This window comes from Rosenbergiella nectarea (assembly GCF_900111105.1).
Classification (GTDB): Bacteria; Pseudomonadota; Gammaproteobacteria; order Enterobacterales; family Enterobacteriaceae; genus Rosenbergiella; species Rosenbergiella nectarea.
This window is the reverse complement of record NZ_FOGC01000006.1, coordinates 1-55,235: the sequence shown is the minus strand read 5'-3', so window position 1 is coordinate 55,235 and position 55,235 is coordinate 1. Positions and strand designations below refer to the sequence as shown.

The following is a 55,235-nucleotide window of genomic DNA, read 5'->3' as shown; positions in this document are numbered from 1 at the left end:
CAAGCAATCGACGGTTTACTGGCGCAAAACGAAATCGACGTTCCTGCCGCATTAATTGATGGTGAGATCGACGTGTTACGTCGTCAAGCAGCACAACGCTTTGGTGGGAACGAGCAACAAGCGTTAGAACTGCCACGCGAGCTATTCGAAGAGCAAGCGAAACGTCGCGTAATGGTTGGATTACTGTTAGGTGAAGTAATCAACACTAACGAGCTGAAAGCTGACGAAGAACGTGTTAATACCATGATCGCTGATATGGCTGCTGCGTACGAAGATCCACAAGAAGTGATCGAGTACTACAGCAATAATAAAGAGATGATGAACAACATGCGTAACGTTGCGTTAGAAGAGCAGGCTGTTGATTTCATTCTTGAAAAAGCTAAAGTGACTGACAAAGCGACTAAGTTCCAAGAATTGATGAACCAACAAGCTTAAGACGTAATAGTGTAGCTATTGAATTAGGCTCGTGATTTCCGGTCACGGGCCTTTTTTTATCGTACCCCCTTGAAAAGAATTTTCTGAACCGCAGTAATCTACTTCGCGTATTAATAAAAACCTTGTTATGCTTGAATGAATGTAAAATTAGGCTGCATTAGTGGCTACTGTTACTTAAGGCGACAAGCGTTGCTCAAGAAATTTACCCAGGAGATGGTTTATGTCATACAGTAATCAACCCGAAATGACGCCTGCCCAAATGGCACTGGTTCCCATGGTTGTCGAGCAAACCTCGCGCGGCGAACGTTCTTACGATATTTATTCACGCTTATTAAAAGAACGCGTTATTTTCATGACCGGTCAGGTTGAAGACCATATGGCAAACTTGATTGTTGCGCAGATGCTCTTTCTTGAAGCTGAAAACCCGGAAAAAGACATTTATCTCTATATCAACTCACCGGGTGGGGTGATCACGGCGGGGATGTCTATCTACGATACGATGCAATTCATCAAACCTGATGTCAGCACCATCTGTATGGGGCAAGCCTGCTCAATGGGCGCGTTCCTGCTAACCGCTGGTGCAGAAGGCAAACGTTTCTGTCTACCGAATTCTCGTGTGATGATCCACCAACCGTTAGGCGGTTATCAAGGCCAAGCGACAGACATCGAAATTCATGCCAAAGAGATCCTGAAAGTTAAACAGCGCATGAATGAATTAATGGCTAAACACACCGGTAAAACGTTAGAAGAAATCGAGCGCGATACTGAGCGGGATCGTTTCCTCTCTGCAGCAGAAGCCGTAGATTATGGATTGGTCGACTCTATCCTGACTCACCGCAAGTAACAGCGCTAAGCAAATTGCACACCCAAACGTCGAGCATTGTCTAAAAAGATAATGCTGGCATTGATAACACTGAGAAGAGGCTAACTGATGACTGATAAGCGCAAAGAGGGTTCAGGTAAATTGCTGTACTGCTCTTTCTGCGGCAAGAGCCAGCATGAAGTGCGTAAGCTAATTGCCGGACCGTCAGTGTATATCTGCGACGAATGTGTTGATTTATGTAATGACATTATTCGTGAAGAGATAAAAGAAGTTGCTCCACACCGCGAGCGCAATGCACTGCCGACGCCACGGGAGATCCGTACGCATCTCGATGATTACGTGATTGGTCAAGAAAAGGCGAAGAAAGTCCTTTCTGTCGCGGTTTATAACCACTATAAGCGTCTACGTAACGGCGATACATCAAACGGCGTGGAACTGGGTAAAAGTAATATTTTACTTATCGGACCCACCGGAAGTGGTAAAACCTTACTCGCTGAAACGTTAGCGCGTCTGCTTGATGTGCCCTTCACCATGGCGGATGCCACAACCCTGACTGAAGCGGGTTATGTGGGTGAAGATGTTGAAAACATCATCCAGAAGCTGCTGCAAAAATGTGATTACGACGTTGAGAAAGCCCAACGTGGTATTGTCTACATCGATGAGATCGATAAAATTTCACGTAAGTCAGACAACCCTTCAATCACGCGTGATGTATCGGGTGAGGGCGTACAACAAGCCTTACTCAAGCTGATCGAAGGAACTGTGGCAGCCGTTCCTCCGCAAGGTGGCCGTAAACATCCACAACAAGAGTTTTTACAAGTTGATACCTCGAAAATTCTGTTTATCTGTGGTGGTGCTTTTGCGGGCTTAGATAAAGTTATCGCGCAACGTGTCGAAACAGGTTCAGGTATCGGTTTTGGCGCAACGGTAAAAGATCCTTCTAAGAAAGCGGCTGAAGGGGAGTTATTGGCTCAAGCAGAACCAGAAGATTTGATTAAATTTGGATTAATTCCTGAGTTTATTGGCCGTCTACCCGTGGTAGCGACCCTAAGCGAACTGAGTGAAGAAGCCCTTATTCAAATCTTACGCGAGCCTAAGAACGCTCTGACTAAACAATATCAAGCGCTGTTCAGTCTTGAAGGGGCAGAGTTAGAGTTCCGTGAAGAAGCGTTAGTGGCGATTGCAGAGAAAGCAATGAGCCGTAAGACTGGTGCACGTGGACTGCGTTCCATCGTTGAAGCGGCATTGCTAGAAACCATGTATGAACTGCCTTCAATTGAAGGCGTTGAAAAAGTGGTTATCGACGAAACTGTTATCGCTGGCACCTCTGAACCGATGCTCATTTACGGTAAGCAAGAAGCGCAAGCCTCTGGCGAGTAATTAGCCGAGTCGTTAGAGTAATACGTCTATAAAGGGGAAATTTAATTTCCCCTTTATTTTCTTACGTATAGACCGTTGAATATCATAATATCATCCCCATATGTTGATCATCTAGACGTGGTAAGTCACAGAGATAGGCCTATCACACTCCGGCGGAAATTAAACTAAGAGAGAGCTCTATGACTTCTGAGCGTTCCGAACACATTGATATTCCCGTGTTACCTTTACGCGATGTAGTGGTTTATCCGCACATGGTGATACCGTTATTCGTGGGTCGCGAAAAATCTATCCGCTGCTTAGAGTCAGCGATGGATAACGATAAGAAAATTCTGCTGGTGGCGCAGAAAGAAGCGACAACTGACGAGCCGAGTATTGACGATTTATTTACTGTCGGAACGGTCGCTTCGGTCCTTCAGATGCTAAAACTACCTGACGGTACGGTAAAAGTACTGGTCGAAGGGGTACAGCGTGCAACATTGACCTCGCTTGATGACAGCCAAGAGTTTTTCACGGCTCAGATTGAGTATATCGAAAGCCCTGAGATCGATGATAGCGAGCAAGAGGTCCTAATCCGCGCCGCGGTCAGCCAATTCGAAGGCTACATTAAACTCAACAAAAAAATCCCACCGGAAGTGTTGACCTCATTAAACAATCTTGAGGATGCAGCACGCCTGGCGGATACCATCGCCGCGCATATGCCACTTAAATTGGCAGACAAGCAATCCGTACTGGAAATGTCAGATGTGAATGAACGTCTTGAGTACTTGATGGCAATGATGGAATCAGAAATTGATTTGCTGCAGGTTGAAAAACGCATTCGCAATCGTGTTAAAAAACAGATGGAGAAGAGCCAGCGCGAGTACTATCTGAACGAGCAAATGAAAGCGATTCAGAAAGAGCTTGGCGAAATGGACGATGTGCCAGATGAGTTCGAAGCACTGAAGCGTAAGATTGACGAAGCGAAGATGCCTGCTGAAGCGAAAGAAAAAGCAGAGGCTGAGTTACAAAAGCTTAAAATGATGTCACCGATGTCTGCTGAAGCGACTGTAGTACGCGGTTATATCGACTGGATGGTTCAAGTACCTTGGGTGGGCCGCAGTAAAGTTAAGAAAGATCTGCGCAAAGCACAAGAGACGTTAGATAAAGACCACTTCGGATTAGATCGTGTCAAAGACCGGATCCTTGAATACCTCGCGGTACAAAGCCGTGTGAATAAGATTCGTGGCCCAATTCTGTGTCTGGTTGGCCCCCCTGGTGTCGGGAAAACGTCTTTAGGCCAATCCATCGCTAAGGCGACGGGACGTAAGTACATCCGTATGGCACTGGGTGGCGTGCGTGATGAAGCAGAAATTCGCGGACACCGTCGGACTTATATCGGGTCTATGCCGGGCAAATTGATTCAAAAGATGGCGAAAGTTGGCGTTCGCAACCCGCTTTTCCTGCTTGATGAAATTGATAAGATGTCCGCAGATATGCGTGGTGACCCAGCCTCCGCACTGTTAGAGGTGTTAGATCCTGAGCAAAATAATGCGTTCAACGATCACTACCTCGAAGTGGATTATGATCTGTCGGATGTAATGTTCGTTGCGACGTCTAACTCAATGAACATCCCAGGACCTTTATTGGATCGGATGGAAGTGATTCGTCTTTCTGGTTACACCGAAGATGAGAAGCTTAATATTGCTAAAGACCACCTGCTTCCTAAACAGATGGAGCGTAATGCGCTTAAATCTGGAGAGCTGACGGTCGAAGACAGCGCAATCATGGGCATCATCCGTTTCTACACGCGTGAAGCGGGCGTGCGTAGCTTAGAAAGAGAACTCTCTAAACTTTGCCGTAAAGCTGTCAAAGCGCTGTTATTAGATAAGAAGCTTAAACACATCACGATTAATGCTGAAAACCTCAGCGAATATCTCGGCGTCCAACGCTTCGACTATGGCCGAGCAGACGAGAAAAACCGTATTGGTGAAGTCACTGGACTGGCATGGACCGAAGTTGGCGGCGACCTGTTGACCATTGAAACCGCGAGTGTACCGGGTAAAGGTAAGCTCTCTTACACCGGTTCTCTGGGAGAAGTGATGCAGGAATCAATTCAGGCAGCGATGACTGTTGTACGTTCTCGTGCAGAATCATTAGGTATCAATAATGATTTCTACGAAAAGCGTGACATTCATGTGCACGTCCCTGAGGGTGCCACACCGAAAGATGGTCCAAGCGCGGGGATTGCGATGTGCACAGCTTTAGTCTCAAGCTTAACGGGTAACCCAGTTAAAGCCGAAGTGGCCATGACAGGGGAAATTACGCTACGGGGTCAAGTATTACCTATCGGTGGCTTGAAAGAGAAGCTATTGGCTGCCCATCGTGGTGGTATTAAAACGGTATTGATTCCTTACGAGAATAAGCGCGACTTAGAAGAGATCCCTCAAAACGTTATCGCCGACCTCAGTATTCATCCGGTTAAGAGCATCGACGAAGTTTTGAAATTAGCGCTTGAACGTGCACCTGAAGGGATTGAAGTTATCACCCCATCGGCATAACATGGCGAACTTGTCGAATACCGAGGGTCGGTATTCGACATAATAAGTAGTTTTTTGCAGACCATTCGGAGCATTTACGTTGTTTCGAGCGCCGATGCCTGCTATAACAAGCAGCTCATAAGTGAGAGGGAAATCTCTCTGCGACATGAAATAATAAAGGGGATGTTAACGTGAATAAATCACAATTGGTTGATAAAATTGCTGCTGATGCAGATATTTCCAAAGCAGCTGCAGGACGTGTTTTAGACGCATTTATTGGTGCGGTAACTGAATCATTAAAAGCTGGTGATGACGTTGCTCTGGTCGGTTTTGGAACTTTTGCGGTTAAAGAGCGTGCTGAACGTACTGGCCGTAACCCGCAAACAGGTAAAGAGATTACTATCCCTGCCGGTAAAGTCCCAGGCTTCCGCGCAGGTAAAGGATTAAAAGGCTCAGTTAACTAAGTCTTGATGCACCGTGAAACTATTTCTTTCATGGAATGAGGACGCGATAACGCTTCTCATGTAACATAGAGGCACATCAAGCGATGTGCCTTTTTTTCTGGTAAGTCATATGGGTTGCCCAAGGCCACATCGGTCAGCGTTAAATTTACACCACAGTGGAGTGTTGCCAAATCATGATGGACAATTTACGCTCAGCGTCTAATCACGTTGTGCTTAAAATCATACTGGGAATAATCATTATTTCGTTCGTACTGACCGGTGTCAGTAATTATTTGATCGGCGGAACTCATTATTATGCTGCAAAAATTAACGGTGAAACAATCAGCCGAGCTCAATTCGACAATGCGTATAACAACGAACGCACACGCCAGCAGCAGCAATTGGGTGACCAATACGCACAGCTAGCGGGCAATGAGCAATTTATGCAACAGCTCCGCCAACAAGCGCTTTCCCAGCTTGTGGACCAAACACTTCTACAACAATATGTTCACTCACTAAACCTTGCGGTGACTGATGAGCAAATTAAGCAGGCTATTTTTGCCGTCCCGCAATTCCAAACTAATGGCCATTTCGATAACGCCCTGTATAACTCTGTGTTGAGCAGTGTGGGTTACACACCTGATAGTTATGCGGCATCATTGCGTAAAAGCCTGGCAAATCAGCAGTTGGCACAGGCAATAGGTAATACAGATTTTGTGCTGAACAGAGAAGCGAACCGTATCGCCGACTTAGTTTCTCAGCAACGTCGAATACGTCAAGCAACCTTAAATGTTGATGCCTTAGCGGTACAACAAAAGGTCAACGACGATGAAATCAAAGGTTATTACGCATCGCATCAAGACGCATTCAAGTTACCTGAACAATTTAAAGTCAGTTACATCAAGCTCGACGCTAAGGCGATGCAAAAAGCCCCGACTGAGCAAGAGATTCAAGCCTGGTACGATAGCCACAAAGCGGATTACACTCAGCAATCTCGCCAACGTTATAGCGTCATTCAGGTGAAAACCCAGCAACAAGCCAAGGATCTGCTCAAGCAATTGCAGCAAGGCGCTGATTTTGCTGAAATTGCGCGTCAACACTCTCAAGACCCTGTCTCGGCTAAGCAAGGGGGCGATCTGGGTTGGATGGAGCAAGATTCTACTCCTGACGAACTGACGTCAGCGAAGTTGACTGAAAAGGGCGCACTCTCTGGCGTAATCAAAAGCTCTGTGGGGTATCTCATTGTCCGTTTAGATGATGTCCAACCGGAACAACAACAGGCGCTGACAACAGTCCACCAAGCCGTTGCGGACAAAGTGCAACAAGAAACCGCAATCAGCCAGTTCTATGCACTGCAGCAAAAAGTGAATGATGCGGCGAGCAACGATAATGACTCCCTGGCTGCAGCTGAACAGGTTGCGGGAACAAAAGCGGTTGAAACCTCATGGTTCAGCCAACAATCTGTTCCTAATGCGCTGAATTTTGACCCTGTTAAAGAGGTCATCTTCAATGGTAGCTTACTCGGCGAACAAGGCACGCCTGGCAGTAACTCTAGTATTATCACGGTCGACGGTGACCGCGCATTCCTAGTGCGTATCTCAGCTCATCAACCTGCTAAAGTGAAACCCCAAGCAGAGGTGACAGCAGAAATTACCGCTGCCATCAAACATGATAAAGCAGTTGCTGCAGCCAAAGCCCAAGCGGAATCAATAGTCTCCGAACTACGCCAAGGTAAACAAACCCGCTTTACCCAATCAGGACTGCAATTTGGTGCTGCGCAAACCTTGCAACGTAATCAGCAATCTTCTCTATCAGAGACGGTTTTTGGGTTAACCCCCCCGCAAGGAACGACACCTAGCTATGGCTTCACCCGAGACAATAGTGGGAACGTTGTGATTATCGCCTTGGATAAAGTGATGACTGGCGAAATGCCTGCTGCACAGAAAGCACAAATGGTGAACGGTATTGCGGACAATAATGCCCAGCTTGCCTTTACCGCTTTGCTCGAGCAATTACGTCAGGAAGCGAAGATTCAATACGGTGATGCAGTACAACTGCAATAACACTCCCAAAAAATTTTTTGTTTCAATGATAAATCAAAGGCCGCTTATGCGGCCTTTTCCATTTCTTAAGTCACTTGATTGGCAAGCTCTTCTCTTGTGCATAGCCTATAGCTTTACTAAACAGGAGAGCATCTATGACCCGACAACAACTCACTATCTTCGTTTTACTCTTTGCCACGTTCAGTCCCCTGACACAGGCAACCACGCCAAAACAAGCAGAGAAAAAAATCGAGGCTGTACAAGAACAGCTGGCTGATAAGGTCAATCTCAACACTGCTGATGCCGCGACCTTAGCCGCTCAACTCAATGGTGTCGGACTGAGAAAAGCCCAAGCCATCATTGAGTACAGAGAAAAATATGGTTTATTTACCGATGTGAAGCAGCTGATTGAAGTGCCAGGTTTTGGAGAAAGCCTTGTTAGCCGTGTGGTTGGAAAACTCACGTTATAGGAAGTGAGGGGTTACCGAAGTAACCCCTGTCGTTAGCTAAGCTGATTTTTTTGCTTTAAGTGTTGCAGTGTCTCTTCTGGGGCATTGAGATATTCTTCGAGGCCTCTAGCCCGTAAGTGACAGGCAGCACATTCTCCGCAACCCGAACCGGCTATGCCGTTATAGCAAGTTAACGTATGGTCTTTAATTAGGGGTAACTGCCCCCAATAGTCGGCAAGTGCCCAGGTTTCTGCTTTATTGAGCCACATCAACGGTGTCTCGTAGCGAACGTCTTTAGCCATCCCGAGAACGACGGCTTGATTCAGCGCTTTAACAAACTCATCGCGGCAATCTGGATAGCCCGAAAAATCGGTCTCACAGACACCCGTGATCACGGCTTCCGCTTCTACCTGATAGGCGTAAATCGATGCCAAGGTGAGAAATAGAATATTGCGACCCGGTACAAATGTGCTGGGTAATCCCGTGGCATCAGGTTGATAACCGGGAACAGGGATATTGTCTTGCGTCAGACTGCTTATCGCTAATTCGTTAAGTAAGGTCACATCCATGACTTTGTGCGCGGCCACGCCTAATCGTTCAGTGAGCTGCTTGGCGATATCGATCTCTTGCTGATGACGCTGTCCATAATCGAACGTAATGCAATGAACCTCATCATAGTGCTGGATGGCCTGCACTAAACAGGTGGTTGAGTCTTGGCCACCACTAAATACCACAACTGCCTTTTTCATCTTTACCGTCTCTAAGGAAAATTTTGGCTATTTTACCCTGAGAAGGGGAGTCGCAGCAAAATAAGCAGTATGATAGTGCTCATTTGGCTTTGACGAGAGGCATGTACATGATAGATAAAATTGATCGTAAGTTACTCGCCTTACTGCAAGAGGATTGCAGTCTTTCTTTACAGGCGTTAGCTGATGCCATAAACCTGACAGCCACACCCTGTTGGAAGCGACTGAAAAAATTAGAAGAAGAGGGGGTTATTCGCGCGCAAGTCGCGTTATTAAATCCGGAAAAATTGGGACTCACTCTTACGGCCTTCATGTTTCTTAAAACCCTACATCACAATCGCGAATGGTATATCGATTTTGTTCAACAAATCAAAACGATGCCAGAAGTATTAGCGTGTCATCGGCTTACAGGCGAATATGACTATCTATTGCGCGTTCAAGTCAAAGATATGAAATGTTATGACAACTTCTATAAATCGTTGGTTAACAGTATCGATGGGTTAAGTGTGGTAACGTCGAGCTTCTCGATGGAAGAAATTAAATATACGACGGCCCTACCCTTGTGAGGCTGCACTAAAATCGCCTCTACTATGAGCGGGGTGCACTAATACGGTGCAATCCTCCTCTCGCGTTATATGATCACCCAATCCTTATCGTCCCATTCTGAATGCCAGCAGTGTTCTATAAGGTGGCACGTTTATTGCTTCCTCAAAATAAATATTGGCAGGCTGTTTGGGGAATACAAATGAAACTCGTGACGGTAGTGATCAAACCTTTCAAACTTGAAGACGTTCGTGAAGCGTTATCTTCGATCGGAATTCAAGGTCTAACAGTAACGGAAGTTAAGGGCTTTGGTCGCCAAAAGGGTCATGCAGAGCTTTATCGCGGTGCAGAATATAGTGTCAATTTCCTGCCGAAAGTCAAAATCGATATTGCAATAGCTGAGGACCAGTTAGAAGAAGTTATTGAAGTCATTACTAAGGCAGCTTATACCGGTAAAATTGGAGATGGTAAAATTTTCGTCTCTAATCTGGAACGCGTTATTCGTATTCGTACAGGCGAAATCGATGAGTCGGCACTGTAATTTCATGCAGCAATTGGGGAATAATATGAAAAAAATAGTCTCACTGCTAAGTTTATTTGCTGCATTAGGGCTACCTAGCTTAGCCTTTGCCGCACCGGAGCCTACCGCCAGCGGCGCCGATAATGGTTTCATGATGATTTGCACGGCACTGGTATTGTTTATGACCGTGCCTGGCGTGGCACTGTTTTACGGTGGCTTAATCCGTGGCAAAAACGTTTTATCATTGATGACCCAAGTATCAGTTACTTTCGCTTTAGTCTGTGTGGTATGGGTCGTCTATGGCTACTCACTAACCTTCAGTGAAGGAAATAACTTTTTTGGCGGTTTCCAATGGACCCTGCTGAAAGGCATCGAACTCAAAGCAGTAATGGGTAGCATTTATCAATATATCCACGTCGCTTATCAAGCCTCGTTTGCGTGTATAACGGTTGCTTTGGTGGTTGGGGCATTAGCTGAACGCGTTCGTTTCTCTGCTGTGTTAATTTTCTCGCTACTGTGGGTAACCTTCTCCTATTTCCCTATCGCGCATATGGTCTGGGCCAATGGCCTTTTAGCGAAAGATGGTGCCTTAGATTTTGCTGGTGGCACGGTTGTGCATATCAATGCAGCAATCGGCGGATTAGTGGGGGCATGGGTGCTGGGTAAACGTAGCGGCTTTGGTAAAGAAGCCTTTAAACCTCATAACCTGCCGATGGTTTTCACCGGCACTGCGATTCTTTATATCGGTTGGTTTGGGTTTAACGCAGGCTCCGCAGCATCAGCCAATGAAATTGCCGCACTAGCCTTTGTGAATACTATCGTTGCCACGGCTGGCGCTATTTTGTCTTGGACATTCGGAGAGTGGGCGATACGCGGTAAACCTTCATTACTCGGCGCTTGCTCCGGCTTCATCGCGGGATTAGTGGCCATTACTCCCGCCTGTGGCTACGTAGGAGTGGGTGGGGCGCTGGTCATCGGTGTTGTGGGTGGATTAGCCGGCATCTGGGGGGTTACAGGCTTAAAACGTTTCCTAAGAGTGGATGATCCTTGTGACGTATTTGGCGTGCACGGCGTCTGCGGTATCGTTGGGTGCTTACTGACCGGTGTCTTTGCATCCTCTTCTCTAGGCGGCGTAGGCTACGCAGAAGGCGTGACGATGGGGCACCAAGTATGGATTCAATTACTGAGTTGTCTTGTCACTATTGTGTGGTCGGGTGTCGTCGCGTTCATTAGTTTCAAGATAGCCGACATGACGGTTGGCCTAAGAGTGAGTGAAGATTTAGAGCGTGAAGGCCTCGATGTGAATAGTCACGGTGAGAACGCCTATAATCAGTAAAATCTATCAGCCTGGCATCTGTCCAGGCTGAACTTTTAGGATTGAGCAACCCGCTGTCGAATGACCCCTTCCTGCGCTGTTGAGGCAATTAATGTGCCTTGTCTATCGTAAAAAGCTCCCCGCACGAATCCCCGACTATTTTGTGCTGAAGGACTCTCAATATCATAGAGAAGCCAATCATTCATATTGACGGGGCGGTGGAACCACATTGAATGGTCAACCGTGGCCACTTGCATACCTTCCTCTAAAAATCCTTTGCCGTGGGGTTGTAAGGCTACCGGAAGAAAATTGAGATCGGCAGCATAGCCTAGTAGAGCGTTATGGTTGAAAGAGTGCTCGCCGAGATGTCCATTGGCTTTTAACCATAACTGGCGTTGCCCTTCACAAATATGGCCTTTCAACGGATTGTAGGGGTGAACCGGTCGGATCTCTAGGGCTCGCTCGGCACTAAAGGCCTTAACAAATCGTTTATTAATCGCGCTGGGAGATAATTGCCGCACCAATTCCTGCTCTGTGGCTAAGGACAGGGGAGCGGGGGCTGAAGGCATTTCGGTCTGATGCGAGAAACCAGGCTCATCGGCATGGAATGAGGCTGTCATAGTGAAAATGAGCTGTTCATTCTGTAACGCCATAACGCGTCGAGCGCTCAGGCTTCTGCCATCGCGTAATATCTCTACTTCGTAATGAATAGGCACAGAGCTGTCACCCGGACGTAAGAAGTAGCTATGGCAGGAGTGGATAGGTCGATCGCTAAGCGTTGTTTGTTGTGCCGCACTGATGGCCTGAGCAATGACTTGCCCACCAAAAACTTGGCGAAGGCCTAGATTTTCGCACTCTCCAATAAATCGTAGGGGATCGATTTTTTTGAGGCTGAGTAATTCGGTTAACGCGTTAAGTGCTTGACTCATTTGTCTATCCTCATGATAAATCATATGGCTTAACGTTAATTAAAATCAAAAAATAGCGGATTTAACAGGCATATTTTCGATTATGTGCCACAATTATTTTGTTACGATAGCTACCCTATTGGCAAAGATTACAACAATATTGTGGTTAGATTGGTTCACAAGGAGAAGACATCAATGAAAACAAAACACGTATTGGGCGGATTACTTATCTCATTAGCAGTCACATCCTGCGCGAGCCATAGTGGTTCACCTGTGCCAATTGCTAACGATCCAACGACTAAAGCAGTCGCACCGTTCTCACTCAGCGGTTCAGTCTTTGTTCGTCAACGTATGGCAATCCCAGCCAATGCGGCACTGACAGTGACTTTATCTGATGCTTCAGGCGGTCCAGGACAAACGAAAGTCATAGCACAGCAAGTTCAGACATTATCGGGTAAACAATCACCGTTTAACTATGTGCTGCCGCTGCAAGGTGTACAGCTCGGCGCTAATAGCCAAGCGTTGTTAACGGCAGCGATAACGCTGAATGGTAAAGTCATCTTTGCCTCTGACCAATTACAACCGATCACTAGCGTGGCAAGTCAGAAAAAAGACATCAACTTAGTGGCTGTGCCACAAGTTGCACTTCCTGTCACCGCGCAGTAGTTCCTTGTCTACTATCGTTGGCGGATTATGGTCGCCAACGATATCTTTTCATATCGATTCTTCCCGCTTCACTTACCTCAATCCCTTCCTGACGTAACGCATCGCTTTGCACGGCGCCCCTTGTCCCAGACAATGAGATTTTGCCTTGCTGAGAAATGACTCGATGCCAGGGTAATTGCGAGTGATTAGGGAGATGCTTAAGTATTCGGCCAACTTGACGTGCGGCACGAGGATGACCGGCTAAATGCGCCACATCGCCATAACTGGCAACATTTCCACGGGGGATAGCGTTAATAACGAGCCAAACACGCTGCTCAAAAGAGGGTTCCGGGAGACACATAATGAATAATAGATACCTTGATTCAATAGTAATGCTTAATAAAACAACGGTTGGCGCTATCAAGCTTGCATTTCTAACGCCCATCTACCATAATCTCACTCGCTCTTCGGAGCAATTCAATGGGGACCTTGTTGGTTCTCCCGCAATGTTAACCTGTTAACCCGGTCAGGTCCGGAAGGAAGCAGCCGCAGCAGGTAACACATGTGCCGGGATGTCGCTGGCAAGGGCCCCACCCAATCACTATCCACTCATATTGACTCTTTGCCATGGCATCCTTGCCTCAGTCTCCAGAGTAAATCCTTTATTCCCTAGCGAACGTACTTCCATACCGTTGCAGGAACTTTATCGTATAACTTATTCATGGTTAACTCGGCGAGACGATGATCGGCGGCAGAGTAAAAAACCACCAACTCATCATCGGATAACTCATATTTATTCTTCTCGATCACTCTCTCTAACGTCTCAATAGAGCGGCAACGTCTTAGACGCATTAAATAGTCATTCTTAGTCAGTGGAAAGGTGTTGGTGTTCATTATTATTAGTTACTCATACTTATTTATTGTTTTATTGAAATATTGGAAAAGTGTGTCGGACAGTTGTTTCCATTCTTTGATTTCTTTGGGTGTGACACCATAATTTCCCAATAACTGGGAGGAATGGTCTAAAAACTGGTCAAGCGCTTCGATGAGTGCCGTATCCTGTGAATATTTGATTCGGTAATTGATCCCCACATTAGCGATATGTTCAATAAAGTCATTCAATAACAGAGACTCGGTAGCGGTTGGATCATTCACAGCGAACTGAGTATTTTCGTTCAATAACAAATCACATTCGGTATAGAGTTTTTCACAAAGATATTTTAGTTGCGCAATATCGAAATATTTTGGCGTATATTCATCCATCATTCACCTCTTCATCTTCAGATTGAAAAGTGATCGCTTAGTCGACACCAAATTTAGTCAGTCGTTTAACTTTCAGTCATTACAAGATGACGCTTGAGCAAGTCCTACTCTTGCAGCTGATAAGATTACTACAACTATAATAGTAATTAACCTAATAATAGATAGGTTTCAACTATCGGGGACTCTGTGTTTATTATAAACCACTTAGTTAAAATCAAAAAGCTTCAGTCGAAAACGCTGACTTAAAAGGTAATTATATCATTGCATTACGGCGGAAAGTGAAAAGGGCTGCCGAAGCAGCCCATGATGAGAAGAGAAAGAGGTTACTGCTTCTTCTCTTTCTGTCCGCCGAAGCGACGGCGAACAACAACGAAGAAGACGGGAACCAAGAAGATAGCTAGACAGGTCGCTGTCACCATCCCCCCGATAACCCCTGTCCCGACAGCATTCTGTGCACCGGAACCGGCACCGGAACTGATCGCTAAGGGGAGAACACCTAACATAAAGGCCATAGAGGTCATCAAGATTGGACGTAAACGCATACGTACCGCATCCAGCGTTGCTTCCATAAGACCTTTCCCTTCCTTCATCAAGTCCACGGCAAATTCGACGATCAATATAGCATTCTTCGCGGATATCCCGACGGTGGTTAATAGCCCGACGACAAAGTAGACATCGTTACTCATACCACGCATCGTTGTGAAGGCTAATGCACCGATAACCCCGAGAGGGACTACCAACATCACCGCGAAAGGTATTGACCAGCTTTCATATAATGCAGCAAGACAGAGGAATACTACGATTAAGGAGATCGCATATAACGCTGGCGCTTGGTTTCCTGACATACGCTCTTGGTATGACATGCCAGTCCACTCGTAACCAATACCTTGTGGCAGCTTGGAAGCCAATTGTTCCATCAAATTCATGGCTTCACCGGAACTCTTACCGGGAGCAGCTTGACCGAGAATTTCCAATGATGGTAATCCGTTATAACGTTCTAAACGTGGGGAACCGTATTGCCATTTCGCACTGGTAAAGGCGGAGAAAGGCACCATCTGACCATCGCCGTTACGGACATACCACTTATTGATATCGCTAGGTAGCATACGGGAGTCGGCTTGACCCATCACGTAAACTTTCTTCACCCGTCCGCGGTCAATGAAGTCGTTGACGTAATTACCGCCCCAGCTCGCACTGAGCGTGGTGTTGATATCAGAAATTGATACGCCTAGCGCACGGGCTTTCTCTTGGTCGACAATCAGTTTGTACTGCGGGGTGTCCTCTAATCCATTTGGACGCATACCCACTAATACATCAGGATGCTGAGCCGCCATACCCAATAATTGGTTACGAGCTTGCATCAACTTGTCATGACCTAAGTTGGCATTATCCACTAGTTCGAAGTCAAAACCTGTCGCATTACCCAACTCAATAATTGCCGGTAAGTTGAACGGAATGACGATGGCATCCTTGATTTTACCTAAAGCGACCATTGCACGGCTGGCAATAGCATCCACTTTATCGGCGGCGGCCGTTCGCTCTTCCCAAGGCTTTAAACTTAAGAAGGCGATACCGGTGTTTTGTCCGCGCCCGGCAAAACCAAATCCATTCACGGTAAAGACCGATTTAACGGTCTCTTTCTCATGAGTAAGGAAGTAATCAGTAACCTGATCAAGCACCTTCTCGGTACGTTGTTGCGTCGCACCTGCAGGAAGCTGCGCTTGAACCACTAATAATCCCTGATCCTCTTCCGGTAAGAAGGAGGTAGGGAGTTGCATGAATAACCACACCATGCCAGCGCAAATCACCACGTAGATGATCAGATAGCGGCCGGTGCGGCGGATAATATGGCTGACACTGTTTACATAGTGGTTGGTGCTCTTATCAAACATTCTGTTGAACCAACCAAAGAAACCTTTCTCTTTGTGGTCGTTGTTATCATGTTTTTTAAGCAAGGTCGCACAGAGGGCAGGGGTCAAGATCATCGCCACTAGTACCGACAGGACCATTGCGGACACAATGGTAATCGAGAACTGACGGTAAATAACCCCGGTAGAGCCACCGAAGAATGCCATAGGAATAAAGACCGCAGACAAGACGAGGGCAATACCGACTAGCGCACCTTGGATCTGTTCCATCGAGCGTTTAGTCGCCTCTTTGGGATCCAATCCTTCCTCTTCCATCACCCGTTCGACGTTTTCGACGACCACGATGGCATCATCGACTAAAAGTCCTATGGCGAGGACGAGCCCGAACATAGTGAGCGTATTTATCGAGTAACCAAAGGCGCTGATTATCCCAAATGTGCCTAACAACACGACCGGCACCGCGATGGTCGGGATTAGCGTGGCGCGGAAGCTTTGCAGGAACATATACATCACTAAGAAAACCAATACGATGGCTTCAAAGAGTGTTTTGACGACCTCAAAGATTGAGATTTTTACAAAGGGGGTCGTATCGTATGGGTAAACCAACTTCATGCCATGCGGGAAGAAAGGTTCCATTTCCTTCAGGCGAGCCTTGACCGCATTGGCAGTATCTAATGCGTTAGCGCCAGTGGCGAGTTTAATCCCCAAACCTGAGGCTGGGTGGCCGTTAAACCGGGCGATAACCTCGTAGTTCTCACCGCCCAGTTTAATTGTTGCCACATCACGCAGACGGACGGTTGACCCATCGGTGTTAGTTTTCAACAAGATCTTACCGAACTCTTCCGGGCTTGTCAGTCGAGTCTGAGCGATAATTGAGGAGTTCAGCTGTTGATCCGCTACAGCGGGTGCTCCCCCCAACTGACCTGCCGAGACTTGGGAGTTCTGGGCTTTAATCGCGGTGATGATATCACCTGGGGTGAGGTTATAATTGACTAGCTTCGCAGGATCCATCCAAATACGCATCGCGTATTGCGCACCGAACAGCTGAGTATCCCCGACACCAGTCGTCCGACTGATCGGATCTTTGACGTTAGAGGAGATATAATCGGCAAGGTCGTTCATATCCATACTGCCGTCATCACTGACAAAACCCGCAACCATCAAGAAGCTACTGGAGGATTTTTGAACGTTGATCCCCTGTTGTTGCACCTCTTGCGGCAGCAATGGCATAGCAAGCTGCAGTTTGTTCTGAACCTGAACCTGCGCAATATCTGCATCGGTCCCTGACGCGAAGGTCAGCGTTAACTGCAAGTTACCAGAAGAGTCACTGTTAGAGGACATATAAAGCAGTCCGTCTAATCCATTCATATTCTGTTCGATAACCTGAGTAACAGAGTCTTGTAGTGTTTTTGCATCAGCCCCTGGGTATGCCGCACGGATTTGAACCGCAGGGGGAGCAACTTCGGGATACTGCTCGATCGGTAATTTCATGATCGAGAGCGCCCCAACCATCATAATAACGATGGCAAGTACCCAAGCAAATATGGGGCGATCTATAAAGAACTTAGCCATATATCAGTGGCTCCTGTTAACGCATAAATTATTCAGACTGCGTCGATGCAGCATCATCTTTTTGGTCGGCGCTGACTTCTTTCGGTGAGACTTTCGCACCTTGAGCGGCACGTTGTACCCCTACAGAAATCACACGGTCGCCCGCTTTAAGGCCAGAGGTTACCAGCCACTTATCACCAATCGCCTCTTGGGCAGTCACTTGGCGAACGTCGACTTTATCCTCAGCATTGACAACCATCGCGGTCGCTTGACCGGTTGGTGTCCGCGCAATAGCTTGTTGCGGCACCAGCAGAGCATTTTGATTAACGCCTTCTTCTACCCGCGCACGAACAAACATTCCCGGCAGTAAGCTGTGATCAGGATTTGGTACGATAGCTCGCAATGTGATAGAGCCAGTGGTTTGATCGACAGTCACATCAGAAAACTCCAGCGTGCCCTTTTGTTTCAGGGTGGTGCCATCGTTTAACACGATAGTGACAGGGGCTTTACCTTTACCTTGCGTGAGTTCACCGGACGATAACTGATTACGTAAACGCATAAAGTCGTCGCTGGATTGCGTTAAGTCGACATACAGCGGGTCCAGTTGCTGAACGGTCGCCAAGGCAGTAGTTTGACCATTCTGTACCAAAGCACCTTCGGTGACGGCTGTTTTACCAATACGACCAGAAATCGGTGACGAAACTTTGGTGTAGGCGAGGTTAATGAGTGCATTTTCTACCGCAGCCTGCGCTGAGCGAACCGCTGCATTGTTCTGCGCGAGTGTAGCGGCTGCCGTATCGTAGTCTTGTTGGCTAATATATTTTGTGCCTAACAAGGGTTTGTAACGGTTTAGCGTAACTTGTGCGATACGCGCGTTCGCTTGGGCTTTGGCGAGATCCCCAACTGCACTGTTATAAGTGGCTTGATAAGGTGCGGGATCGATTTGGTAGAGGGATTCACCCGCTTTGATATCGGTTCCCTCTACAAAATTACGCTTCAAGATGATGCCTGAAACCTGAGGACGGACTTCGGCTACACGATACGCAGAGGTTCTTCCGGGTAATTCAGTCGTCATATTTACAGGGGCGGCTTTCAACGTGACAACACCGACTTCAGGCGCAGATTTTTGTGCAGACTGCTGTGATTTGTCATCACAACCACTTAACACAACTGCTCCTGATAACATCAGAATTGCTGCCAGAGGTGTCAATCCTCTGTTCATTTTCATAGTAAAACCTCTACTCGTCCGGTATTAGGTACCCGACAATAAATGGTGTCGAGAAATGTGTGTAAAGATAAAGCGTGTTATAGTACATATATACATGAATGTATGTAAGTATTAGTGCAACAATTATTCTAACAATTACACAGAATTTAAAGCTAAATAATTTACTATGGCACGAAAAACCAAAGCACAAGCGCAGGAAACCAAATCACTACTAATTGAAGCCGCGATCGATTGCTTTGCAAGTCGAGGCGTTTCAGCGACATCGTTGTCGGAGATCGCTGAACATGCTGGCATGACACGTGGCGCGATATATTGGCACTTCAAAAACAAGACTGAACTCTTTAAGGAGATCTGGGTGAGCAGTGATCAAGAAATCGATCGTCAGCACCTAGAATTCGCCTCCCTCTATCCCAAGGATCCGCTCGGGCAATTAAAGCACTTTTTAATCTCCTTTCTGCAATCTTTAGTCGTGGATGAGCGTCGTCGCAAAATTATGGAAATTATTTATCACAAGTGTGAGTTCGTGGGAGAGATGCAATCGATGAACCAACTCGATCAAAAAATAATTTTAGAAGATTATCCTAAGATTACAGAAAATCTCTCCCTCTGTATTGATGCCCAACAACTGCCGAGTACACTCGACACCCAACGTTCTGCCGTAGTGTGTAGAGCCTATATTACCGGGATCATTGAAAATTGGTTATTTTCACCCGGCAGCTTCGATATGCAGGCTCTCGCCCCCACGTTGGTGCAGACGATGATTGACCTATTACAATATAGCCCGTCTTTACGGCGCACAGCTTACTCCGAACCTGCTGATAAGTTTTCTTGATCTAATTTTTGCTGGAAGTCTCTCTCGACGATTTTCAGCGCGTCCAACACGACTTGAGCAGGAAGATTGTGGTTTTCTAACAACATAATCAGATCGATCGCGAGTTGAGTTTCAAGCGGAGCGGAATGTAACGACATAAGCAAATTGCCTGCAATAAAGAGAGAGAAGTGCATAGCCGTCGATATCATCCGACTTACTATGTCACACTTTTCTTCCAAGAATAGTCTTTTTGCGCCGTTTGACAACGATTAAGACGTTGTTGAGTCATCTCTAACGTAGAGAGTAATTGCTGTTGTTCCTGAAAACCGGTTGCTGTTGCCACTTGATGCTCGAGGTCGGCAACCATTTTTAATAATCTGCGCTCATAGCCTGCTAGCTCTTCTTGAGGGGTGAGGACCTGCCTTTTTCCAGCAGGTAAGGTGTAAATCACTTTCTGAATCGCCTGACACTGCTCGACCAGATGTTCAAGTTGCCATTGCGTGGATGACAGATGGAGGGTGTTGTGCTCAATTCTATTAAGCGTTTGAACACATTCTTCGAGATAGCCGTTAAGCGTGGAATAATGATTTTTAAAGAGTTGTCGTTCGAAACCCAGTGTTTTTAAGTGAGAATTGCTCAGCCCCTTAACCTGATAGGTAAGATGTTCTAGGAGTTTACGCAGCTGGCTGACGACGACTTTCTGGTTCATAGTGTTGCAATTATCCTTTGCTTTGCTTAAATTTGACGGTTTTGATGCGTAGGCGGCAATCTTAACATCGCATTTATCCTGTTAGCACAGGACGCCTCACACTTCACTTGTCACCAGGCACACTATCATGACCACTACACACCACGTTCTACTCGCACTGATCAAAGACAGTATTTGCAGTGTACCCGACTACCCAAAGCCAGGCATACTCTTTCGCGATGTGACGAGCTTATTGGAAAATCCACAGGCTTACGCGGCCACGATTTCGCTGATCGCTGAACGTTATCGCGATAAAGGGATCACTAAAGTTATTGGGACCGAAGCGCGAGGGTTCTTATTTGGCGCGCCGGTCGCTTTAGCGTTAGGCGTTGGATTTGTTCCCGTTCGTAAACCGGGCAAGCTGCCTCGTGCCGTGTGGCAGGAAAGTTATGTGCTGGAGTACGGTACAGATGCCTTGGAAATTCACCAAGATGCACTCACTGAGAACGATAAGGTCCTGGTCGTCGATGATTTATTGGCAACGGGGGGGACTATCGAAGCGACGGTAAAACTTATTCGCCGTGCTGGGGCAGAGGTAGAAGATGCCGCGTTTGTGATCAACCTTTTTGATCTTGAAGGCGAACGCAGATTGAACCAGCTAGGCCTTAACTGCTTTAGTGTTGTTGACTTCCCTGGTCACTAACTTCCCCCTGCGAGCGGGGCTCAAAATAGATGGGCAACGCGCGATCAGACTGCTAAACTGAGTGCATTACGCAACGGTAAGCATCGTCATGTGACGGCCGCGCAAAACGCGCGGTTGTCGGTATTCAACTCCTATCAAGTGATACGATCTCCATGAGTTATCAGGTTCTCGCACGAAAATGGCGACCACAAATTTTTTCTGATGTTGTGGGTCAGGAACATGTATTAACCGCGCTGGCTAACGGTCTAAACCTTGGCAGACTGCATCACGCTTACCTTTTTTCTGGCACCCGCGGGGTGGGAAAAACCAGTATCGCCCGCTTATTTGCTAAAGGGCTAAACTGTGAAACGGGTATCACGGCGACGCCTTGCGGAAAATGCGATAACTGCGTTGAGATAGAGCAGGGGCGTTTTATCGATTTAATTGAAATTGATGCCGCGTCCCGTACTCGTGTAGAAGATACTCGTGAGCTATTAGATAACGTGCAATACGCACCAGTGCGTGGTCGCTTCAAAGTCTATCTTATTGACGAAGTGCATATGCTGTCCCGACACAGTTTTAATGCGTTGCTGAAAACGCTTGAAGAACCGCCCGAGCATGTGAAATTTCTACTCGCCACTACCGATCCGCAAAAACTCCCCGTGACTATTCTGTCGCGTTGTCTACAGTTCCACTTAAAAGCCCTAGATACCGATCAGATTCAGCAACAACTGTCTCATATCCTGAATAGTGACCAGATTCATTTTGAAACCCGAGCGCTACAATATCTCGCACGGGCGGCACAAGGCAGTCTGCGCGATGCGCTAAGCCTGCTTGACCAAGCGATTGCCGCTGGAGATGGGCAGGTTACCGATCGTGACGTCATGCAGATGCTCGGCACGCTTGACGATGAACAACCCTTGGGGTTAGTGGAAGCAATCATTAAAGGTGATGGTGAGAGCGCCTTATCGCTGGTGGCCGAAGCGGCGAGTCGAGCGACGGAATGGGATGCCTTACTGGCGGAAATGCTCAGAATTTTCCATACCATTGCGATGTTACAACTCCTTCCCGATTCGTTGAATGACGCCTATCGACAGCATGAGACCCAATTACGCGAACTCGCGCGTCGGGTTCCACCGGAAGATCTTCAGCTCTATTACCAAATAGTCTTAACCGGTCGTAAAGAGTTACCCCTCGCGCCAGAACCGCGTATGGGAATCGAGATGACGCTACTGCGGGCCTTAGCATTTCACCCACTAAAGGTTGATGTGCCGAAGGTCTCTCCTGCGCCACAACAGCAAGCAGCTATCCCGGAAAAACCGGCTTTGGCTGCGCGTACCGAGGCGCCCGCGTCAACGCCGACAGTGGGCAATGATGCCACCAGCCAATTATTGCAAGCCAGAACGGCCTTAATGCGGCAAGGAGCTTCCCAAGCAAAAAAGAGTGAGCCGGTTGCGTCCAGTCCGCGACCGGCACAATCGGCGCTCGAGCGATTAGCCACGCTTACCGAGCGTAAAGCGCCTGCAGCAGGCCAGTCCGCCAGCGAAACGGCTGTTCAGAAAAAAGAGAGCTACCGTTGGACCTCGCAACGCACTGAAGAAGCGACGTCACTCCCGGTTGCCACGCCTAAGGCGCTGCGTACCGCATTAGAGCACGAGAAAAATCCGGAATTGATGCAGCAATTGATTGCTGAGACCTGCCAACGGGATCCGTGGGCAGCGCAAATCGCGAGCATGTCTCTGCCTAAATTGGTGCAGCAACTGGCCCTAAATAGCTGGAAACAGCAGGTCGATCAACAGATAGTGATCAAACTACGCAGTCATCAGAAACACTTAAATTCTGGCTCTGCGCAGCAGGTATTGACCAACGCCTTCCATCAGTTATTGGGAGAAACGGTTGAACTCACGATTGAGTCCGATGATAATCCTGAACACTTAACGCCCCTTGAATGGCGTCAGGTCATTTATGAAGAGCGTTTATTACAGGCAAAAGAAGCTGTCATAAATGATTCACATATCCAGACTTTGTGTAAAATGTTTGATGCAGAGGTGGATGAAGAAAGTATACGTCCCGTTTAACACCGCTACAGGTCATCATAGGATGGCTGTGGCCTTAGCAGAGAGAGAGCGATATGTTTGGTAAAGGTGGTCTGGGTAACTTAATGAAGCAAGCCCAGCAGATGCAAGACAAAATGTCACAAGTTCAGGAAGAGATCGCTGCGTTAGAAGTAACGGGTGAGTCAGGTGCTGGACTAGTGAAAGTGACCATCAATGGCGCGCACAATTGCCGTCGCGTTGAGATCGATCCCTGCTTATTAGAAGATGATAAAGATATGCTGGAAGATTTAGTGGCGGCGGCATTCAACGATGCAGCACGTCGTATTGAGGAAACGCAAAAAGAGAAAATGGCGTCAGTCTCTAGCGGTATGCAGTTACCTCCTGGCTTTAAGATGCCATTCTAATGCAATCCAGCCCATTACTGGAAACATTGATGGAGTCCCTACGCTGCTTGCCGGGCGTAGGGCCTAAATCAGCACAGCGGATGGCATTTCATCTCCTACAGCGTGATCGCAGCGGGGGAATGCGTCTGGCTCAAGCGTTAACCAATGCGATGTCCGAAATCGGTCACTGCGAACAGTGTAGAACCTTCACCGAAAAAGAGGTCTGTGCAATCTGTACCAATAGTCGCCGTCAAGAAAACGGGATTATTTGTATTGTAGAGAGTCCTGCCGATATCCAAGCGGTCGAACAAACAGGGCAATTTGCTGGGCGCTATTTTGTGTTGATGGGGCATCTTTCTCCCTTGGACGGTATTGGTCCTGACGATATTGGTTTAGATATCCTTGAGCAGCGATTGCAAACCGAAACCTTAACCGAAGTGATCCTCGCGACCAATCCCACGGTCGAAGGCGAGGCAACCGCAAACTTTATCGCCTCCCTCTGTCGCCAATATGGGGTGGAAGCCACGCGTATCGCCCACGGTGTGCCTGTCGGGGGAGAACTGGAGCTGGTCGACGGTACTACGCTTTCCCACTCACTCGCCGGCCGTCAAAAGTTTAAATATTAATCACTTGCTGATGTTATTTATGACATCAGCTTGAAAAGCCCAAAACTGTCCCCATCTCCTTAAACAACAATTATTAACCCGTCATTTTGTTGAGGATGAATAAAAAATGAAAGGACAAGAAACCCGTGGCTTCCAGTCAGAAGTAAAACAACTCCTGCACCTGATGATCCATTCTCTCTACTCAAATAAAGAAATTTTCCTCCGTGAACTGATCTCTAATGCGTCGGATGCTGCAGATAAACTGCGTTTTAAGGCGCTTTCTGATGCCAATCTTTACCAAGGTGATGGCGATTTACGTGTTCGCCTTTCCGTAGATAAAGAAGCCGGCACGCTAACATTGAGCGATAACGGCATCGGTATGACCCGCGAAGAAGTGATCGAGAATCTAGGGACCATCGCAAAATCAGGGACTAAAGCATTCCTTGAGTCGATGGGCTCCGACCAAGTTAAAGATAGCCAGTTAATTGGTCAATTCGGTGTGGGCTTCTACTCGGCCTTTATCGTGGCAGACAAGGTCACGGTTCGCACCCGTGCCGCGAATGCAGCAGCAGACCAAGCGGTTTACTGGGAATCCGCGGGTGAGGGCGACTATACGCTAGCCGATATCGAAAAAGCGGACCGCGGCACTGAAATCACGCTGCACCTGCGTGAAGGCGAAGACGAATTCTTAGATACTTGGCGTGTAAAGAACATCGTTGGTAAATATTCGGACCACATCGCGCTACCGGTAGAAATCGAAGAGAAAGACGACGAAGCAGAAACCACCACGTGGGAAAAAATCAATAAAGCTCAGGCACTGTGGACCCGCAATAAATCAGACATCAGCGAAGATGAATATAAAGAATTTTATAAACATGTCTCGCATGACTTTGCTGATCCCTTGATCTGGAGCCACAACCGTGTTGAAGGGAAGCAGGAATACACCAGCCTACTCTATATCCCGGCTCAAGCACCTTGGGATATGTGGAACCGCGATCATAAGCACGGCCTAAAACTCTACGTCCAACGTGTCTTCATCATGGATGACGCTGAGCAATTTATGCCGACTTACCTCCGATTCGTTCGTGGCCTGATCGACTCCAACGATCTTCCTTTAAACGTTTCTCGTGAAATCTTACAAGATAGCCGCGTTACGCAGAGCCTTCGTACGGCGTTGACTAAACGTACGCTACAAATGCTCGAAAAACTGGCGAAAGACGACAGTGAAAAATATCTGACGTTCTGGAAAGCTTTCGGGTTGGCACTGAAAGAAGGCCCCGCTGAAGATTCTGCCAACTTGCCGACTATTGCTAAACTACTACGTTTTGCCTCGACCAAAAATGACAGCGCGGAACAGACTGTCACGCTGGAAGACTACGTATCGCGCATGGCTGAAGGACAAGAGAAAATCTACTTTATCACCGCAGACAGCTATGCCGCGGCGAAGAATAGCCCACATCTAGAGCTATTCCGTAAGAAAGGGATTGAAGTATTACTGCTTTCCGATCGTATCGATGAGTGGATGATGTCTTACCTTACTGAATTCGACGGTAAAGTGTTCCAATCAGTCAGTAAAGCGGATGATTCTTTAGAAAAATTGGCAGATGAAGAAACTGACGCACAAAAAGAGAACGAAAAAGCCTTAGAGCCATTCGTTGAGCGTGTGAAAACCTTACTGGGTGAGCGAGTCAAAGAAGTACGCTTAACGCACCGTCTCACCGATACGCCTGCAATCGTGGTAACCGGCGCGGATGAAATCAGTACGCAAATGGCGAAACTCTTTGCCGCCGCAGGCCAAGAAGCCCCTGAGGTGAAGTACATCTTCGAGATCAACCCTGAGCACCGTCTAGTAAAACAGGCTGCTGATACGCAAGACGATGCGAAGTTTGCCGACTGGATTGAACTTCTCCTCGACCAAGCGCTGTTCGCTGAGCGTGGAACCTTAGAAGATCCGAACCAATTTATTCGTAGAATGAATCAGTTACTCCTCGCGTAGTCCCCCTCCAAGGCGTCGTGAAAGCGACGCCTTATCTTGTGGTCAGTTCAACATAGTGTTATTTTTGCCACTTCATAAGTTTAAAGCAATTCGCAAGAGGTATTACGCAATGCGTATTATTTTGCTCGGAGCCCCGGGCGCAGGTAAAGGTACTCAGGCGCAGTTCATCATGGAGAACTACGGCATACCACAAATTTCAACGGGTGATATGCTGCGTGCAGCAGTGAAAGCAGGGTCTTCACTGGGCCAGCAAGCCAAAGCGCTGATGGACGCTGGAAAATTAGTGACTGATGAACTGGTTATCGCCTTAGTCAAAGAACGCATTGCCCAAGAAGATTGCCAAAAAGGGTTCTTACTGGATGGTTTCCCACGCACAATCCCTCAAGCGGATGCGATGAAAGAAGCCGATATTGCGATTGATATTGTTTTAGAATTTGCGGTTCCCGACGAGGTTATTATTGGTCGTATCGCTGGACGTCGTGTCCACGCGCCTTCTGGACGCGTTTATCATATTGCTTATAACCCGCCGAAAGAAGCGGATAAAGACGATGTGACGGGTGAGCCGCTGACTATCCGTAAAGATGATGAAGAAGCAACGGTTCGCAATCGTCTCGTTGAGTACCATCAAATGACCGCACCGTTAATTAACTACTATACTCAAGCTGCGGCAAACGGTGAGACGCGCTATGAAAAAATCGACGGTACACAACCCGTCGCGCAAGTCAGTGCCCAACTCAAGTCGTTACTCGACTAATTTTCAGAGCCGGACAGTCATTAACCGTTCGGCATCTCACCACTGTTTGCCTTAACTGATTCGCTTTTTTTAAACCAGGAAAAGTATATGACCGTAGATAAACCGGGCGTGTTATTAGTTAATCTTGGCACGCCCGATGCCCCGACGACTGCCGCGGTAAAGCGTTATTTGAAACAGTTCTTGAGTGACAAACGGGTTGTCGATGTGCCCGACCTGTTTTGGCAACCTATTTTAAGAGGAGCAATCCTACCGTTTCGTTCTCCGAGAGTCGCCAAGCTCTATGCCTCGGTCTGGATGGAAGGGGGCTCCCCGCTCTTAGTTTTCAGCCAACAGCAACGAGACGCCTTGGCGCAAAAAACCGATATGCCGGTAGCGCTGGGGATGAGTTATGGTAATCCGTCTCTACAACACGCTGTCGATACGCTGCTTGATCAGGGCGTGACGCGCTTGATTGTATTACCGCTTTACCCACAGTTTTCGTCCTCGACGGTCTCTGCGGTATGGGATGGTCTTTATAATACGTTCCGTAAACGCCGTACCATGCCAGCGATTAAGTTTATTCGTGATTATGCCACGCATCCTCACTATATTGAGGCACTGAAAGATTCTGTACAGCGTAGCTTTGCTGAGCACGGCAAACCTGATCTATTATTGCTCTCGTTTCACGGTATCCCTCAACGCTTTGCCGATCAAGGCGATGACTACCCTAAACGTTGCGAACAAACATACCATGCTTTAGCGGCAGCCTTAGGGCTCTCTTCGGAGCAGATAATGATGACTTATCAGTCTCGTTTTGGTCGCGAGCCGTGGTTGATGCCCTACACTGACGAAACGATTAAAACTCTACCCGACAAGGGCATTCGCCATATTCAAGTCATGTCTCCAGGCTTCTCGGCAGACTGCTTAGAAACCCTTGAGGAGATTAGCGGAGAAAACCGTGAGTATTTCATGCATGCGGGCGGCGAGAGTTTCCACTATATTCCCGCGCTTAATGCGGATCCCTTACATATTGATATGATGTTGGCACTGGTCAATCAATTCAAATGGTCCCAACCTAACCAGATCATTTAGTAAAGAACAGGGGAATTATGCTACTATCCTGCGCCTATTTCCCCTGATTAATCTGTACTATGAAATTTCCTGGTAAACGTAAATCAAAGCACTATTTCCCTGTCAACGCTCGTGACCCATTATTAATCTCAGTTCCTGTTGAAGCGGAATCGATGGGATGGTTGGTCGGAATTGATCAAACCATGGTTGATATCGAGGCAAAGGTCGATGATGACTTTCTCAGCCGTTATGGGTTAACCGGAGGGTATTCTTTCATCCTTGAGGATGACGTCTCTGAGGCGCTTTACCAAGAACTTCGCCAACGTAATCTCCTGTCGCATCAATTTGCGGGGGGAACGGTAGGTAACACACTCCATAATTACTCCATGTTAGCGGACGACAGATCGATTCTTCTGGGGGTAATTTGTAATAACATCCATATCGGTGATTATGCCTATCGGTATCTCTGTAACACCTCCAGCCGTATGGATCTTAACCATATGCAAGGGGTTGATGGGGCAATCGGCCGCTGCTATACCTTAATTAATTCGGCAGGGGAGCGAACCTTTGCCATCAACCCAGGGGATATCAATCAACTGCGGCCTGAAAGTATTCCCGAAGAGGTGATTGCGGGCGCTTCAGCCCTATTGCTTACCTCCTATCTCCTTCGTGCTAAGCCCGGTGAGCCAATGCCAGAGGCGGCTATGCAGGCCATTGAGTATGCGAAAAAACACCACGTACCCGTAGTGCTAACCCTTGGGACGCGCCATATTATTGCCGACGATCCGCAGTTCTGGCGAGATTTTTTACGGGATCATGTTTCCATCTTAGCCATGAACGAAGAAGAAGCGCTAGACCTGACCGGTGAGAATGATCCGCTGTTAGCCACAGATAAAGCGTTAGAATGGGTTGATTTGGTACTCTGTACGGCAGGGCCTGCGGGCTTATATATGGGCGGATTTACCGAAGAAGCCAGTAAGCGTAAAACGAATCTGCCATTACTTCCGGGAGCGATTGCAGAATTCAATCAGTATGAGTTTAGCCGGGCGATGCGCGCAAGCGATTGTGAACAACCGCTGAAAGTCTATTCGCATATTGCTCCCTACATGGGGGGGCCTGAGAAGATCATGAATACTAACGGGGCAGGTGATGGCGCGTTAGCCGCCTTACTGCATGACCTGTCGGCGAATATTTATCATCGCCAGAAAGTGCCAAATTCGAATAAACATCAGCATCATTACTTAACGTATTCGTCGTTATCGCAAGTGTGTAAGTATGCAAACCGCGTCAGTTACCAAGTGCTACATCAACATTCACCGCGATTAAGTCGCGGCTTACCCGAGCGTGAAGACAGTCTTGAAGAGGCTTATTGGGATCGCTGATCCATTGCCCCCGCGTGGCGGGGGCGAAGATTAACTGAGCGGGCAAAAGGCGCTCTGTTGCTGAGGCAGTGTGCGTTGTACCGCTTGCTGTAACCCATAAGCAATTTCCCTTTCCCCCATGACTATATGGTCACAGCCGTGCGCTTGCAAATAATCGACTTCATCATCGTGATGAGCCCTGGCGAAAATATGCAAGTCAGGACGTTTTTCACGAGCAGTGGCGGCGATTTCTCCTGACTCATAGCCATTAGGAATGGTCAGTAATAACCATTGTGCGCAATCAATACGCATTAATTCCATTACTTCAGGCCTCGCCGCGTTACCATAAATCGCTAAGATCCCCTTTTCGCGCAGTTCACCAATCCGACTAGGACTATTCTCAACCACAACGACCGTAAATCCCTCAGCAGTGAGCTGTTTGTAGAGTAGGCGTCCGACGCGTCCATAACCGACAATCAAGGCATGGTGGCATAGGTTAAGGGGTACTTGTGGTAACTCAGCCACTAATTCAACTTCTTCCTCTTCCTGAGTATCAGTGTTCTGCCGTTTCATCCAACGTTCCGCTAGGGTAAAGAGGATAGGGTTAAGCATAATAGAGAGGATAGCCGCGGCCAGTACTAAATTCTGACCTTCTTTACTGAGAAGATTCAAGGTGATCCCGAGGCCAGCAAGGATAAATGAGAATTCACCAATTTGTGCGAGGCTCACGGCGATAGTCGTTGCGGTACGGGTAGAGTGACCCAGTGCTTTCACCAGTAACCAAGCCGCAATGGATTTACCGAAAAGAATAATAATCAGTGCACCAATGATGGCAAAAGGACGCTCAAGCAATATGTGCGGATCGAATAGCATACCTACCGAGACGAAAAACAGTACCGCGAAGGCATCGCGTAAAGGCAGGGTATCGTGGGCGGCGCGATGACTGAGTTCTGATTCGTTTAGAACCATACCGGCGAAGAAAGCCCCGAGCGCAAACGAGACATCAAAAAGTTCTACTGCCCCAAAGGCAATACCCAATGCCATGGCAAGGACTGACAGGGTGAAAAGCTCCCGAGAGCCTGTCGCCGCGCTTCGCGAGAGGATCCATGGAATAAGGCGCCGCCCGACAATCATCATCAACAACATAAAAGCGATAACTTTGCCTAGGGTTAATAGCAGGTCCCAAGCGAGTAGGGTGAAACTGACATCCCCTTTCTCCAAGACACCAGCCATAGCAGGCAATAGCACTAAGGCCAACACCATGACTAAGTCTTCTACGATTAACCAACCGATAGCGATGCGCCCGCGTTGACTATCTAATAGTTGACGTTCCTCCAAAGCTCTAAGCAAAACAACGGTACTGGCGGTGGATAAGCAGAGACCAAAGACTAGCCCACTCATTAATGACCATCCGAGTAAGCTTGCGAGGCCCATACCTAATAAGGTGGCAACAATAATCTGGGCAATCGCGCCGGGTATCGCTATCGATTTTACCGACATCAAATCCTTGAGCGAGAAATGTAAGCCCACGCCAAACATTAACAAGATCACGCCTAACTCTGCGAGTTCAGGGGCAAGGTTAGTATCTGCCACAAAGCCAGGAGTGAAAGGCCCGGCTAAAACACCGGCTAGGAGATAGCCGACTAAGGGGGAGATGCGTAGGCGGTTCGCGAGCATCCCAAAAAGAAAGGCAAGCACCAATCCGCCGACAAGTGTCGTAATCAAGGGGGTCGTTGAATGCATTTACCTCTCCATTTAGCTAGGAATAAGGCCATACCTTAACAAAAAAAAGGAGTAAGCAGTCGAATTGGTAAGTAATTATAAGTAAAGGTTACAAAGTATGCCTCCTAATCGGGCTTTGCGATCAGGAGGTTAGCGACCCTCAGCAACTTTACGCTTTAGATAGTGGTTCACTAAGCTATCCCATACCAAATTGTAGAGATAGGTATAAGGCAGATAGAAAAAGAGTAACCCAATATCCATGGCAAAAGCCTCTTGAAGGGACATATTCATGCACCAAGCCGTTAAGGGTAAGGCCATACTTAATAGCCCCCCTTCAAAACCAATCGCTTGTAGTGAACGGACATAAAAGTTACGTGGTGCACGAGGTGGATACACGCGGTCAAATAAACAGTTAAACACCATATTCCAAGCCATCGCCAGTAACGCTATTGCAACGACGGTTAGCCCAATGTGACCGATAGGGCGCTGTAAAAGTAGCGCAGCACCTGGGATAGTGATGAGTAGCGCGGTCACTTCATAACCCACGGCGTGAAAAACTCTCTCTTTAAGCGATTTGTGACTCATTGTTCCTCCAAGTTGATTAGCGCTATATTTTTAACCACGAGGGTGTATAGTACAAACTAGCTGGTATCGTAAAAATCGATAGGTGACCATGTATTATTCTCCCGAATCTCTCGAAGCCTTTGTGCAATCTGTGGCGAGCGGATCTTTTTCAGGCGCCGCCCGTGCGCTAGGAAAAAGTCAATCAACCATCAGTGTGGCCGTCTCGAGTCTTGAAGACCACCTAGGCTTCGCACTGTTTGAACGCACCTCAAGACACTTGATGCTGACGGAAGAGGGACGACGCGTGTTGGCTCAAGTACGAGAAATCTTAGCGGCAAACCAACGCCTCGACGATGTGGCTTTGCGTTTGGCTCAAGGCATCGAACCGCGTGTTACCTTGGCGATCTCTGACCATTGGCCAGCCGGTCATCACGATCGACTGTTGAGCCAATTTGCTGAGAAATTTTCTGAAGTCGAATTCGAGTGCTTAATCGCCGAAAACGAAGACGTCATTGAACTGCTGAAAAGTGGTCGGGCGCAACTTGGATTGATCACTAAGCAACCCCACCTTCCGACCGAACTAGTGAGCCGAAGTTTAGCGATTTCGGGCCATACTGGTATCTATCTCGCTAACGATCACCCGCTGTGCCAGCAAGCGACGTTGACGCTTGATGACCTTAAAGGGATTCGCCAACTGCAGCTTAATACGTGGAGTCGTGCGGGGATCCAACGTAGCGAAGGGCTTGTTTGGTCAGCCTCTTCCTATATTCTTTTACTGGATATGGCACAGCAAGGGTTTGGCTGGGCAAAACTCCCTTGCTGGATGGTGGACTATTTTGGGAATGAGAGTTTAACGTTGCTTCCCTTAGCGGGATGGCCGCAAAAACTTAATCTCGATATTATTTGGTCGGCTCGTCACACATTAGGCCCAGCCTGCTTATGGATGATCGATCAACTGACGACCGCTAAAGATTAGCGGTCGCGGGCAATCTCGACAAAGTGGGCATCAAGCTGGGCGGCTAAATCATGCGGGGATAGGCTGATATCAAATCCGCGTTTGCCACCGGAAATATAGATTTCGGGTTGATGTTCAGCACTACTATCTATCACTGTGGGTAATCGCTTCTTTTGCCCGAGAGGGCTGATCCCGCCAACTTTATACCCGGTAGCCCTTTCCGCTATCAGGGGATCGGCCATATCGACTTTTTTACAGTTCAACGCCTTGGCCACTTTCTTTAAGTCCAATTGAGTCGACACTGGCGTTACGGCTACCGCTAACTGCTTATTATCGCCGTTGATCGCCACTAATAAGGTTTTGAATACACTTGAGGCCACTAAGCCTAACTTCTCAACGGCCTCATCACCAAAATGGATGTTATGAGGGTCGTGATCGTAGTGATGTTGTTGGTAAGCGATCCGCGCTTTATCGAGTTGCAAGATGGCAGGGGTCATAGTGGCTCTTTCTGTGCTGGAGAGGTGATAAGGTCGATTAAATTATCTGGGCCACTCAAATGCAGGGCGCCCACGGCGACTAAATATCGTCCTGGTGGCAGAGTAAGCAGGTGTCTTGCCCACAGTTTATTACGTTGGGTGATAAAAGTCTGCTGTAAATCATGACTGAAACTACGCGATAATTCGGGGAGTGATGAAGAGGAGGGATGATTTTTTGACAGCCACCAATCTATCATTTTTTGCAGCTGACGCGCATTACTTCGCCAATGGGTCAAGCTATCTAATAGTAAATCGAGGCCACGGTTGGGGAGGGTGGTCAGCAGCTGGAGCTGCTGTTGCTGACTTTCCAACGCAATGACGGGTTGGTGAGCAAGATGGGCCAGGCTCAAGAGTTGATGATCAACGCCAAATTCAGGGCGTAGCCCTAGCATAGTGGCTTGCTTTTGTTGCAACGTCAGACCGACTTGCCACGCAGGAAATTGCGCAAGCATCTGGGTATCGAGGTGACACTCTTGGCAAGCCACCTCGAACTGTTGCCACTGTTCGGTGGTTAATTGTTGCTGTAGTGTCGGCCCTTGGGCTGAAGACTCAATCTCTGGGGGCTGGCCCTGAGTAATATCTGCCTCAACAACCAACGCCTGGCATTCACGAAGCACCTTACGCAGTCCGCTAGGCAGAGGAGCCATAGCGGGCACGCCCATATGAATGCTGCCAACGAAAATAAACTCCCGCTCTCCTGCGGGACAGGTAAGCGAGAGCCATTGTGGTTTTGGTCTAAACCACTGGCGAATTTTTGCAAAAAGATGAGCGCTAGTCATCGAGATGAGCGTGATAGCCTTCGTCACTGATCACATCAATTAATATCTCGGGTGCTGCTGTGCTGACCACAGTGGCGTGGTCAATACTCACTTGTGCTGAGGTGACATCAGAGCGTTGTTCGAGTATCTTTTTCACTTGTGAGACACAATGATTGCAAGATAGGCCGCTGAGAGTGAATTGTAATGTTCTAGACATAGTCGCTCCTAATTCAGAGGGTATAGAGTTTGTAGTGTAGACCTTACCCTTAGGGGGAGGTCAAGCCTTGCGCACGGATCCAGGAGTAAAAGATGAATATTAGTCAAGCAGCACAGCGGACAGGACTGAGCAGTAAAGCGATCCGCTTTTACGAAGATAGAGGGTTGTTTACACCACCGCCCCGAACCCTTAATGGCTATCGAGACTATCATGAGCAGCATATCGAAGAATTGACCCTCATTAAGCAAGCGAAGGCTGCTGGGTTTTCTTTAGATGAATGTCGTGAATTCGTCGGACTTTATCGTGACCCGCACCGCCGTAGCGCGGATATTAAGGCTCGAACACTGCAGAAGATAGAGCAATTGACTCGTCAGCTGGACGAAATTACCCAAATACGGGATCGATTAGTGCGTCTCGCCGCGCATTGCCCAGGGGACGATAATGCAGAGTGTCCGATAATTTCCGGATGGACTAAGGGTTGCCATCAAAACAACCCTTAACCGAAACGCATCAGTAAAGCAGGGAATAAAGCTGCCGGCGATAACGTGTCGCCAAGGCATCCCCTGTGCCCAGGGCGGCAAGAATTTCTTGGAACGTCTTTCTCACTTGGCCTTCACCACACGCAAGGTCTTTGCGTAGCAGATTGAACAGTAACTCCAACGCTTCTTCATGACGACCCACTTGCTGTAATTGAATCGCAAGATGGTTGGCAACGTTCGCGTTGGTTGGATCGGCGGCGAGTTCTGCCTGCAATTGTTGGATCTCTGGCGAATCAGCCGCTTGCTTAAGCAAATCAATCTGCGCCAGTAGCCCTTGATAGCGGCTATCTTGATCCTGCAATGGCACCGCTTTCAATACTTCTTCGGCTTCCTCACTACGCGTCAGGTCGAGCAGGGTTTGCGTATAGATAAACCCAATTTCACTGTTCTTTTCGCTTAGTTGCCAAGCATCACGCAGTAAAGGCAGCGCGTCTAACGGTTTATCTTCGGCCAACAACGCTTGCGCTTGTTGGACTTTCAGTTCTTCTTCGCGGGGCAATACTTTAGCCAGTAATTCGCGAATCGCCGCTTCGGGTTGGGGTCCTTGGAATCCATCCACAGGTTGGCCATTTTGGAAGAGATAGACGGTCGGAATGGCGCGCAGGCCGAACTGGCTAGCGATATGCTGTTGTTGGTCACAATCGAGGCGGGCGAGAATAAATTGTCCGGCGTACTCGTTAGCCAGTTTTTCTAATACCGGGTTCAGCTCTAGACAATGTTGACTACGCTCCGACCAGAAGTAAAAGACCACGGGAACGTGCGCCGACTGTTCTAATACCTGTTGAAGGTTACTCTCGTCGATCTCGATAATCGACGCCTGGGGTGACATCATAATATTCCTCATCTATTAACTCTTCACTTAACGGTAAACATGGGGATCTTTCCGCTCAGCTTCAAGCTGTATTCACGATTTCTTGGTACGATTATTAAGAATAATATCCATTAGGCAGCTAGGGAGCAGGCGCTTTGCGATGGCCATCGCGTAAGTGACTAGGGTGACAGGGTAGCGACGCTGCGGATAACGACTCTCTAGCGCATGACGAATTTTTGGGAGTAGCGCTTCAGGGGGGAGGGCGAATCGAGCGGCTATCCCCGGATTCTCAACAGGATTGGCGTGATCGCCTTGCTGAACATTGTTCGAAAAAGCCGTGGTGATTGGCCCGGGTTCAAGCAAACTCACTGTAATAGGGAGATCGGAGAGCTCCATTCGCAGCGTATCTGTCCATGCCTCCAAGGCATATTTACTGGCGGCATAGGCACCGCGCCCAGGCGTGGCAATAAACCCCATCACCGAACTGGTATTGAGAATGCGAGCGTGGCCATTTGCTTGTAGCAGCGGCAGTAGTCCAAGGGTCAGTTGATGAACGCCAAAGAAATTGGTCGAGAACTGACGTTCCATTTGTTGCCGGCTAATCGTCGTTAACGGTCCATACTGGCCGTAACCTGCGTTATTGAAAAGGGCAAAGAGTTTTCCGCCAGTCAGGGCCCTAACCCTTTCGATGGCCTGGTCAATCGAAGTGGGATCATCCATATCGATTGGTAAGGCCGTTAGCCCTAACGCGTCTAGTCGGGTCAAATCGTCAGCTTTGCGGCATCCTGCAATGACACGGTATCCACGCTGGTGAAGGTCGAGGGCGCTAATCAGGCCGATGCCACTTGAGCAGCCAGTAATAAGGATATTTTTTTGCACAGGTTCTATGGCTCACGATGATAAGAAGTCTTCTACGCTAGCATAGAGCGAGGGCTAAGTACCAGTAATGCTGGGGGGGATCCCCCAGCAGGAGCGATTATTGATTTTTTGCCCACGAGAGAGCCGTTGCATACTCGGCAGGCAGTAAGCTTGAGAGGTGAGATAAACTCTGCTGCAAGGCAGTAGCATCTGGGCTGCTTAGCGTTAAGTGACCCACTTTACGGCCCGCACGCACCTCTTTATCGTACCAGTGTAGATGAATAAGCGGATCGGCTAGCCAACGATAATCTAGCTCACAGCCAATCAGGTTTATCATCACCGCCGTTGTGTCGACCACCGGACGCGGCAGCGGTAAACCGCAGATGGCGCGAAGATGCAATTCAAATTGGCTGATTGATGCGCCGTTCTGCGTCCAGTGTCCGCTATTGTGAACACGCGGGGCTAATTCGTTAATCAACAAACCGTCGGGTGTGACAAAGCATTCCATGGCCATTACACCGACATAGTTCAATTCAGTCAGAATGGCAGTCAGCATCGCTTCAGCTTGGTGTTGATGCTCAGGATTAGGCTGAGGGTGGGCGACACTGGCAAAAAGAATTCCCTGTTGATGCAGGTTATGAGTTACCGGATAAAAAACGATCTCCCCGGCGGCATTTCTCGCTCCGACCAGTGAAAGCTCTCCAGTAAAATTTATCGCTTGTTCAACAATGCATTCGCCATAGCATTCACTCGGTAATTCTTCGCGAGTCAGGGAAGTCAGTCGCCATTGGCCTCGACCATCATAGCCACCGGTACGGCGCTTGATAATCGCTAGCTCACCAAACTCTGCAAAAATAGCAGGCCATTGCTCAGCAGAACGTAATAAGTGCCAAGGGGCCGTGGCTAAACCCAGTTGATCCAACAATTGTTTCTGAGGGAGTCGGTCGGCCAATCGTGGGAAAATATCTCGATTGATGAACGCGTCGTGAGAGGCTAATTCGCGAGTGAGGGGCGTTTCTGGCCAACGTTCGATTTCCGCAGTAATGATACTTTGCTTGATCGGCAGTTCATCAGGATTAGCATCAATCCCGACAGGATAAACGGCGATCCCTAAGGGTTCGCCCGCTTGACGTAACATCCTGCCTAATTGACCATTACCGAGCACGCAGACTGACTTCATGCATCCTCCCGTGGATCCGGGTGTTGTAAGACGGCATCGGTCTGCTTTACACGCCACTCAGTCAAGCGTGAAGCGATAAGTGAGTCATGCAGGGCAAGAATTTGTGCCGCCAGTAGCGCAGCATTGGCTGCACCCGCTTTACCGATTGCAAGGGTGCCGACTGGAATCCCCTTAGGCATTTGGACAATGGAGTAAAGGCTGTCGACACCACTTAAGGCCGCGCTCTGCACGGGAACGCCTAAGACCGGAACGAGCGTTTTAGCGGCTAACATTCCGGGAAGGTGTGCGGCACCCCCCGCGCCAGCAATGATAATATCGAAACCTTGCTGTTGAGCGTTTTCGGCAAAACTAAAGAGTTTATCGGGGGTACGGTGGGCGGAAACGACTTCCACATGGTGGGCAATGCCTAGCTCGGTTAATACCTCAGCGGCAGACTGCATTGTAGCCCAGTCACTTTTTGAACCCATTACTATTGCGACTTTAGCGGGGGCAGAACTTAACGACATGAACTCAACTCCTCGATCCTAAAACTTACACAAGCTTATCTGACTCGCGATAATTAGGGCGCAAGAATAGCATGTCAATTCCGGGAGGAAAACGGTTGCGTAGTATTATTACCAAGGAAAATGGCTAAGGGTTAACCCTTGTTCTGTCCACTCAATCATCCACCCTTCATGATGCCAAGCCCCTAGTACCGCGCGTTGGGCTGAGGGTGAAACCTCGGTGACTGGATGGATAGCAGGCCGGTGAGTATGACCGTGAACCAGTAATGTTGCCTGATGGCGCACGAGGACTTCAATAACCGCTTGGTGATTCACATCCATCACGGCCATGGCTTTATGTTGATTAGCCTGTTGGCTACTTTGCCGCATTTTTCGGGCAATGCTAAGACGTAATGCGAGGGGTAAACGTAAAAAAAGCCATTGGATCCACGGCGTATGCACCTTCTTGCGAAAGGCTAAGTAGTTTACGTCATCGGTGCAGAGCGTATCGCCATGCATGATCACTAGCCGTTGTCCAAAACGCTCAAGGACAACCTCTTCGGGAAGGGGTTGCATACCAGCCTGTTGAGCAAACCGCTTACCGACTAAAAAGTCACGGTTTCCATGAATAAAATAAACCGGGATAGGGAGCGCCGCGATGGCTTGGGCGATTTGCTGGTGGAGTGGGGCCGGATCATCATCGCCAATCCACGCCTCAAACAGATCACCCAAAATATAGAGTTCGCTGCAGGTTAACGCTTGATTGGCGAGAAAATGCAGAAAACCGGCAGTTATTGCCGGTTCTTCCTGACACAGATGAAGATCTGCGATAAACAGGATCCGTGACATTACTCGGCCACGATTGCTTTTTGAATCACAACATCTTCTTTAGGGACGTCTTGGTGCATACCGCTGCGGCCTGTAGAAACGGCTTTGATTTTTTCAACCACGTCCATTCCTTCAACCACTTCAGCAAACACACAGTAACCCCAGCCTTGAACGCTTTCGTCGCGGAAGTTAAGGAAGTCGTTGTCAGCCACGTTGATGAAGAATTGCGCAGTCGCTGAATGAGGCGCAGAAGTACGAGCCATCGCCAAGGTACCACGAGTGTTTTTCAGGCCATTGTTCGCTTCATTACGAATTTCTGCTTTGGTATTTTTCTGCTGCATACCAGGTTCAAATCCGCCGCCTTGGATCATAAAACCATTGATCACACGGTGGAAAATAGTGTTGTCGTAAAAGCCTTCGCTGCAGTAGCTTAAAAAGTTTTTTACTGTCTCTGGTGCTTGCTCATCAAAAGTTTTGATGACGATATCGCCAAAATTCGTTTGGAAGGTGACCATAATGATTTCCTGTCAGGGTTAAAATAACTACTCGCTCATTTTCTCGGGCGGTTTGTGCCACCGGAGGCCCTATTTTATAACATAAATTGATGCATTACGTCAGTATTGTCCAAGAGGAGGTGAGAGGGCTTGCATTCATTCGCTTGAGGAATAAAAATACGGCACACTACGCAAAAAAGTCGCGACACATCATTACGGAAGAGTTACATGCTGAAAATTTTTAACACGCTAAGTCGACAAAAAGAAACTTTCACGCCAATTCATGCGGGAAAAGTGGGAATGTATGTCTGTGGCATTACGGTTTATGACCTTTGTCATATTGGGCATGGTCGGACTTTTGTGGCGTTTGATGTAATCTCACGTTATCTGCGTTATAGCGGCTATCAGCTTAATTATGTACGCAATATCACTGACGTTGATGACAAGATCATCAAGCGTGCCAATGAAAATAATGAAACGATTGAGCAGCTGACCGACCGGATGGTTGCAGAGATGCATAAGGATTTCGCCGCGCTGAATATTCTCCCGCCAGATAGCGAACCTCGTGCAACGAAGCATATCGGTGACATTATTACCCTTACCGAGAAACTGCTGGCACGCGGCCACGCTTATGTGGCAGATAATGGCGATGTGATGTTCGATGTGATGACGAATAAACACTATGGCCTCCTCTCTCGTCAAGATCTTGAGCAGTTACAAGCGGGAGCTCGGGTCGAGGTCGCTGAAGTCAAAAAGAATCCGATGGATTTTGTGCTGTGGAAAATGGCTAAGCCGAATGAGCCAGGTTGGGATTCCCCGTGGGGAGTAGGCCGTCCAGGCTGGCACATTGAATGTTCTGCGATGAATTGCCAGCAACTCGGTACACATTTTGATATTCACGGTGGAGGATCGGATCTGATGTTCCCTCACCATGAAAACGAGATCGCGCAATCCACCTGCGCCCATGATGGCCCTTACGTCAATTACTGGATGCATTCTGGCATGGTGATGGTTGACCGTGAAAAGATGTCCAAATCGTTGGGAAACTTCTTCACCGTTCGCGACGTGCTGCGTCATTTTGATGCCGAGACGGTGCGTTACTTCCTGATGTCAGGACATTACCGTAGCCAGTTAAATTATGGCCAAGAGAATTTGGAGCAGGCGCGAGCAAGCCTAGAGCGACTGTATACTGCCTTACGTGGAACGGATGCTCACGCCACACCGATGGTCGATGCAGGCTATGAACAGCGCTTCCGTGAAGCCATGGATGATGACTTCAACACGCCTGAGGCTTATTCTGTGTTATTCGATTTAGCACGTGAAGTGAATCGTTTAAAAAATGAGGATATGCCTTTAGCTAATGCAGCGGCGGCGAAACTCAGAGAGTTAGCGGGCGTGCTCGGTATTTTACAACAATCCCCAGAAGCCTTTTTGCAGCATGGGACGCAAGATGAAGAGGTTGCGGAGATTGAGTCACTCATTGCGATGCGTAATCACGCTCGTCAAACTAAAGATTGGGCGCAGGCTGATATCGCGCGCGATCGATTGAATGCTTTAGGTATCGTTCTCGAAGATGGCGCACAAGGCACCACTTGGCGTCGTAAATAATTGATAGAGCCATTCGCGGAGGAAATCTTCTCGAATGGCTTATTCACGATCTTCACTCGCTTTATTACCTCGTCGCTTCGGATTCACTCCCTCATCACGTAGTCAGTCTCATTACTTTTCGTTTCAATTATGAATACTCATCAATACAAAATGTTATAGATGATGTTAATTTATGTCCTGGACCGTTTTGAATATATTAATGATCGGAATAATCTTATACTCTGAGCGGGTTTTATTGCTTATTTCATTATTTTGTCTGTCAGCATACCTTATAAGGTAATGCTACTTTTTACAGGATTCTCTATGGATATGAATCAGTCTGCGTCACCCAAATTTAGCTGGAAAGCCTTGGGGATAGCTCTCCTTTATTTTTGGTTTTTCTCAACGTTTTTACAGGTTGTGATTGTCGCGAGTGGCTATAGCGGAACAAATGGATTACGGGATTCTCTCTTGTTCAGCTCATTGTGGCTGATCCCCATTTTGCTCTTCCCGCGCTTAACGAAGGTGCTGGCAGCGCTTATCGGTATTGTTCTCTGGGCCGCATCGGTAGCGGCACTCGGCTATTATGTGATTTATGGCCAGGAATTTTCACAAAGTGTTCTCTTTGTGATGTTCGAAACCAATGCTAATGAAGCAAGCGAGTACTTAAGCCAATATTTCAGCCTAAAGATGATCGCGGTAGTAGTGGTTTATACGCTGATCGCTCTGTTTCTTTGGACGCGTTTACGCCCGGTCTATCTACCTAAAGTGTGGCGCTGGGGGATAAGCATTGGCTTGCTATATGGCTTAATTTTAAATCCTATCGTTATCGATACGGGGGTTAATCATAAACCGATCGATAACACTTTAAATAACTTGGCATCGAGGATGGAGCCTGCCGCGCCGTGGCAGTTTGTGACGGGGTACTATCAGTATCGTCAACAATTAACCGAAATGGATAAGCTGCTCAGTAAAAATAACCAGCTTGCTCCGTTAGCCAACTTGAAAGATAGTTCAGGTAATGCCCCGCGTACATTAGTACTCGTCATTGGTGAGTCAACGCAACGTGGTAGAATGAGCTTGTATGGTTACCCGCGCGAGACCACTCCGGGTTTAGACGCATTACATAAGACGGACCCACGCCTCACAGTCTTCAATAATGTCGTCACCTCTCGTCCTTATACTATCGAGATATTACAACAAGCCCTGACCTTTGCTGATGAACAGAACCCTGATCTCTATCTGACTCAGCCATCATTAATGAATATGATGAAACAAGCGGGGTATAAGACATTTTGGATAACCAATCAGCAAACGATGACGGAACGTAATACGATGCTGACGGTATTTTCAAAACAGACCGATCAGCAGTATTACATGAATCAGCAACGGACACAGAGTGCACGGGAATACGACACGAATGTGCTAGGGCCTTTCCAAAAAGTACTCAATGACCCGGCGCCTAAGAAGTTTATTATCATTCATTTGCTGGGTACCCATATCAAGTACAAGTTCCGTTACCCAGAAAACGAAGGTGTCTTTGACGGTAATACGCAGCATCTGCCATCAGGCTTAACGCCGGAACAAGTCGCCACCTACAACGATTATGATAGTGCTCAACACTTCAACGATAAAGTGGTGACACAGATTATTAAGGATTATCGCGCGACTGATCCGAATGGTTTCTTATTGTACTTTTCTGATCATGGCGAGGAAGTCTACGATACGCCACCGCATCAGACCCAAGGTCGTAACGAAGAAACGCCGACCCGGCATATGTACACAATTCCTTTCTTATTGTGGACGTCGACCTCCTGGCAAGCCGCGCATCCGCGCGATTTCTCAGCGGACAGTAATCGACCTTATAGTAGTTCGCAATTGATCCACACATGGTCTGATCTCGCGGGACTCAGCTATCAAGGCTATGATGCAACGCGTTCCGTTGTCAGTCCTGATTTTGTGAAAGTGACACGTTGGGTTGGTAACCCTTATAAAAAGAACGGCTTGAAAGATTACGATGCCTTACCTTTCGGTGACCAAGTCGGTAACCAATAAATACTTTCCCCCCTGCGGGGGGGACAGTAATTCACAAAAAATGCACTAAGTTCCCTCACACCTGCACTTCGCACTTAATGTGTAACTCAGATTGTTTCATTTTTTACACTCGGTTTTATAAGATAAATCTGGTTATATAGGTGCCTACCATGAAAGTAGTACAACCCCCCTTGGTCCTCTCCGACGCATTATTGATTGCTAAAGGCCGCCATCGCGCCTGTTATCAGTATCCTGGTCATCCTGAGTTGTGCATTAAAGTCCACATCGATCCACGTGACGACTTAGAAACGATCAGGGAAGTGCGCTATTTCAACTGGCTACATAAGTGTAATGTCAATCTAGACGGCATTGCTGACTATCGTGGAAAATTGCCTACAACCCTAGGGATGGGGTATGTCTATGAGTTGGTAAGGGATTATGATGGTCAAGTTTCGAAAACCCTTGATCACTACTCAAGAAAATTCGAGCTTACCGAACCGCGAATTAACGTACTCACCTCCGCCTATCAAGAGTTTAAACAAACCTTCCAACGCCATTATATTTCGATGATGAATTTAAAGGCTTATAACATTGTTTTTAAGCGCGAAAGTGAAAGTCATGGTCGTCTCTATCTGATTGACAACTTAGGCTCTGCAAATTTACTGCCGTTAAGCTATTTTTTTAAATCGATCGCTGCCCGAATGCTTCAGCGGAAATTTAGGCGTTTCGAATCTTTGGTTGAAGAACGTTACCATTTTTCAATTAATTCATGATGGTCAGGGAGCAAGCTCCCTATCACTGCACGATTAAGAGTGGAGTTTGCTCGGCCTAATTAACGCCATGATGCGAAAATTGATAATTCGTGAGGGATTTTATTCTTCCAATACATCCTATTATTACGCATGCATTGTTATCAGTGTAGAAGGCAAAACTCTCTTTTTCATCTAAATAGGCTTGGGCCAAGCACTCTTGATCTATAAAATTTTCCCAATGTCTTTTTGATGCAGCAATAGAGTTTACAAAAAGAGTGCAGTTGTGGAACTCATGTTTTCGTTTCCAGGCATTGTCTAAGAGTAGATTATAGTGTTTATCGTATTCTTGTTTTTTTTATCAGAAAGGTAAATCATGCAGTGTTGAACAGCAGCTGATCGCTTCTTCTGAGAGCAACTCTCTAGTGTTTCGTCTTTGAAATAATCGCCATCCTTTTTTGAAGCGTAAGTGTTTAAGGAAAAACGAGGGCGAGTAACAGTAATATATTTTTTTCATTTTATGGCGTTCTCTAAAAAACGGACTCTTTACCGTCCACCCTCGTCAGAAGAAAGCTTGGCGCTATGAAGTATGAGGTTTATCACTCTATCAATCTGATTTTTTCCAAAAATGGGTATCATGGAGATTTCTAACCGACCTTGATATTTTATATCAATTAATACTTCTTTAAGTGGAAGTTGTAATTTTTCCCAAGTCACGCAATTGAACTGAACCCGTAATGTTGGACACGTTTTTTAGGAGCCGTCCGCTGACCATCAGTTGATAGTCAGTGGACTTCATCGGACAACCAGAACGACATCGCTTACATGCACCAACCACCCTCTGTAAAGTCGCAAAAAGGCAGTTTTGGTCTTGATAACCCCACGCAATCCAGTTCAGTTGGACGTAATTTGACTAATTATCACACCTTCTAAGTTCTTTGCTTTAAGAATGTACTGAAGGCAGTTCATTTGTGTAAAATCACCATAAGTCTTAGAATCATTGCAATATCTAATTATATTAGTATCTGAGGTGTTCGAGAACGTTGAAATGATGTTTTTTAATGTCACATCTAATAAAGGAACTTTATTTATTGTTACGCTTAAATCACCTGAATAAGAATAACACCCTTTATCCCTCACATTTCTGGCTACTGCAATAGATGTTAAATCACCTTGGCCCATCTCGGCATCAGAAATAAACCAATAGTTCACCCCTTTTGAGTTCAGGCAAAGCCATGAGGCTTGTTCTCCTTTGTTGATGGTTACATCCGTAGTTTTCGCTATGTCTGCAAGGGTGCTGTATCCCATAACAAATATATTGTTGCCAACAATCACGACAGGCGATAAATCTTTGTTAGTGGTGTATTCAGGAACGGATGCATCATCTTGGTAGTAGTTAGAACCAAACCCCTCCATTTGCATAGACCTTGCGGCAGGAGAAGCTATTACTGCCAGGGCAATTACAATATATTTCATTTCACCTTTAACTCCCTGTCACCACTCGCCCAAATGCTCTTTCTGACGCTGATGGGGGCGATAATACAGCCTTCGGAAGAGTCCAGTGGATGCCTCCTGCTTGCGCCATGTATGCGGAAGGCTGAACGTCCGCACATTGCATTGCTCAAATTAGGGGTAAGATCTAGCGTGTATTTTCCCGTATGTGGGGAATTGTGAGGGGAGCCGATTGTATAAGTCCCTCTAGGAAGAGGGCCTTTCCCGCTTACACATTCTTGAGAGCTATCGTTTTTATATCCAGTCGCACCGGCATAGTCCGCGGTGTATGTTTCACCGTTACGGGTGAAGGTGTGTGTTGCTACATTGTATTCCCACGCCATTATGCAGCCCGTCCTTTCCATGAATCAGAGTGAATAATGTTACCATCAAGGTAATGCCATGTGATCTTTTCGTAAGCTAAATCAACGTATTCGAGATGATCATGCCTTTCCCATTGAGGATTTTTTACATCCATTATGAACGGTTCTATTTCTGCTACTTTCACGGTCTCTAGCGTAGTCCTGAAGTATTCTTCCTCGAACCCGTTGTGATTGATACGATAGAACTTAAACACAGCCTTTTTTAGGGTCTTGCCTGTAGACAATGCTTTGTAAAGATAAGACGATGAATTATCAATGCCTTTCATGAAAGCATACGAGCTATGCAACTGCTTTGCGCTCGCTTTCCCCGTCAGAAAATCAGTGGGCTGTTCTACTGAGTGCATTAGTTCACTAACTTCTATACTCCCTTCTCGACCATTCACATCGACAATGCCCTTTATTGGCACTCCACCATCATCTTCCAACCATAAGTAAACCGGAATAGCCATAAAATAAACTTCCGTGTTAATTGAATAGTAGATTATCTTCTTTCCAACCGGTTACAGCTAAATACTGTCTAATGATTTATTGATGACAATCAAAAGAATAGGTATCTCCCCGGTTAAAGTCAGACTTCGCATCATGTCCTCTTAACTCAGGCCACTATTTGTCGTAGTAAGTGAAACTCAACAGGGCTGAGGCCTTTCAGCCGCTGGCTGATTCGCTCATGGTTGTAGTAGTGAATATAGGCGTCAATGGCCTCTCTAAGCGGAGGGATACTGCTGAATTCCTCCAAATAGAAGTGTTCGGATTTGAGCGTGCCGAAAAAGCTTTCTACCATCGCATTATCAAGGCAATTGCACACCTGCCACCATCCTGATAAGCCGTCATCTGGTACTACCAGCCCTGGTCAGTGTATAGTACAGGCGTATCCCCCGGTATCAGTCTCATAAACGCTTTATCCAGCATTGAATCAACCAGCGATATAACGGGCCTTTATGACAGTCTGTAGGCGATAACTTCACTGTAAAAGGCGTCAACGACGGGTGCGAGATACCGCTTTTCGCCGTTAACCTTGAATTCAGTCACGTCACTGACCCACTCCTCGTTGGTGCTTTTGGCCGTGAAGTCGTGTTGCAGGCCGATAGTATTGCTCAACGATAATCGAGGAGCGAGTAAAGGTAAGTGGACATTCACTGTAAGGAACCGAAACGCCAATTTGATGAATACTCAACCCTTTAATAGGAAGTACTAACTGTAAAGATACTAGTAACAGCAAGAATAGCTTTCTCAATAATTTTTATCGGGTTAAGACTGACATCGACAATATTCGTACAAATTCCCGGTTTATTATACACTCTTTCTCAGCATGGATTGTTAACCCTAGGATTTTAGTATGTCTTTAACTAAGCTTTTGCATTCACCCTTAGCGGCTGGGGTTTTACTGATTATCACCTCTTTTATCGCCATTATTCTCTGTAATACTGGCGGCGAAGAACTCTACACTTCCTTCATTCACCGCTCGATTGCGGGTGTGCCGGTTGAAAAATTCGTTAACGATGTCTTGATGAGCGTATTCTTTTTGATGGTGGGCTTAGAGATTAAACGCGAGTTTTTAACGGGGCAACTCGCACAATGGTCGCAGCGTATGCTGCCTGGAGCGGCGGCGGTGGGGGGAATGCTCGTTCCCGCCGCGATCTATTTAGTGATCAATCGTGAAGATCATCACACCTTATCGGGGTGGGCCATCCCCTCGGCGACCGATATTGCCTTTTCTTTAGGGATACTGTCGTTGCTCGGCAGTAAGGTGCCGACCTCCTTAAAGATCTTTTTGGCCGCGCTAGCCATTATCGATGATTTAGGGGCAGTAATCATTATCGCGTTGTTTTATACGGCTGGAATAAATATCGATATGCTTAGCGGCGCACTGGTGACAGTCATTGTGTTGCTGCTGCTCAATCGCCGTGGCGTGGTTGCCTTACCCGTCTACTTATCCTTGGGCGTAGTATTATGGTATTTCATCAATCAGTCAGGGATCCATGCAACGGTGGCAGGCGTGATACTGGCACTTTGTATTCCGCACTCAGGGCAAAAAATCGGGCAAACTTCACCGCTGCTTAAATTAGAACATCGGCTTGCCCCTTGGGTAAGTTTTCTTATTATCCCGGTTTTTGGTTTTGTGAATGCCGGCGTAAGTTTCTTACACACCAGTGTGGATCAACTCTTCAGTGCTGTGCCTTTAGGCATAATGCTCGGATTATTTATCGGTAAACAGTTGGGTATTGGGCTAATTTCTTTCCTGCTGATTCGCTTTGGCGTCGCACAGTTGCCGAAAGGGGCGACAACTCTGCAGTTCTATGGTGTGGCGATGCTGTGTGGAATTGGCTTTACCATGAGCTTATTTATTGGTGGGCTAGCCTTCCCAAATGATCCGATGCTGTTGGATGAAGTTAAAATCGGGGTCTTGGGCGGGTCATTATTATCGGCAGTCGTTGGCGTGGTGCTGCTTAACGTGGCATACCGACGTAAAGAGATAGCCTAACACTGAAGGGGGCATCAATTTCGATTTGCCCCTTCTAACGTGAAGCTGATATTAATGCTGTGATTTACACCAGAGGCCACACGCGCGGCAAAGAAGGATTACATCGTCAGAGGGGGAGATCTCCGTCACCATAGCGTGTGTAAAGGTGTGAATTCCCAATAGCTGTTCGATATTTCTCAGTACAGGTTCTGCAATAGGGAAGATTGCCCGAATGAACCCGCTGGAGAGTTTACCTTGGTGAGAATGTGTGAAATCACTCGTTTGAAACAACGAGTTAAGCCTTCTCGCCCCACAGGCAGTGACTTTTTTACTGTTACATATCTGGCATTTTTGCATCATAGTTACCCCTGTCGATAACCGTAGTTGATTAAAAAATTATTGCCAGAGTTAAACATTACAAATCTGATAGTCAGCACAAATACCTCAGGGAGGGGCTTGCCAAAAGGGATCGTGAGATACTTCCCGTCTCCCCGCTACACGTGGCACACTATTCATTTTGCTCCCGTCAAAACCGATATACCCTTAACTCAACGTTTGGGTAAAGGTAGAGGAGGGTAATAGTATCCAGTAGCCTAATGTCAGCACTGACGAAAGCGGTCGCCGCTATCGCGGTGGACACGTCACCCGTCCCTTGAGGAAAACCCGAAGGGTAGAATGGCATGACTTCTATTCCAGACATGTTCTGCCGTAAAAGCAGGCCATAACGGTCAAAATTAGACTCTTGCACCGCGCCTTGATCGACGTGGATTCACTGCGTAATGCACCGCTTTATCCAAAGCCTGCCCCACCTACGTACTAGGTTAGGATTGATGACATTGCCACTCTCTACTCCCTATACAGCCTTGACCACTCGCCAGCGGTTGTTCTCAACGGCGATCTCGACCCTTAATGAGTGAAGCACAGCAATCAACTTCTTACTGAAGGCTCACCGATGGGGTTTTATCCCTACCGCTTATCGCAATTCCTTGTAGCGAATAATATTTCTTCAATTAAAAAGTCTATGAGTAATAACAGAAGTATTGGCACGGTAAGGTAAGATTACCCTTATTTAAAAACCAGAATAAATTTACAATGCATTAACAATTTATCTTGATATTATGCGCCAATCCAATTAAGCGGGTGGCTGGCGTATCCTGCGAGAATAACAGGATGCGGTAGCTTGGCCTCATAGGTGTAAATTCATTGCGCTAACACAAAGTGAGAGGCTATCGGCATGGAATAATAAGGGAATCGTGAGTGTAGAGGTTGGCATAAGTATGGAGAGTTTAGACGTTAACGTCTTAACACAGGGCATTTCTTGGGTGGTATCGCAGCCCATTTGGCTTTGTACGGTGATAACCACTTGTGGTTCTTCGCCCAGACCTCCGGGCGCTATGAGGGTGATAAGCAGTGACGGTCAATACCATGGCTCATTATCGGGGGGGGGGTATTGAGGAAAGTTTTATTATGCTTATTACCCAGGGAGCCTTGCAGCAAGAAAGCGAAGTGGTTCGTTACGGAGCAGGTGGATTACTCCCCAATAAAGCGCCACCTTGTGGTGGCATAGTCGATATTCTGGTCGAGAAGTGCCTACCTGGAACAGAAAGTCAGGCCTACTTACAGACGCTGCTAGACGCGTTGCGTGGCAAGTACTCATTAATAAAAAAATCATTCCGCCTGAATCGTGCAAAGTCCTCACTAAAATAGCCTTTGTGAAGACGCCTCAGGTTAATTGTCATGATCCATCGATCGACATCACGCTGTCGGCACCACTGACTGTGGTTTTCGCCGGATTATCAAACGTCGCCATTTTTTGTGCGAATTTCTCTGCCGCGCTCGGTTTCAAGACTGTAGTCTGTGAACATCGTGAAGGCGAGCGAGCAAGTTTAGCGCATGAACTGTCGGCCAGTATCGAGGTGATAAATGAGTTTCCGGCAAAATACTTATAGCGCTCAGGGTGCCATCCTGCGACCGCGATCCTCGCCTTAACCCACGATTCTCGAATCGATGATCTGACCATGATGGAAGCGGTGTTAACGCCCGCTTTTTATATTGGTGCTATGGGATCCATCAACACCAGTAACGCACGAAAATTGCGTTTATTACGGAGTGGGGGAGTGAGCCAGCACGAATTAGCGCGTATTCGGGCACCAATAGGCCTGAATATTGGGAGCAAAACACCGGCTGAAATAGCCTTATCCATTATGGCGGTTATTGTTCGCTGTAAAAATGGAAAAGACGCGATGCCTCTACTGCAGTGGGAGAACTAACGTAATGAACATCGCGATTATTATGCTGGCTGCAGGAAAGAGCGAAAGATTTAAATTGCAAGGCGGCGAGCATAAATTATTGGTGCCGATTCAGGGGAGGCCGTTAATCGACTACGCCTTACAATCGGCGATCTCAACGGGATTGGATACTTACCTTGTTACACAGCCCGAAGAGACTGCACTCCATCACTTAGTTGCCGCAGAGGCACTGATTACCTATCCTAGCCGTGGACTAGGCGAGTCGATAGCAATAGCCGTCAACCACACCGCGCAGTACGATGGCTGGGTGGTGACGTTAGCGGATATGCCTTTTTTTTCAGATCCGACACCTATTTAGCTGTCGCCGAACAGCTGCGTTATGCTGAGTGTGTTTGGCCACGCTATCAACATCACTATGGCCACCCAGTAGGGTTTGCTAGGACACTCTATTCCTCCCTGACGGCTCTACAGAGCGATAGGGGGCTCATCATCTTTTTTTCAGCAGACACCTTACGCTACCCTGCAAACCGACGATCAGGGCTGCATCATCGATATTGATACGCCGGACAGCCTTGCACGCTACCTCTGTTTATTCCTCTAATCTGGCGTCTAGCCTAAACCTTACCGCGCCTTTGTCATGGCGTTGATTATCAGTTAACCCAAAGAGATGCTGAATTTATCACTTATTAAGCTTTTTTATGATAAATAATCGACCTCAAGCATCGTGAAAACTCAGTCATTATTTTAGCAGGGAGCTTATTGGGAGGGGAAAGCGCGTGGAAGCACCACAAGTGAACTGCTATGAATATAGCGGCGCGGGTAGAAACGGATTAATCAGTGCTTTCCCGCAGGGTAAGGTGGACGAAAACCCTACGGGATCGTATTAAGCTGCATTACTACTAAATTTACAGATAAACGCTTGCTTAACCTGAATATCAAAATCAGTAAAGATCGCAACAGGTTTGACGAATTTTCCTTGCTTTTCTAGCCGGATAAACCCATGCGATGAAAGCGTTTTAAGGGTGACTGATAAGTTGCTTTTCTGTCTACCCGATAAGCGAGCCAGATCGGTTATCGTTTCAGGCTTGATTTCATCGATTAAGCGAATTAGCGCGATATTATCATTGCTTAGGACTTGCCCTAAAGCATTTATTGAAGTGAACCAGACTTTCGGCTCTCCATTCGGTTTATGTTGGCCTTTGGCTATTGCAAGTAGCCGATTACGGATATTTTCTTCTGGCATTACACCAATTAGTGCTTTCATTGTTTTAGCCTCTACTTTCTCTGTCGGCAATGACTTCATCGATTTTTAGAAAAAAGTCTCTTATCAATTGCTCCGGTGAGATAAATTCATAGGGAACGCCTTTATCTATTGGGGTTCTATGCATGTGGTCGTAGACAATGCGCCCGGTATGCTTTCCCTTCTTAGGTGGCTTAATTGCATGAGCATTATCCATTCCAAAAACGCGCTGATTGTATTTATCATGCAAAGTCAGACTATACCTGATTCCGTGCGGTATGAATGATGACGGTTTGACCTGCCATGCTTCTATTTTCCACCAGTAACCCTCCTCACGGTGTACAGATTGCCCATGAAGGTCTAACAGATAATCCAAACCAGTGTTCTGAGTCATAGCATTACCGAAAATGTTATGATCTAATCATAACAATAATTTTAGGGGTGTCAACATTATTATCGATTTTATATGTGAGGCGGGCGATAGCTTAAAGGGGAAAAAGTCGGATTTGAGATCGTTATCCTAGCGGACGTGATTTCTTCCAAATACCTTTATCGAAATCCATATCCGCCCACTCGTTAGTGCGTAGCTCAATAGTTCGTAAGCCTTTAATCATCAGTCGCTTGAAGGCGATTCTGGTGATCAGGCTGCCAGAGTAATCACGCAGCTCATTGGGGACGGTGGGGGGCTTTTCAACACTGAGGTAAGGGAAGTGCTTTTGCTTCGCTGCCTTCAATTCGCCCGATAAATCAGTGACCGGATGATCCTCAGCTCTATCAGTGATAACGGCATACGTGCATATCTGCCTACAGGCTTGGCGGGTTTCTCGGCCTGTTTCTCTTGGCTTGGATCAGCACCTGCGGCAATGACTCTTTTCGCATCCGCTAAGCTGACACTGGGATCTGCCCCTACTTGTGAGCGGTTCACTGCAAGGATTACTGGACGAAAGCAGACAAAGGTTAGATTAGCGTGCTTGGTTTTACTGGGGTGAGTAGACGTTACTGGAGGGTAGTGGATGTTGAAATGGTACGCCCTATAGGATTCGATAATATAGATTAACTTCCTGTTTTAATTGAATATAGTTTTATTGGTTTTTTCAATATCCCCCCAATTGTACCCCCAAATATTTTTGTGTGACCGTTTATTGTCTAATAATTATGCGTTGCCATGCTGCCATCCAGTAAGAGAATTCACTCATATTTTTTATTGGTTAGATCCCTACGGTGAGCCATCGAGTAAAAAACCTCCCCGTAACATCACCGTTAAACCTTGCCGTAATCTTACTCCCTCCATGGGGTAGGGTAGGTCACTGCCTTTTTTGTGTAGGTGCTCTACGGGGTGGGGTGGCTTAATTTTAAGCCGGGTATCCCTCCTCAATTTTGAGGCGGGTTCTAAATGTGTGTTAAACACATGATTAAACAGCAAAGAGTAGAGCTGCGCTCTGGTCGCCTTGATTTGAAGGGAATCTATGGAATGCGGGTTACAATAATTTTCTAAGCCCCTGATTATCTCGATAACGTAAGTCTGCGCTTTCGGTCATCGCCTGTATGTGCTTCCGATTTCGGAGCCACCTATTTTTTGAGTTACTTTCGGTAAATCTCAAAGAATGAGCTAAGGCAACATCCTGCCTTTGTGAGGCAATATCATTGGTTTGCAACTAACAGGGTAAGCAATGTTTACTCTGTCGATGATTTCGATCACCAGCTAACAGGGTAACTGTCGGTAACTCTGTTGTGAGCCTCTGCTAGTGGCTGGAAAATATCTATGTACGCGTTATCGACATATCTGGATAACGTGTCGATTTTTTGGTGTTTTGTCGACATGAAGCTTCTGGATTATCGGTATTACGAAAGAGTCGTAAAACTAACCTAAGCCCGAATCAGGGCTTTGCTACCGTTACCGAGATTCCCGTATCAATAACCACAGATTAGGGGTTTTGCACTTAAAGTGCGTAATTGCATGTTGCTTGGATCCCCTTTCGCATTTTAGTTGATCAGCCATTTGCAGATTACTTGGATACCTCCAACAAAAAAACCGAGTAAATCATCGGCTACTCACTTGAGTGCATAACGATTCATAGCGTCAGGATTTATCTAAGTCATTTTGAGAGGTTTTGAGTCGGTAAGACGTAGGATGATTATTAGGGATTACGCCCCAGAATGGCTCTGAGGGCGTTTGAGAGGTGTGCGTATGAAGGCTTTATGGTAAATATATGTGACTTTTGGAATTTAAATACAAGGGATAGTTATGGCAATAACGTGTTTTTTCACCAACAACGGCATGCCAACGTCTTTGCTTACATGTAGCGGCGTTGGTAGGTTCCCTGCTTTTTCTGGTCAGAGGCAAGGTCGCAATAATGCTAGCCTAACAAGCGTTCCTGATATTGGACCTATTCCGCAGGGAACGTATTACATCATCGGGCGTCAGTCAGGTGGGCGTTTGAGTTCAATTCGTGAAGCTGCTCTGAAGTATGCCTATGGCACGGATCGTAGTCAGTGGTTTTCTCTGTATCGCCGAGACGGTAAGATCGACGACTATACATTTATTGAAGGTGTGCGGCGAGGTAATTTTAGGTTACATCCAATTGGTCCGCGTGGACTTAGTGAAGGCTGTATTACGCTCAGCCATATTACTGATTTTGACTATCTTCGCAATCGTCTTCTTAAAACCAGTATGATAAATGTTCCTGGTTCGCTTCTAATGGCTTACGGCACAATAAGGGTTGATTAATGCTCAAATGGATTAAGCGTATATTGGGTTTTCTCGTGTTGTCGGTGGTGATGTTTTTTGTCATTGGCAAACTAATTTCTCTGTTGTGGCCAAACGTCACTGATTATCTGGCATCGTGGTTAAATACAGTAGGAGTGGAAGAGACAACTGATTTACTGTTTGATTTTACATTTTGGATTGCGCTGATCATATCCATGCTCATTTGTGTTCTGTGTATTCGTCGAAACTCGTAAGCTATTATTCAGCCATAAAAAACCTAATGCCCCCGTGGTGGGTATATAACAATCACGGGGAGCGTAGCGACCATCGTCTAGCTTTTTTCTTGTTTGTCTTACCCTGCAAAAGGTTTGATTGTATGGGCGTAGTGTCAGACTTCTGCAATCACCATCGTAACTTCTGTTGGAGGTGTCCAAATAATTTGCCAATGCCTGATCAAGTAAAATGCGAAAGGGTGATCAAGTAAATGTAAATACCCATTAAAGGTAAAACTGCCGCCTGATTTGTCGGTAGGTCTTTCGTATGTACTTACGATAGTTTCGTAGGCCATCACCGAAGCTACGAAAATAGCTTCACCTCTCTTTAATCCGGTTTTGAAATCATCACTGCTCACTCACTCTTTATTATAAATATAGAAAAACACGTTGGTTCAGTTGGTTCAATTTGTAAAGATGTTTGTTTTAATTAGCATTTTTCTCAAAAATTGAACCAACCAAAATGCGTTTTGAACCAACATTGAGTATGAGTGAACCAACATTATCACGGCTTATTTACTGTCTAACGTTGTCTTACAGTGGTAAAATTACTCACTATCTCCTTTTGCTGGTGGTCATTATGAGTAAATCACTGTCCGTTACTTTTCGCGTTCCTGCTGAACTGGTCGAATCATTTACCAATGCTGTGAGTGAGTCCGGCACTGATAAAACTGCATGGCTCATTGACGCTATACGCCACAAAATCAGCCAGCCAGATAGTAATCCCGATCGCCGCATGATTGCCCTAGTCGAGCGAATGGAAACGGCGGCGGCTGCGTTAATTGGTGGTAAGCAAGGCATCCCTCAGCATCCATACAATGAGGCGGCTGTACTTCAAGTAGTGGCTGATACCATAAAACAGGGCTTTGATAACGGTCGGGTGATAGCTCAAAGGATTAACGAGGCTGGCTATCAGACTAGGGCGGGCAAGGCTTGGGATAAGGACATCTACAGCGCGTGGAAGCGACAAAAGGACACCGCTACGAAAATAGCGGCGGTCGTTGGGTAAAGTTTTAACCAGCAACTTTTCGCGGGTGAACTAACGGATTTGAAATC

At 47.0% G+C, this 55,235-nt stretch carries 62 protein-coding genes, 1 other RNA gene, 1 pseudogene and 1 other annotated feature (1 of these 65 running past the window's edge); of the genes and pseudogenes, 33 read left to right on the top strand and 31 right to left on the bottom strand.

Features of this window, described 5'->3' with window-relative positions:
• The 7 genes from tig to BMX14_RS08540 all read left to right on the top strand — a co-directional run.
• On the top strand, window positions 1-435 hold the final stretch of the coding sequence (tig, locus tag BMX14_RS08570) for a trigger factor (protein WP_092675570.1). The gene continues 864 nt to the left of window position 1, outside the view; 435 of the gene's 1,299 nt are visible here — the last part of the coding sequence; the start codon falls outside the window, past its left edge; the stop codon is at window positions 433-435.
• 220 nt (window positions 436-655) lie between these two features.
• Window positions 656-1,279: an ATP-dependent Clp endopeptidase proteolytic subunit ClpP gene (clpP, locus tag BMX14_RS08565; protein ID WP_048911697.1), complete on the top strand. Its 624-nt coding sequence runs from the start codon at window positions 656-658 to the stop codon at window positions 1,277-1,279.
• Between the two features lie 87 nt (window positions 1,280-1,366).
• A complete protein-coding gene (gene clpX / locus BMX14_RS08560) occupies window positions 1,367-2,638 on the top strand; it encodes an ATP-dependent protease ATP-binding subunit ClpX (protein WP_092675567.1) in 1,272 nt (423 codons plus the stop codon).
• A gap of 179 nt (window positions 2,639-2,817) precedes the next feature.
• Window positions 2,818-5,175, top strand: coding sequence for an endopeptidase La (gene lon, locus BMX14_RS08555; protein ID WP_092675564.1), 2,358 nt, complete (start codon window positions 2,818-2,820; stop codon window positions 5,173-5,175).
• 170 nt (window positions 5,176-5,345) lie between these two features.
• Window positions 5,346-5,618: a nucleoid-associated protein HU-beta gene (gene hupB, locus BMX14_RS08550; RefSeq protein ID WP_092675562.1), complete on the top strand. Its 273-nt coding sequence runs from the start codon at window positions 5,346-5,348 to the stop codon at window positions 5,616-5,618.
• Between the two features lie 173 nt (window positions 5,619-5,791).
• Window positions 5,792-7,660: a peptidylprolyl isomerase gene (ppiD, locus tag BMX14_RS08545; protein ID WP_092675559.1), complete on the top strand. Its 1,869-nt coding sequence runs from the start codon at window positions 5,792-5,794 to the stop codon at window positions 7,658-7,660.
• A gap of 134 nt (window positions 7,661-7,794) precedes the next feature.
• Window positions 7,795-8,109, top strand: a complete 315-nt coding sequence (locus tag BMX14_RS08540; RefSeq protein ID WP_092675556.1) for a ComEA family DNA-binding protein — start codon at window positions 7,795-7,797, stop codon at window positions 8,107-8,109.
• Between the two features lie 32 nt (window positions 8,110-8,141).
• Here BMX14_RS08540 and queC read toward each other — a convergent pair whose 3' ends face one another.
• On the bottom strand, window positions 8,142-8,837 hold the full coding sequence (gene queC / locus BMX14_RS08535) for a 7-cyano-7-deazaguanine synthase QueC (RefSeq protein ID WP_092675553.1): 696 nt from the start codon (window positions 8,835-8,837) through the stop codon (window positions 8,142-8,144).
• Window positions 8,838-8,944: 107 nt separating this feature from the next.
• On the opposite strand from queC, the gene BMX14_RS08530 reads away from it, so the two are divergent.
• The 3 genes from BMX14_RS08530 to amtB all read left to right on the top strand — a co-directional run bounded on the left by BMX14_RS08530 (window position 8,945) and on the right by amtB (window position 11,233).
• Entirely contained in the window at window positions 8,945-9,400 is a 456-nt protein-coding gene (locus BMX14_RS08530) for an Lrp/AsnC family transcriptional regulator (RefSeq protein ID WP_092675551.1), read from the top strand.
• A 179-nt stretch (window positions 9,401-9,579) separates the two neighbouring features.
• Window positions 9,580-9,918, top strand: a complete 339-nt coding sequence (gene glnK / locus BMX14_RS08525) for a P-II family nitrogen regulator (protein ID WP_092675984.1) — start codon at window positions 9,580-9,582, stop codon at window positions 9,916-9,918.
• 25 nt (window positions 9,919-9,943) lie between these two features.
• Entirely contained in the window at window positions 9,944-11,233 is a 1,290-nt protein-coding gene (amtB, locus tag BMX14_RS08520) for an ammonium transporter AmtB (protein WP_092675981.1), read from the top strand.
• A 35-nt stretch (window positions 11,234-11,268) separates the two neighbouring features.
• On the opposite strand, the gene BMX14_RS08515 is transcribed toward amtB, so the two are convergent.
• On the bottom strand, window positions 11,269-12,141 hold the full coding sequence (locus tag BMX14_RS08515; protein WP_092675548.1) for an acyl-CoA thioesterase domain-containing protein: 873 nt from the start codon (window positions 12,139-12,141) through the stop codon (window positions 11,269-11,271).
• Between the two features lie 174 nt (window positions 12,142-12,315).
• Between BMX14_RS08515 and BMX14_RS08510 the strand changes: the two genes are divergently transcribed.
• A complete protein-coding gene (locus tag BMX14_RS08510) occupies window positions 12,316-12,786 on the top strand; it encodes a YbaY family lipoprotein (protein ID WP_092675545.1) in 471 nt (156 codons plus the stop codon).
• 25 nt (window positions 12,787-12,811) lie between these two features.
• Here the strand turns inward: BMX14_RS08510 and BMX14_RS08505 are convergent, their stop codons facing one another.
• Window positions 12,812-13,126 carry an MGMT family protein gene (locus tag BMX14_RS08505; protein WP_196237601.1) on the bottom strand — a complete coding sequence of 105 codons (315 nt, stop codon included), beginning with the start codon at window positions 13,124-13,126 and terminating at the stop codon, window positions 12,812-12,814.
• A 129-nt stretch (window positions 13,127-13,255) separates the two neighbouring features.
• Between BMX14_RS08505 and ffs the strand changes: the two genes are divergently transcribed.
• Window positions 13,256-13,352, top strand: an RNA gene (gene ffs / locus BMX14_RS08500) — signal recognition particle sRNA small type.
• An 82-nt stretch (window positions 13,353-13,434) separates the two neighbouring features.
• Here the strand turns inward: ffs and BMX14_RS08495 are convergent.
• From BMX14_RS08495 to BMX14_RS08480, 4 genes are all read right to left on the bottom strand, one after another.
• Entirely contained in the window at window positions 13,435-13,659 is a 225-nt protein-coding gene (locus BMX14_RS08495; RefSeq protein ID WP_092675539.1) for an HHA domain-containing protein, read from the bottom strand.
• A 9-nt stretch (window positions 13,660-13,668) separates the two neighbouring features.
• Window positions 13,669-14,031: an Hha toxicity modulator TomB gene (gene tomB / locus BMX14_RS08490; RefSeq protein ID WP_230527413.1), complete on the bottom strand. Its 363-nt coding sequence runs from the start codon at window positions 14,029-14,031 to the stop codon at window positions 13,669-13,671.
• A 320-nt stretch (window positions 14,032-14,351) separates the two neighbouring features.
• Window positions 14,352-17,468, bottom strand: coding sequence for an efflux RND transporter permease subunit (locus BMX14_RS08485; RefSeq protein WP_092675534.1), 3,117 nt, complete (start codon window positions 17,466-17,468; stop codon window positions 14,352-14,354).
• Between the two features lie 28 nt (window positions 17,469-17,496).
• The gene (locus tag BMX14_RS08480) at window positions 17,497-18,675 is read right to left on the bottom strand and encodes an efflux RND transporter periplasmic adaptor subunit (RefSeq protein WP_092675531.1); all 1,179 of its coding nucleotides are present in this window, start codon (window positions 18,673-18,675) and stop codon (window positions 17,497-17,499) included.
• A gap of 166 nt (window positions 18,676-18,841) precedes the next feature.
• Between BMX14_RS08480 and acrR the strand changes: the two genes are divergently transcribed.
• On the top strand, window positions 18,842-19,507 hold the full coding sequence (gene acrR / locus BMX14_RS08475) for a multidrug efflux transporter transcriptional repressor AcrR (protein ID WP_092675528.1): 666 nt from the start codon (window positions 18,842-18,844) through the stop codon (window positions 19,505-19,507).
• Here acrR and BMX14_RS08470 read toward each other — a convergent pair.
• Together BMX14_RS08470 and priC are read right to left on the bottom strand one after the other, a co-directional pair.
• A complete protein-coding gene (locus BMX14_RS08470; protein WP_092675978.1) occupies window positions 19,477-19,644 on the bottom strand; it encodes a DUF2496 domain-containing protein in 168 nt (55 codons plus the stop codon). The two genes, acrR and BMX14_RS08470, sit on opposite strands and share 31 nt — an antisense overlap.
• A 59-nt stretch (window positions 19,645-19,703) precedes the next feature.
• The gene (gene priC, locus BMX14_RS08465; RefSeq protein WP_092675525.1) at window positions 19,704-20,195 is read right to left on the bottom strand and encodes a primosomal replication protein PriC; all 492 of its coding nucleotides are present in this window, start codon (window positions 20,193-20,195) and stop codon (window positions 19,704-19,706) included.
• A gap of 127 nt (window positions 20,196-20,322) precedes the next feature.
• On the opposite strand from priC, the gene apt reads away from it, so the two are divergent.
• From apt to BMX14_RS08425, 8 genes are all read left to right on the top strand, one after another.
• Entirely contained in the window at window positions 20,323-20,877 is a 555-nt protein-coding gene (gene apt / locus BMX14_RS08460; RefSeq protein ID WP_092675522.1) for an adenine phosphoribosyltransferase, read from the top strand.
• 152 nt (window positions 20,878-21,029) lie between these two features.
• Window positions 21,030-22,934: a DNA polymerase III subunit gamma/tau gene (gene dnaX, locus BMX14_RS08455; RefSeq protein WP_092675519.1), complete on the top strand. Its 1,905-nt coding sequence runs from the start codon at window positions 21,030-21,032 to the stop codon at window positions 22,932-22,934.
• Window positions 22,273-22,334 (top strand) — a sequence feature (DnaX frameshifting element). (Overlaps the previous gene by 62 nt.)
• Window positions 22,935-22,987: 53 nt before the next feature.
• Entirely contained in the window at window positions 22,988-23,317 is a 330-nt protein-coding gene (locus BMX14_RS08450) for a YbaB/EbfC family nucleoid-associated protein (RefSeq protein WP_092675515.1), read from the top strand.
• Window positions 23,317-23,922 (top strand): recombination mediator RecR, encoded by a 606-nt coding sequence (gene recR / locus BMX14_RS08445; RefSeq protein WP_092675512.1) that lies wholly within the window; start codon window positions 23,317-23,319, stop codon window positions 23,920-23,922. The genes BMX14_RS08450 and recR overlap by 1 nt, the downstream gene beginning before the upstream one ends.
• Window positions 23,923-24,028: 106 nt before the next feature.
• Window positions 24,029-25,897, top strand: a complete 1,869-nt coding sequence (htpG, locus tag BMX14_RS08440; RefSeq protein WP_092675509.1) for a molecular chaperone HtpG — start codon at window positions 24,029-24,031, stop codon at window positions 25,895-25,897.
• A gap of 109 nt (window positions 25,898-26,006) precedes the next feature.
• The gene (gene adk, locus BMX14_RS08435; protein ID WP_092675506.1) at window positions 26,007-26,651 is read left to right on the top strand and encodes an adenylate kinase; all 645 of its coding nucleotides are present in this window, start codon (window positions 26,007-26,009) and stop codon (window positions 26,649-26,651) included.
• 87 nt (window positions 26,652-26,738) lie between these two features.
• The gene (hemH, locus tag BMX14_RS08430; RefSeq protein ID WP_092675504.1) at window positions 26,739-27,722 is read left to right on the top strand and encodes a ferrochelatase; all 984 of its coding nucleotides are present in this window, start codon (window positions 26,739-26,741) and stop codon (window positions 27,720-27,722) included.
• A gap of 59 nt (window positions 27,723-27,781) precedes the next feature.
• Window positions 27,782-29,083 carry an inosine/guanosine kinase gene (locus BMX14_RS08425; RefSeq protein ID WP_092675501.1) on the top strand — a complete coding sequence of 434 codons (1,302 nt, stop codon included), beginning with the start codon at window positions 27,782-27,784 and terminating at the stop codon, window positions 29,081-29,083.
• Between the two features lie 30 nt (window positions 29,084-29,113).
• Here BMX14_RS08425 and ybaL read toward each other — a convergent pair whose 3' ends face one another.
• Both ybaL and BMX14_RS08415 read right to left on the bottom strand, forming a co-directional pair.
• On the bottom strand, window positions 29,114-30,805 hold the full coding sequence (gene ybaL, locus BMX14_RS08420; protein ID WP_092675498.1) for a YbaL family putative K(+) efflux transporter: 1,692 nt from the start codon (window positions 30,803-30,805) through the stop codon (window positions 29,114-29,116).
• Window positions 30,806-30,934: 129 nt separating this feature from the next.
• On the bottom strand, window positions 30,935-31,369 hold the full coding sequence (locus BMX14_RS08415) for a PACE efflux transporter (RefSeq protein ID WP_092675496.1): 435 nt from the start codon (window positions 31,367-31,369) through the stop codon (window positions 30,935-30,937).
• 88 nt (window positions 31,370-31,457) lie between these two features.
• Here BMX14_RS08415 and BMX14_RS08410 point away from each other — a divergent pair, with 88 nt between their 5' ends.
• On the top strand, window positions 31,458-32,324 hold the full coding sequence (locus tag BMX14_RS08410; protein WP_092675493.1) for a LysR family transcriptional regulator: 867 nt from the start codon (window positions 31,458-31,460) through the stop codon (window positions 32,322-32,324).
• Here BMX14_RS08410 and ybaK read toward each other — a convergent pair.
• The 3 genes from ybaK to BMX14_RS08395 are packed head-to-tail and all read right to left on the bottom strand — an operon-like array spanning window position 32,321 to window position 33,814.
• Window positions 32,321-32,800, bottom strand: a complete 480-nt coding sequence (gene ybaK / locus BMX14_RS08405) for a Cys-tRNA(Pro)/Cys-tRNA(Cys) deacylase YbaK (RefSeq protein WP_092675490.1) — start codon at window positions 32,798-32,800, stop codon at window positions 32,321-32,323. The genes BMX14_RS08410 and ybaK overlap by 4 nt on opposite strands.
• Window positions 32,797-33,618, bottom strand: a complete 822-nt coding sequence (locus BMX14_RS08400) for a TraB/GumN family protein (protein WP_092675488.1) — start codon at window positions 33,616-33,618, stop codon at window positions 32,797-32,799. Before BMX14_RS08400 ends, ybaK begins: the two co-directional genes overlap by 4 nt.
• Entirely contained in the window at window positions 33,611-33,814 is a 204-nt protein-coding gene (locus BMX14_RS08395; RefSeq protein ID WP_092675485.1) for a cation transporter, read from the bottom strand. Before BMX14_RS08395 ends, BMX14_RS08400 begins: the two co-directional genes overlap by 8 nt.
• A 92-nt stretch (window positions 33,815-33,906) precedes the next feature.
• Between BMX14_RS08395 and cueR the strand changes: the two genes are divergently transcribed.
• Window positions 33,907-34,314, top strand: a complete 408-nt coding sequence (gene cueR, locus BMX14_RS08390) for a Cu(I)-responsive transcriptional regulator (protein WP_092675482.1) — start codon at window positions 33,907-33,909, stop codon at window positions 34,312-34,314.
• A 10-nt stretch (window positions 34,315-34,324) separates the two neighbouring features.
• On the opposite strand, the gene BMX14_RS08385 is transcribed toward cueR, so the two are convergent.
• The 6 genes from BMX14_RS08385 to ppiB form a co-directional block, all read right to left on the bottom strand.
• Complete coding sequence (locus BMX14_RS08385) at window positions 34,325-35,182, bottom strand: thioredoxin family protein (RefSeq protein WP_092675479.1); 858 nt, start codon at window positions 35,180-35,182, stop codon at window positions 34,325-34,327.
• Window positions 35,183-35,257: 75 nt separating this feature from the next.
• The gene (locus BMX14_RS08380; protein ID WP_092675476.1) at window positions 35,258-36,043 is read right to left on the bottom strand and encodes an SDR family oxidoreductase; all 786 of its coding nucleotides are present in this window, start codon (window positions 36,041-36,043) and stop codon (window positions 35,258-35,260) included.
• 97 nt (window positions 36,044-36,140) lie between these two features.
• Window positions 36,141-37,202: a 5-(carboxyamino)imidazole ribonucleotide synthase gene (gene purK, locus BMX14_RS08375; RefSeq protein WP_092675473.1), complete on the bottom strand. Its 1,062-nt coding sequence runs from the start codon at window positions 37,200-37,202 to the stop codon at window positions 36,141-36,143.
• Window positions 37,199-37,708 carry a 5-(carboxyamino)imidazole ribonucleotide mutase gene (gene purE, locus BMX14_RS08370; protein WP_092675470.1) on the bottom strand — a complete coding sequence of 170 codons (510 nt, stop codon included), beginning with the start codon at window positions 37,706-37,708 and terminating at the stop codon, window positions 37,199-37,201. Before purE ends, purK begins: the two co-directional genes overlap by 4 nt.
• A gap of 108 nt (window positions 37,709-37,816) precedes the next feature.
• The gene (locus BMX14_RS08365) at window positions 37,817-38,533 is read right to left on the bottom strand and encodes a UDP-2,3-diacylglucosamine diphosphatase (protein ID WP_092675467.1); all 717 of its coding nucleotides are present in this window, start codon (window positions 38,531-38,533) and stop codon (window positions 37,817-37,819) included.
• Window positions 38,533-39,027 carry a peptidylprolyl isomerase B gene (ppiB, locus tag BMX14_RS08360; protein ID WP_092675464.1) on the bottom strand — a complete coding sequence of 165 codons (495 nt, stop codon included), beginning with the start codon at window positions 39,025-39,027 and terminating at the stop codon, window positions 38,533-38,535. The genes BMX14_RS08365 and ppiB overlap by 1 nt, the downstream gene beginning before the upstream one ends.
• A 207-nt stretch (window positions 39,028-39,234) precedes the next feature.
• Between ppiB and cysS the strand changes: the two genes are divergently transcribed.
• The 3 genes from cysS to BMX14_RS08345 all read left to right on the top strand — a co-directional run bounded on the left by cysS (window position 39,235) and on the right by BMX14_RS08345 (window position 43,400).
• Window positions 39,235-40,614, top strand: a complete 1,380-nt coding sequence (gene cysS, locus BMX14_RS08355) for a cysteine--tRNA ligase (RefSeq protein ID WP_092675461.1) — start codon at window positions 39,235-39,237, stop codon at window positions 40,612-40,614.
• A 303-nt stretch (window positions 40,615-40,917) separates the two neighbouring features.
• Window positions 40,918-42,648, top strand: coding sequence for a phosphoethanolamine transferase CptA (locus BMX14_RS08350; RefSeq protein WP_092675459.1), 1,731 nt, complete (start codon window positions 40,918-40,920; stop codon window positions 42,646-42,648).
• Between the two features lie 149 nt (window positions 42,649-42,797).
• Entirely contained in the window at window positions 42,798-43,400 is a 603-nt protein-coding gene (locus tag BMX14_RS08345; RefSeq protein ID WP_092675456.1) for a YrbL family protein, read from the top strand.
• Between the two features lie 870 nt (window positions 43,401-44,270).
• Here BMX14_RS08345 and BMX14_RS08340 read toward each other — a convergent pair.
• The 4 genes and pseudogenes from BMX14_RS08340 to BMX14_RS16895 all read right to left on the bottom strand — a co-directional run.
• Window positions 44,271-44,852, bottom strand: a complete 582-nt coding sequence (locus BMX14_RS08340) for a hypothetical protein (protein WP_092675453.1) — start codon at window positions 44,850-44,852, stop codon at window positions 44,271-44,273.
• Window positions 44,849-45,211 carry a tlde1 domain-containing protein gene (locus BMX14_RS08335; protein ID WP_092675450.1) on the bottom strand — a complete coding sequence of 121 codons (363 nt, stop codon included), beginning with the start codon at window positions 45,209-45,211 and terminating at the stop codon, window positions 44,849-44,851. Before BMX14_RS08335 ends, BMX14_RS08340 begins: the two co-directional genes overlap by 4 nt.
• On the bottom strand, window positions 45,211-45,699 hold the full coding sequence (tssD, locus tag BMX14_RS08330) for a type VI secretion system tube protein TssD (protein ID WP_092675446.1): 489 nt from the start codon (window positions 45,697-45,699) through the stop codon (window positions 45,211-45,213). Before tssD ends, BMX14_RS08335 begins: the two co-directional genes overlap by 1 nt.
• 146 nt (window positions 45,700-45,845) lie before the next feature.
• Window positions 45,846-46,330: pseudogene (locus tag BMX14_RS16895) on the bottom strand (IS3 family transposase); the annotation flags it as partial.
• A 256-nt stretch (window positions 46,331-46,586) separates the two neighbouring features.
• Here BMX14_RS16895 and nhaA point away from each other — a divergent pair.
• Entirely contained in the window at window positions 46,587-47,732 is a 1,146-nt protein-coding gene (gene nhaA, locus BMX14_RS08320; protein WP_092675441.1) for a Na+/H+ antiporter NhaA, read from the top strand.
• A 51-nt stretch (window positions 47,733-47,783) separates the two neighbouring features.
• Here nhaA and BMX14_RS16405 read toward each other — a convergent pair whose 3' ends face one another.
• Entirely contained in the window at window positions 47,784-48,071 is a 288-nt protein-coding gene (locus tag BMX14_RS16405; protein ID WP_143056402.1) for a hypothetical protein, read from the bottom strand.
• A 166-nt stretch (window positions 48,072-48,237) separates the two neighbouring features.
• A complete protein-coding gene (locus tag BMX14_RS16585) occupies window positions 48,238-48,411 on the bottom strand; it encodes a hypothetical protein (RefSeq protein WP_230527411.1) in 174 nt (57 codons plus the stop codon).
• 577 nt (window positions 48,412-48,988) lie between these two features.
• Between BMX14_RS16585 and BMX14_RS16890 the strand changes: the two genes are divergently transcribed.
• Window positions 48,989-49,165: an XdhC family protein gene (locus BMX14_RS16890; RefSeq protein ID WP_230527410.1), complete on the top strand. Its 177-nt coding sequence runs from the start codon at window positions 48,989-48,991 to the stop codon at window positions 49,163-49,165.
• Between the two features lie 13 nt (window positions 49,166-49,178).
• Window positions 49,179-49,418 (top strand): hypothetical protein, encoded by a 240-nt coding sequence (locus tag BMX14_RS16885; protein ID WP_230527408.1) that lies wholly within the window; start codon window positions 49,179-49,181, stop codon window positions 49,416-49,418.
• A 28-nt stretch (window positions 49,419-49,446) separates the two neighbouring features.
• Here the strand turns inward: BMX14_RS16885 and BMX14_RS16880 are convergent, their stop codons facing one another.
• Window positions 49,447-49,731, bottom strand: coding sequence for a hypothetical protein (locus BMX14_RS16880; RefSeq protein WP_230527406.1), 285 nt, complete (start codon window positions 49,729-49,731; stop codon window positions 49,447-49,449).
• Between BMX14_RS16880 and BMX14_RS16875 the strand changes: the two genes are divergently transcribed.
• Window positions 49,730-49,981: an XdhC family protein gene (locus BMX14_RS16875; protein ID WP_230527404.1), complete on the top strand. Its 252-nt coding sequence runs from the start codon at window positions 49,730-49,732 to the stop codon at window positions 49,979-49,981. The genes BMX14_RS16880 and BMX14_RS16875 overlap by 2 nt on opposite strands.
• A gap of 4 nt (window positions 49,982-49,985) precedes the next feature.
• Window positions 49,986-50,318, top strand: a complete 333-nt coding sequence (locus tag BMX14_RS08310; protein ID WP_177173118.1) for a nucleotidyltransferase family protein — start codon at window positions 49,986-49,988, stop codon at window positions 50,316-50,318.
• Between the two features lie 525 nt (window positions 50,319-50,843).
• On the opposite strand, the gene BMX14_RS08305 is transcribed toward BMX14_RS08310, so the two are convergent.
• The 4 genes from BMX14_RS08305 to BMX14_RS16400 form a co-directional block, all read right to left on the bottom strand.
• Window positions 50,844-51,224, bottom strand: coding sequence for an HVO_A0114 family putative DNA-binding protein (locus tag BMX14_RS08305; RefSeq protein ID WP_092675435.1), 381 nt, complete (start codon window positions 51,222-51,224; stop codon window positions 50,844-50,846).
• 4 nt (window positions 51,225-51,228) lie between these two features.
• Window positions 51,229-51,594 (bottom strand): toxin-antitoxin system TumE family protein, encoded by a 366-nt coding sequence (locus tag BMX14_RS08300; protein ID WP_092675432.1) that lies wholly within the window; start codon window positions 51,592-51,594, stop codon window positions 51,229-51,231.
• Between the two features lie 121 nt (window positions 51,595-51,715).
• Window positions 51,716-51,934: a hypothetical protein gene (locus BMX14_RS08295; protein WP_092675429.1), complete on the bottom strand. Its 219-nt coding sequence runs from the start codon at window positions 51,932-51,934 to the stop codon at window positions 51,716-51,718.
• A complete protein-coding gene (locus BMX14_RS16400; RefSeq protein ID WP_143056401.1) occupies window positions 51,931-52,125 on the bottom strand; it encodes a hypothetical protein in 195 nt (64 codons plus the stop codon). Before BMX14_RS16400 ends, BMX14_RS08295 begins: the two co-directional genes overlap by 4 nt.
• Window positions 52,126-53,445: 1,320 nt before the next feature.
• On the opposite strand from BMX14_RS16400, the gene BMX14_RS08290 reads away from it, so the two are divergent.
• Together BMX14_RS08290 and BMX14_RS08275 are read left to right on the top strand one after the other, a co-directional pair.
• Window positions 53,446-53,928 (top strand): DUF2778 domain-containing protein, encoded by a 483-nt coding sequence (locus BMX14_RS08290; protein WP_092675426.1) that lies wholly within the window; start codon window positions 53,446-53,448, stop codon window positions 53,926-53,928.
• 831 nt (window positions 53,929-54,759) lie between these two features.
• A complete protein-coding gene (locus BMX14_RS08275; RefSeq protein ID WP_092674274.1) occupies window positions 54,760-55,188 on the top strand; it encodes a hypothetical protein in 429 nt (142 codons plus the stop codon).
• Window positions 55,189-55,235: the final 47 nt, after the last annotated feature.

What these genes read in the sequence shown, in the direction of transcription:
- clpP (WP_048911697.1), top strand. Translation starts at nt 656, where the DNA reads ATGTCATACAGTAATCAACCCGAAATGACGCCTGCCCAAATGGCACTG.
- clpX (WP_092675567.1), top strand. Translation starts at nt 1,367, where the DNA reads ATGACTGATAAGCGCAAAGAGGGTTCAGGTAAATTGCTGTACTGCTCT.
- lon (WP_092675564.1), top strand. Translation starts at nt 2,818, where the DNA reads ATGACTTCTGAGCGTTCCGAACACATTGATATTCCCGTGTTACCTTTA.
- ppiD (WP_092675559.1), top strand. Translation starts at nt 5,792, where the DNA reads ATGATGGACAATTTACGCTCAGCGTCTAATCACGTTGTGCTTAAAATC.
- BMX14_RS08540 (WP_092675556.1), top strand. Translation starts at nt 7,795, where the DNA reads ATGACCCGACAACAACTCACTATCTTCGTTTTACTCTTTGCCACGTTC.
- queC (WP_092675553.1), bottom strand. Translation starts at nt 8,837, where the DNA reads ATGAAAAAGGCAGTTGTGGTATTTAGTGGTGGCCAAGACTCAACCACC.
- BMX14_RS08530 (WP_092675551.1), top strand. Translation starts at nt 8,945, where the DNA reads ATGATAGATAAAATTGATCGTAAGTTACTCGCCTTACTGCAAGAGGAT.
- glnK (WP_092675984.1), top strand. Translation starts at nt 9,580, where the DNA reads ATGAAACTCGTGACGGTAGTGATCAAACCTTTCAAACTTGAAGACGTT.
- amtB (WP_092675981.1), top strand. Translation starts at nt 9,944, where the DNA reads ATGAAAAAAATAGTCTCACTGCTAAGTTTATTTGCTGCATTAGGGCTA.
- BMX14_RS08515 (WP_092675548.1), bottom strand. Translation starts at nt 12,141, where the DNA reads ATGAGTCAAGCACTTAACGCGTTAACCGAATTACTCAGCCTCAAAAAA.
- BMX14_RS08510 (WP_092675545.1), top strand. Translation starts at nt 12,316, where the DNA reads ATGAAAACAAAACACGTATTGGGCGGATTACTTATCTCATTAGCAGTC.
- BMX14_RS08505 (WP_196237601.1), bottom strand. Translation starts at nt 13,126, where the DNA reads ATGTGTCTCCCGGAACCCTCTTTTGAGCAGCGTGTTTGGCTCGTTATT.
- BMX14_RS08495 (WP_092675539.1), bottom strand. Translation starts at nt 13,659, where the DNA reads ATGAACACCAACACCTTTCCACTGACTAAGAATGACTATTTAATGCGT.
- tomB (WP_230527413.1), bottom strand. Translation starts at nt 14,031, where the DNA reads ATGATGGATGAATATACGCCAAAATATTTCGATATTGCGCAACTAAAA.
- BMX14_RS08485 (WP_092675534.1), bottom strand. Translation starts at nt 17,468, where the DNA reads ATGGCTAAGTTCTTTATAGATCGCCCCATATTTGCTTGGGTACTTGCC.
- BMX14_RS08480 (WP_092675531.1), bottom strand. Translation starts at nt 18,675, where the DNA reads ATGAAAATGAACAGAGGATTGACACCTCTGGCAGCAATTCTGATGTTA.
- acrR (WP_092675528.1), top strand. Translation starts at nt 18,842, where the DNA reads ATGGCACGAAAAACCAAAGCACAAGCGCAGGAAACCAAATCACTACTA.
- BMX14_RS08470 (WP_092675978.1), bottom strand. Translation starts at nt 19,644, where the DNA reads ATGTCGTTACATTCCGCTCCGCTTGAAACTCAACTCGCGATCGATCTG.
- priC (WP_092675525.1), bottom strand. Translation starts at nt 20,195, where the DNA reads ATGAACCAGAAAGTCGTCGTCAGCCAGCTGCGTAAACTCCTAGAACAT.
- apt (WP_092675522.1), top strand. Translation starts at nt 20,323, where the DNA reads ATGACCACTACACACCACGTTCTACTCGCACTGATCAAAGACAGTATT.
- dnaX (WP_092675519.1), top strand. Translation starts at nt 21,030, where the DNA reads ATGAGTTATCAGGTTCTCGCACGAAAATGGCGACCACAAATTTTTTCT.
- BMX14_RS08450 (WP_092675515.1), top strand. Translation starts at nt 22,988, where the DNA reads ATGTTTGGTAAAGGTGGTCTGGGTAACTTAATGAAGCAAGCCCAGCAG.
- recR (WP_092675512.1), top strand. Translation starts at nt 23,317, where the DNA reads ATGCAATCCAGCCCATTACTGGAAACATTGATGGAGTCCCTACGCTGC.
- htpG (WP_092675509.1), top strand. Translation starts at nt 24,029, where the DNA reads ATGAAAGGACAAGAAACCCGTGGCTTCCAGTCAGAAGTAAAACAACTC.
- adk (WP_092675506.1), top strand. Translation starts at nt 26,007, where the DNA reads ATGCGTATTATTTTGCTCGGAGCCCCGGGCGCAGGTAAAGGTACTCAG.
- hemH (WP_092675504.1), top strand. Translation starts at nt 26,739, where the DNA reads ATGACCGTAGATAAACCGGGCGTGTTATTAGTTAATCTTGGCACGCCC.
- BMX14_RS08425 (WP_092675501.1), top strand. Translation starts at nt 27,782, where the DNA reads ATGAAATTTCCTGGTAAACGTAAATCAAAGCACTATTTCCCTGTCAAC.
- ybaL (WP_092675498.1), bottom strand. Translation starts at nt 30,805, where the DNA reads ATGCATTCAACGACCCCCTTGATTACGACACTTGTCGGCGGATTGGTG.
- BMX14_RS08415 (WP_092675496.1), bottom strand. Translation starts at nt 31,369, where the DNA reads ATGAGTCACAAATCGCTTAAAGAGAGAGTTTTTCACGCCGTGGGTTAT.
- BMX14_RS08410 (WP_092675493.1), top strand. Translation starts at nt 31,458, where the DNA reads ATGTATTATTCTCCCGAATCTCTCGAAGCCTTTGTGCAATCTGTGGCG.
- ybaK (WP_092675490.1), bottom strand. Translation starts at nt 32,800, where the DNA reads ATGACCCCTGCCATCTTGCAACTCGATAAAGCGCGGATCGCTTACCAA.
- BMX14_RS08400 (WP_092675488.1), bottom strand. Translation starts at nt 33,618, where the DNA reads ATGACTAGCGCTCATCTTTTTGCAAAAATTCGCCAGTGGTTTAGACCA.
- BMX14_RS08395 (WP_092675485.1), bottom strand. Translation starts at nt 33,814, where the DNA reads ATGTCTAGAACATTACAATTCACTCTCAGCGGCCTATCTTGCAATCAT.
- cueR (WP_092675482.1), top strand. Translation starts at nt 33,907, where the DNA reads ATGAATATTAGTCAAGCAGCACAGCGGACAGGACTGAGCAGTAAAGCG.
- BMX14_RS08385 (WP_092675479.1), bottom strand. Translation starts at nt 35,182, where the DNA reads ATGTCACCCCAGGCGTCGATTATCGAGATCGACGAGAGTAACCTTCAA.
- purK (WP_092675473.1), bottom strand. Translation starts at nt 37,202, where the DNA reads ATGAAGTCAGTCTGCGTGCTCGGTAATGGTCAATTAGGCAGGATGTTA.
- purE (WP_092675470.1), bottom strand. Translation starts at nt 37,708, where the DNA reads ATGTCGTTAAGTTCTGCCCCCGCTAAAGTCGCAATAGTAATGGGTTCA.
- BMX14_RS08365 (WP_092675467.1), bottom strand. Translation starts at nt 38,533, where the DNA reads ATGTCACGGATCCTGTTTATCGCAGATCTTCATCTGTGTCAGGAAGAA.
- ppiB (WP_092675464.1), bottom strand. Translation starts at nt 39,027, where the DNA reads ATGGTCACCTTCCAAACGAATTTTGGCGATATCGTCATCAAAACTTTT.
- cysS (WP_092675461.1), top strand. Translation starts at nt 39,235, where the DNA reads ATGCTGAAAATTTTTAACACGCTAAGTCGACAAAAAGAAACTTTCACG.
- BMX14_RS08350 (WP_092675459.1), top strand. Translation starts at nt 40,918, where the DNA reads ATGGATATGAATCAGTCTGCGTCACCCAAATTTAGCTGGAAAGCCTTG.
- BMX14_RS08345 (WP_092675456.1), top strand. Translation starts at nt 42,798, where the DNA reads ATGAAAGTAGTACAACCCCCCTTGGTCCTCTCCGACGCATTATTGATT.
- BMX14_RS08340 (WP_092675453.1), bottom strand. Translation starts at nt 44,852, where the DNA reads ATGAAATATATTGTAATTGCCCTGGCAGTAATAGCTTCTCCTGCCGCA.
- BMX14_RS08335 (WP_092675450.1), bottom strand. Translation starts at nt 45,211, where the DNA reads ATGGCGTGGGAATACAATGTAGCAACACACACCTTCACCCGTAACGGT.
- tssD (WP_092675446.1), bottom strand. Translation starts at nt 45,699, where the DNA reads ATGGCTATTCCGGTTTACTTATGGTTGGAAGATGATGGTGGAGTGCCA.
- nhaA (WP_092675441.1), top strand. Translation starts at nt 46,587, where the DNA reads ATGTCTTTAACTAAGCTTTTGCATTCACCCTTAGCGGCTGGGGTTTTA.
- BMX14_RS16405 (WP_143056402.1), bottom strand. Translation starts at nt 48,071, where the DNA reads ATGATGCAAAAATGCCAGATATGTAACAGTAAAAAAGTCACTGCCTGT.
- BMX14_RS16585 (WP_230527411.1), bottom strand. Translation starts at nt 48,411, where the DNA reads ATGTCTGGAATAGAAGTCATGCCATTCTACCCTTCGGGTTTTCCTCAA.
- BMX14_RS16890 (WP_230527410.1), top strand. Translation starts at nt 48,989, where the DNA reads ATGGAGAGTTTAGACGTTAACGTCTTAACACAGGGCATTTCTTGGGTG.
- BMX14_RS16885 (WP_230527408.1), top strand. Translation starts at nt 49,179, where the DNA reads ATGCTTATTACCCAGGGAGCCTTGCAGCAAGAAAGCGAAGTGGTTCGT.
- BMX14_RS16875 (WP_230527404.1), top strand. Translation starts at nt 49,730, where the DNA reads ATGATGGAAGCGGTGTTAACGCCCGCTTTTTATATTGGTGCTATGGGA.
- BMX14_RS16880 (WP_230527406.1), bottom strand. Translation starts at nt 49,731, where the DNA reads ATGGTCAGATCATCGATTCGAGAATCGTGGGTTAAGGCGAGGATCGCG.
- BMX14_RS08310 (WP_177173118.1), top strand. Translation starts at nt 49,986, where the DNA reads ATGAACATCGCGATTATTATGCTGGCTGCAGGAAAGAGCGAAAGATTT.
- BMX14_RS08305 (WP_092675435.1), bottom strand. Translation starts at nt 51,224, where the DNA reads ATGAAAGCACTAATTGGTGTAATGCCAGAAGAAAATATCCGTAATCGG.
- BMX14_RS08300 (WP_092675432.1), bottom strand. Translation starts at nt 51,594, where the DNA reads ATGACTCAGAACACTGGTTTGGATTATCTGTTAGACCTTCATGGGCAA.
- BMX14_RS08290 (WP_092675426.1), top strand. Translation starts at nt 53,446, where the DNA reads ATGGCAATAACGTGTTTTTTCACCAACAACGGCATGCCAACGTCTTTG.
- BMX14_RS08275 (WP_092674274.1), top strand. Translation starts at nt 54,760, where the DNA reads ATGAGTAAATCACTGTCCGTTACTTTTCGCGTTCCTGCTGAACTGGTC.